The sequence below is a fragment of the Streptomyces sp. NPDC101165 genome, assembly GCF_044768135.1.
In the GTDB taxonomy this organism is placed as follows: Bacteria; Actinomycetota; Actinomycetes; order Streptomycetales; family Streptomycetaceae; genus Streptomyces.
Genome location: NZ_JBIWPG010000035.1, coordinates 1 through 56,635 on the forward strand (window position 1 = coordinate 1; position 56,635 = coordinate 56,635).

A 56,635-nucleotide genomic window follows, 5' to 3' on the forward strand; every position below is an offset into this window, starting at 1 on the left:
ACCCCACCGGCCCCCCAATCGGCTTGACACCATCATTGAGACTCACTCGATGAGCGCATGGGGCAGGTCGAGTGCGGCAGGATGAGGGACCAACAGGGCTCCTGCGCCGATGGGTTGAGACTTCGAACGTCTCCCTCAACGGCACGGGAGCCTTGTGCGTTGTGGCCAAGGTTGCTGTCACCCGATCGGTGCCTTCACTGAAAGACCTCAATGTGTCAAAAACCAGCTCAAACAGGAGCCGGCGCGAGTACCATCGGCAGCCACGCGGTACGGGCTGCGTCATCCGCACAAAATCTTATGCACGGCGAAGATCATCTGAGCTGGGGGCAAGATGAGCGAGACGAAAGTCGTCTTCATTGCCTTTGCTGCCGAGGACGAACGGCAGCGGGATTTCCTGAAGGGGCAGTTCCTGCACCCGCGAGCGCTATTCGAGTTCATCGATATGTCGGTCAAGGAACCCTATGCCACCGAGTGGAAGGACCGGGTCCGTACGCGAATCCGGCGCTCAGACGATGTAATCGCCCCCGCCAGCAAGGACTCCATGGATTCCAGTGGCCAGAAAATCGACTCACTGTAGGGGTTATGCGTAAAGCTCTGATCGTCGGAATCGATCATTACGCCAACCTGGGCCCCCTCAGCGGCTGCGTAAACGACGCTTATTCGGTAAAGGCCGCCATCGAGCGCAACGCGGACGGTACCCTCAACTTCCCAGCACCTCACGTACTCATCGGAACGGGCCCCGCGCGGAGCGTCCGGAAAAGGGACCTCAAGGAAGCGGTGAGACAGCTCTTTTCGGACGACTCCGAGATTGCTCTCCTCTATTTCGCAGGTCACGGGTACGTGGAGGACACCGGAGGGTTCCTCTGCGCTAGCGACTGCGAAGCCGGAGACGACGGACTCGCCCTCTCGGAGGTCATGACCCTGGCGAATGCCTCGCAGGCCAGGAACAAGGTCATCATCCTGGACAGTTGCCACAGCGGTGTGGCAGGAAACAGTTCGATGACGAAAGGACTTGCCGAAATATCGGACGGTCTCACAATCCTGACCGCCTCTACGGCCGATCAGAACTCCTACGAGACACCTGACGGCGGCGCCGGCATCTTCACGAGCCTGTTCGTCGACGCACTCAATGGTGCTGCGGCGAATCTCGTGGGAGATATCACGCCCGGGAGCGTCTACGCCCATATCGATCAGTCGCTGGGCCCCTGGGCGCAACGGCCAGTTTTCAAGACGAATGTCAAGACTTTCGTCTCTCTCAGGAAGACAGAGCCTCCGATCGCGCTCGCGGATCTGCAATCACTGACTAAGCACTTTCCGCACCCCGATGACAATCTCCAGCTCGATCCTTCTTTTGAGCCGGAAAGAACCCAGGAGCAGAGTCAGGACCCGCTGATCCCGCCGCCCGACCCCATCAACACAGCGACCTTTGCCATACTCCAGAAATTCGTCAAGGTGAACCTCGTCCACCCCGTCGACGCCCCTCACATGTGGCATGCGGCCATGCAGAGCAAGTCCTGCGAATTGACGGTGCTGGGCCAGCACTATTGGACTCTCGTGAACAAAGGGCTCATCTAGGGCCCAAGTCGCGGAGCAACCTATGCTCCGACTCGTCTGCCAGGCTTCTCCTGAAGATCGCTGCGATAGGATCCGCGACCTACTGCCGACTTGAAGAGGAGAACGAGGGCCGTGACGACCATAGCGGTGACCGGGCACATGGATCTGACCGAGCACAGCGTCCCTCTGATTCGCACAGCCCTGAGCAATCTCCTTGGACAATACGCCGGGAACGGCGACCTCGTGGGTGTCTCCTGCATCGCCGAGGGCGCCGACTCGCTCTTCGCCGAAGCAATTCTCGCCGTCGGCGGACATCTGACCGTCGTCGTCCCATCTCAGGACTACCGCAGGAACGTGGTCACGCCCCACCACGCGGCCCTCTTCGACCGTCTCGTCGAAGCCGCCGAGGAAGTCTTCGTCCTCCCCCACGAGACCGCCGACCGACAGGCGTACGAGGCCGCCAACACCGTCCTGATCGAACGCGCCGACCGGTTCGTCGCGGTCTGGAACGGCGAACCACCCACGGGCAGGGGCGGCGGCACGGCCGACACGGTCCTCGAAGCCCGCGAGGCCGGAATCCCCGTCGACGTGGTGTGGCCCGACGGGGCGGCTCGCAAGAACTGACCACGCTCCCCCAGCCAGGCTCGGTGCCCGGGATCGAGCCACCGGTCACGGGCGCATCTGTACGCGTCGCTGACGCACGGGCTGGATCAGCCGCTGGTACGAACGGATCTTCTTCCCCTGGATTGACTTCGAGGGCTTCAATCCGTTCGTCAACCAGGGCGGCATCGGCATCCCGATCAAGCACCTGTCCTGACCGTTCCGTCCCCCGACCTCCCACTTGGCTCCTCCCATGACCACCGCATCCCGGCTAGTCCCGGCGCGCAAGCGCCGAGAACTGACCGTCACCGACTCGCCCAGATGGCCTGCCTGACACCACGCAGGCTGTCTCGACAGGGGGTGGGGTGGCTCAGTGCTTGGCGGGATGAGTGGCTGCTTTGGGGAGCCACGGTGGACCCGTGTGATGAGACCTGAGGGAACAGGACGTAGCACGTACGGGAGGTCTATTGGATTGCGGACGCAGTCGATGACCCGGCAGGGTTCGAGGAGCCGTCCGCTCGTAGGGTTCCGTGTACTGACGACGCCCTGCGAACCTTCCTGCTTGCTCAAGACGTGGTCTATGTAGGTGGTGGCAACACCGCAAACCTGCTCGCAGTCTGGCGTGCACACGGCGTTGACCGGCTGCTGCGGGAGGCCTACGACCGCGGAACACTGTTGTGCGGGATCAGCGCCGGCGCCAACTGCTGGGCAGAAGGCTCGCATACCGACCCCTTCGGGCCGCTGACGTCCTTGCCGGACGGGTTGGGTCTGCTGCCCGGGTCGGTCTGCCCGCACTACGACAGCGAGCCGGGTCGCCGCGCCTCCTACCAAGCAGCCGTAGCAGCCGGCTCGCTCCCTGCTGGTTGGGCGCTGGAGGACGGCGCCGGAGTCCTCGTCACCGATGGTCTGCTGGCGGATGCGGTGACCCGCACGCCGCGGGCCCAGCTGTATCGGTGTTGCTCATCGGCCCAGTATCCCGACGCGGCGTGGTTCCCCGCTGCATGGTCTTTCGGCATGACGCCTGACGTACTCACCAGCGGAGCTATGACCTCACCACTTGATCGCGGCCGTCACTTGAAAGGAACCGCACCCCATCGAAATGTTCGCGGGTTCCAACAGCGCTGGTGTAGAAGGTCGGTGCCTTCGGGGGCGCTGAATCATGGCGATTGGCGACTGCCTAAGGTCACATGCATGTCGAGGACCACACCGCCACGCCCGCTCGATGTCGAGTTGCTCTTCCCGGAGCTGGCAACCCACCGAGGCACCACCACCCGGCTCCATCCGCGCCCGGGCCGACCGGACGCAGTGGCCAGTTCCGTAGGCGGCCCGCTGCTTTGGCCGACGGACGAACCCTGGCCGGTGTGCACCGAGCCTCACAGCCATGCGCGTGGCCGACGCCCGGCGGACATCCGCCGACGGCGGCAGATCCTGGCTTCTGCATGGCTCCGCGAATCGAACCCGGGCCCCACAGACGAGGAACGGCAGCTGCTGGAGGAACTGGACCAGAAACATCGCAGTCAAGAAGCTGATGCGACCGCTCCACTGCCGCTGATCGGTCTTGCCCAGCTGTACCGCAGAGATATCCCCGATCTGCCGGCCGGGCCGGACGACTGCGATCTGCTCCAGGTCTTCTGGTGTCCCTTCGACGCGCACGGCCCGAGCCGCCACGGCATGCTGCTCGACCTGCGTTGGCGCCGCTCGTGGGAGGTCACCGAGGTGCAGACGTCACCGCCACAGCCGCAGGTCGTCGGCTTCGATGGGTACGTGCCCGAGCCGTGTGTGCTGTATCCGGAGCAGGTGGCCACCTACCCGTTCGCCAGCCTCCTTGGCGAGGACCTGTGCGCTCGGATCGATGCCTGGGAAGAGGCACTGGAGGAGGAAGCCGAGCAGTCGGCGGACGACGATGTGGCCGCGGCGGTGGGCTATCAGTACGACCTGTCCATCCCACCAGGTTGGCGCGTCGGCGGCTTCGCCTCCTGGCACACCACGGACCCGTCCCCCATGGGCTGTCTGACGTGCGCGACACCGATGCACCTGCTGCTGACCATTGACAGCTCGGAATGGGATGGCGGCAGCGGCAGCTGGAAGCCGCTGGAAGACCAGAGTTTGCCCACACACCTGTACGCCACTCCGACCGAGGTCACCGTGGGCCGCTGGGGTGAGCTCAACATCTTCGCCTGCCCCACAGATCCCTCTCACCCGCACCGCTGGAGCATCCAATAGATCGGCCATACATCGCCCAGGGCAAGCAGCACACTCAGGCTCTGCTCTGCCTCGCCAGGCGGACCGTTGGCCAGGCCGGGCCGAACACCGGAGGCAACTGCCGCCAAGTGCACCCGGTCGTGGTGACGAACACGACCGACGCCGGCACCTCACGATCCCCCGCCCGACGCCGCCCGCCCAACTGCGGGCGTATGACCGCCTCTCCGGTACCACACGCCGGAACAACACCCACAACTCCTCCGGCACCAACCGCTCGATCAAGCTCGTCATGAGCAGCACAACGACCCAACGGTCCAATGGAGACGATGTCTTACCAGGCCGGGCGGGGGTCCCGGAGCTCCGACGGGGTCTGCTCGGGTAGTTGCTGGCGAATGTCAGTGCGCAGCAGCATCCCGGGGTCCGGCGGGAACTGCTCGGTCGGCGGTGCAGGCCGGTGGAACCGCTCCGTGCGCGGCAACGGCACCTCCACCAGTTTGCCGTCGTGCAGCATCCACAGGCCAAAACAGTCGTCGTCCTGGTCGCGGATCAGCACCTGCACCCCGCCCGGATGCGGCCAAGGAAGCGACTCGAGATCCTTGAGCAGCCCGGACCGTCCCCGCGCCTTGTCGAACTCGATCGCCCAGCCGTAGCCGAAACCGCCCTCCTGGGCCTGCACCGGTTCGAACCGCCCCCGCCAGCTGCGCCCGGGTTCCTCTCGGGTCAGCGGTTCCATCACGTCGTCACAGTAAGGGGCCAGCACGATGACGTCCGCGGCTCTGCTCATGGCGAGATGGGACCACGCACCGTGCCCGCCCGGCAACCGGCGTTACCCACGCAAGCCCGAACACTTCCCCCCCCGTCACCACCAGCCTCATCAACTGCCGCCGACTCACCAAGTGAAACGACGTCCGACACCGGGCTCAGCTCGTCGCGGAAGTTTCCGTGGCGTCGACGTCTCGGGTGGCGGCCCAGGACGCGAGGAGCCGCAGCCCTTCCTCGGAGGGTGAGCCGGGTTCGGCGGTGTAGACGGTGAGCGTCAGGCCGGGTTCGGCGGCCATCTCCAGTCCTTCGTAGGCGAGGGTCAGTTCGCCTACGGCCTGGTGGTGGAAGCGTTTGGTGCCGGTGCCGTGGTGGCGGACGTTGTGGGCGCCCCAGCGGGTGCGGAACTCGTCGCTTCGGGTGGAGAGCTCGCCGACGAGGTCGTGCAAACCCTTGTCGTGGGGGTTGCGGCCGGCTTCGGTGCGCAGGATCGATACAGCGACGTCGGCGGCCTGGTCCCAGTCGGGGTAGAAGCGCCGGGAAGCGGGGTCCAGGAAGTTGAACCGGGCCAGGTTGGCCTGGTTGTGGGGTGCGGCGTAGACATCGTCGTAGAAGGCGCGGGCGAGCTGGTTGGTGGCGAGCAGATCCATGCGGCCGTTGCGCACAAAGGCCGGGCCGGCGGTGATGGCGTCCAGGACTCATTGCAGGCTGCGGTGCGCCTTCCACTGGGGGGAACGCCGTCGGGGGCGGGTGAGGGCATCGGAGCCGTCGGCCGCGTGGGCGAGGTTCAGCAGGTGGGCGCGTTCGGCGTCGTCGAGCTGGAGGGCGCGGGCGAGGGCTTCCAGGACGGCCGGGGAAGCGCAGGCGAGGTTGCCGCGCTCCAGTTTGGAGTAGTACTCCACGCTCATGTCGGCCAGCGCGGCGACCTCGCTCCTCCGCAGGCCGGGCACCCGGCGCCGGTTACCGGAGGGCAGGCCCGCCTGCTCGGGGGTGATCTTGGCTCGCCGCGAGGTCAGGAACTCGCGGACCTCTGCTCGGTTGTCCACGCCTTCGACGGTACGTCCCGTACGCGGCCACAGCGATGTACTGGCAGTACACCCCTTGACCGTGCCTCGCTACGCGCGCCGAGAGCGGGTTACCTGGATGACGTGGTGCTTGTCGCCCGGCCGTGAGCCGGTCGGGCACAAGGCCACCAGGCTCTGACACTCGGCGACGGCCGGTACCCCGGTACGGCGCCTCGGCTCGCAAAGGAATCTCACTCATGCTCGGCGCAATGATCTACGCCCCCGGCGACATCCGCTTCGAGACGCTGGACGACCCTAAGATCCTCAATCCGACCGACGCGGTCATCCGCACCGCCGTGACCTGCGTGTGCGGCTCGGACCTGTGGCCCTATCGCGGCCTGGAGCCCACCGACGAGCCGCACCCGATGGGCCACGAGTACGTCGGCTTCGTCGAGGAAGTCGGCTCCGAGGTCACCTCGGTCAAGCCGGGCCAGTTTGTGATCGGCTCGTTCGCCACCTCGGACGACACGTGCGCGAACTGCAAGAACGGCTTCCAGTCCAGCTGCCTGCACCGCGAATTCATGTCCACCTGCCAGGCCGACTACGTGCGCATCCCCAACGCCCAGGGCACCCTGGTCGCCACCGACCAAGTGCCGGGCGAGGAGCTGTGGCCGAGCCTGCTGGCCGTCTCCGACGTCATGGGCACCGGCTGGTGGGCCGCGGACGCCGCCGAGGTGAAGCCCGGCTCGACCGCCGTGGTCGTGGGGGACGGCGCGGTCGGCCTGTGCGCGGTGATCGCCGCCAAGGAGATGGGCGCGGAGCGCATCATCGCCATGTCCCGCCACGAGAGCCGGCAGAAGCTGGCCCGCAAGTTCGGCGCCACCGACATCGTCACTGAGCGTGGCGACGAAGGCGTCGAGCGCATCAAGGCGCTCACCGGCGGGATCGGCGCCGACAGCGTGCTGGAGTGCGTCGGCACCGCCGAGGCCATGCAGCAGGCCCTGCACTCCGCCCGCCCGGGCGGCAACGTCGGCTTCGTCGGTGTCCCCCACGACGTCGCCGTCGACGGCCAGGAACTGTTCTTCTCCCACGTCGGGCTGCGCGGCGGCCCCGCCCCCGTACGCCGGTACCTGCCCGACCTCATCGACCGCGTCCTGACCGGCGCGATCGAGCCGGGCAAGGTCTTCGATCTCACCCTGCCGCTCAATGAGGTCGCCGAGGGCTACCGGGCGATGGACGAGCGCAGGGCCATCAAGGCGCTCCTGAAGCCCTGACCAGGGGAGCTCGCCCGCCCGAGCGGCGTGCTTGAGGCTGACTGACCCCATTTTGATCATTCGGATGAACTTTCATGACGACCTTCGCCCTCGTCGGCGCCGGTCCCGGCCTCGGCCTGGCCTGCGCCCGCCGTCGGCCACACCGTCGCCCTCCTCTCGCGCAACGCCGAGCACCTCGACTCTCTCGTGGCCGAGCTGAACCGAGAGGGAATCCAGGCCCGCGGCTACACCGCCGACGTCCTCAACCCCGACTCCCTCAGCACCGTCCTGCTGCGGGCCGGTGAGGGGCTGGGGTCGGTGGAGATCCTGCAGTTCAGCCCGGTGCCCCGCGCCGACTTCATGAAGCCGGTCCTCGACACCAGCCCGGCCGACCTGGACGATCCGCTCGCCTTCTCCATCAAGGGCCTGCTGACCTGCGTGGATGCGGTCCTGCCGGGGATGCGGGCGCTGGTGCGCGGCACGCTGCTGTTCGTCAACGGCGGCAGCGCGGTCCGCCCGCACCCCGACCGTGCGGGTACCTCGATCGCGTTCGCCGGTGAAGGCGCGTACGGCGATGCTCCACGACGCGCCGACGGGCGAGAACATTCACGCCGCCCAGCTCATCGTGCCCGGAGCCATCAGCCCGGACTCCGAACACTCGAGCCCGACTGCGCCGGCCGAGCGGCTGTACAGCTTGCACACCGATCGGGGCGGCTTTCGGTACTACGCCGAACCGATGGCCGACTGCCGGAGGGGTCTGTCATAGGCCCGCTCTGCCCGGCGTACCGGTGCTCACGCGGTCCCGGCCGTGGCGCTGATGCCGGCCGTGGCGGCGTGCGGCAGCACGCCGGACACCGCGCCCGCGGCATCACCGCCCAGGGTTCACCGCGGCAGTTCGCGACCGGCCAGCCGACGACCGAACCCCCCGAGGAGAACAGTGCCATGTACATCCAGCTCACGTTCGACGGCCACAGCGTGGACACCACCTTGAACGACAGCTCCACCGCGCGGGACTTCGCCCTGCTGCTACCGCTCACAATCCATCTCGATGACTTCCAGGGGACCGAGCGCGTCGCCGACCTGCCGCGCAAGCTGAGCACCGAGGGCGCCCCGGCGTCGTCCGATCCCAAGGCCGGTGACCTGGCCTTCTACGCGCCGTGGGGCAACCTGGCCCTCTTCTACCGCGACGGACACCCCTCACCGGGCCTGGTCATCATCGGCCACCTCACCCACAGGGACGACATCGCACGCCTGGCCGACGCCGACCGCGTCCGCATCCAGCCGCAGCCGGCCCTGCCGCAGCGCCCGAGCTTCGTCCCAACTGCTCCAGCCTCGGCGGCCTCGTCGGCAACCCCGGTCGCGCCGCCTACCACGCCTCCGAACACGGCGTCATCGGCCTGACCAAGAGCGCCGCACTCGAAATCGCCCTGCCCGTCGACGGCGGCTACACCGCCCAGTAGCCGCTCGCCTTCCACGGCACCATCAGACCGTTGCAGAACAAGGAGCCCCGCCATGCCCGAACAGTCCGCGCCCGAGGAACTGAGGGACATCGCTCCCAAGCTCGTCGAGGTCACCAACGACGTTCTCTTCGGTGACATCTGGAACCGCCCCAGTCTCTCGCCCCGCGACCGGAGCCTGGTCACCGTGAGCACGCTGGCCGCCCTCCACCGCAGTGAGCAACTCGACTATCACTTGGGCGTTGCCCTGGACAACGGGTTGAGCGTGCAGGAGCTGTCCGAAGCCATCACCCATCTCGCCTTCTACGCGGGCTGGCCCAACGCCATGACCGCGATCAACAAGCTCAAGAAGATCGCCGACCACCGCGACTCCTCCTGAACCTGCCTTCTCCTCCCGCCCCGGCCAACACCCCCACCTGACAAGGATGAAGACCATGGAACACGTCACCTCGACCGCAACGGCCAAGGCGCCCGCCGAGCGGTTCACCGGCGACGTCTACCTCAACATGATCGAAGCCCCCACCGAACCCGCCCGCCTCGCCGCCGCCCTGGTCCGCTTCACCCCTGGAGCCCGCACCAACTGGCACAGCCACGCCAACGGCCAGACCCTCTACATCACCGACGGGGTCGGCCTGGTCGGTACCCGCGACGGCAGCGTCGTGCGTGTCAGAGCCGGACAGATCGTCAAGTGCCCGGCCGGTGAGGAGCAGTGGCACGGCGGCACCGACACCACGCTCATGGCGCACATCGCCATGGTCGTGGGCGACGCCGATGGCGACGGCACCACGTGGCTCGAACCAGTCGCCGATGAGCAGTACACCCACGCCCTCAACAGCACGAACGGGAGCTGACCTGCCCTCACTCCACCAGGCCCACGACGTGAGCCGACGGGAAGGGAGCTGGTCAGCGGACCGGACCTCGTAGCTGGTCACCAATAGCCGCATCCGCGGCTTCCCCATGCCAGCGCGTGAGGTTCTGCATGGTGGTGAGGGTGTCTGCATGGTCGGGTCCCAGGACGCGAAGTTGGTCCTGCAGCAGCTCCGCAGTCGCTGAGGCGGCCCCGACGACATCCCCCATCTCCCCTCTCCACCAGGCGAGTTGCCCTCGTGTACGGAGGGTATGGGGGTGGTCAGGTCCCAGCACGCGAAATTGGTCCTCCAGCAGCCCCGCAGTCGCTGAGGCGGCCCCGACCACATCCCCCATCTCCCCTCTCCACCAGGCGAGATGGCCTCGTGTACGGAGGGTGTCGGGGTGGTCGGCTCCCAGCACGCGAAGCCGGTCCTGCAAGATGTCGGCGAATTCGGCCGCGGCGCCACTCGCATCCCCTACCCGCCCCCGCCACCAGGCAAGATTGTGGCGGGTTCGGAGTGTGTCGGGATGCCAGGGGCCCAGCACTCGAAGCCTGTCCTGCAAGATCCCGGCAAATTCAGCGACGGCGCCGGCCGCATCCCCCACCTCCCCTTGCCACCAGGCAAGGTTGTTCCGGGTACGGAGGGTATGAGGGTGGTCGGGTCCCAGTACGCGCAGTTGGTCCTGCAGCAGCCCCGCGAACGCTTCGGCGGCGCCAGCCGCATCACACATCCGTCCTCGCCACCAGGCGAGGTTGTGCCGGGTGGTGAAGGTGTCGGGATGGTCGGGTCCCAGCGCACGCATTTGGTCCTGCAGCAGCTCCGCGAACGCTTGGGCGGCACCAGCCGCATCACCCACTTCTCCCCGCCATTCGGCAAGGTTGTGCCGGGTACGGAGGGTGTCGGGGTGGTCGGGTTCCAGCACGCGCAGTTGGTCCTGCAGCAGCTCCGCGAACGCTTCGGCGGCGCCAGCCGCATCACCTGCCTCCCCCCGCCACCAAGCGAGGTGGCTTCGGCTGCGGTGGGCGTCGGGATGGTCGGAGCCGAGGTAGTGGCGGATTGTTTCGGAGAGGTGCTGGTAGTAGTCACGAGCTGCGGTGACCTGGCCGGTCTGGCCGAGGCTGGTGCCTGCGCGGTACAGCACTCTGTGCGCGTCCGGCTGGTACAGGGCGTCCCCGGCGTGGCCGGTGAGGGCGGCTGCGTTGGCGCGCAGGGCCTGGGCGTAGCTGGTGTCTCGCTCAAGGGCCGGCCAAGCGCAGGTCAGGGCGTCGGCGGCGATGCGGACGAGTTCACCAAGTCCATTGGCGGAGAGCTGGTCACGGACGGCGCGCTGGATCAGCTGATGCACACGCGCGGCCTGGTGAGGGGTCCCGGGTGTGTGGTCGGCCAGGCTGAGGCGGTGCAGCACCCGCAGCGTCCTCTCCGCCTCCTCGACGGTGACCTGGGCCTGGCTGAGTTCCTGTTGCGTTGTCGTCGTCCGCGGAGTGTCGGCTCTGGCACGGCATGCGGTGAGGTGGTTGAGGACGGGCAGGCTGGTCAGGACGGACGCGGGGATGCCGTTGGGGTCGAGCATGGCGGCCAGCTGGAGCATGGGGCGCGCCAGTCCGGCTGGACGGAGACTCTGGGCACGGTCAATGGAGAGGGACCATGCGGCGGCGACGGGCGTCGGCTGGTCGTCGGGCAGGGCGCCGGGTTCGGGCAGCAGATCGGCGAGCGCTCGTGCCCGGTCTGCCAGCTCGCGGCGGTAGGTTGCGCAGTCCAGACCAGCGTCAGTGAGGTAGGCGGAGGCCTGTGAGAGGGCCAGGGGCAGGTATCCGAGGTCCCGGGCCAAGGCGACCAGCTGGTCGCTGGGTTCGGTCCGGCCGCGGACAGCCAGCGTGTCAGTGAGATAGGCGAGGGCTTCGGTCTCGGTGAACACGCCCACCTCCACCTGGCGGCCGCGGCCGGTCACGGCTGCGTCCCTTCGGCGGCTGGTAATCACCGTGTGGCCGTTCGGAACGGTTGGGGGCCACAGCTCGTGCAGGTCCGCAGGGTCGGCGACATCGTCCAGGACGACCAGCCACCTGCAAGGCCGGGCGGCGCCCTTGGGCGTAAGCCAGGCCAGGAACTGTTTCGCGGCGTGCTCCGGATCGGCGGGATCGGCACAGAGAAGCTCGACGCCGGCTTGTGCGTAGCCGGTTACGGCCGCGGAGCGGGTGGACGCGGTAATCCACACCAACACGTCCAGCGCGCGGTTCTCCCAGAAGGCGTTCGCATAGTCAGCGGCGAGCTGAGTCTTGCCCACCCCGCCCGTGCCGACCAGTACCTGGCATAGCACCGCCGAGCCCCCGCCCTGGACCGCCGACCGCAGTCGCTGCCCCTCGGGCCGGTGTTGAAAGGACCGTGCCCTAGGCGGGATGACCCCGACCTGATGCGGCCACCCGGCCGGGCTCCGGGGCGTTGCGTAGTGGGTGACCTGGTCGACGTGGCCGATGGCCAGCCCTTGGCGGTCAGCGTAGATCGCGGTGTGGGCGGTGATCTGCGGGGGCGGGGGGACGCCGGGTGCGCTCAGCCCTGGTACGTACCCGGCGACGGAGGGTTTACGGTCACGTCTCCCATGGCCCAGGCAGCTATACCCCCGCGGTCGGCCTGGACGTTCGCGTTCCCTGCGATAGCGACACCGCCGTCCCCTGCCGACACTGCACCGGCTGCGTTGGTCTGTTCCTCGACGAGAGCGCGGAGTTGGCCGGCGGCCTGGCCCCGTTCCTCACCTGTCAGGCTCTCCAGCAGAGTCTCGAAGCGGGTTTGCCAGGACGACTCCTGACGGATCCGCACGAGTTCAGCGTCTGCCGAACTTGCCGCCTCCAGCACGGTCGCCGTCTGGTCCAAGCGCTCCAGTTCCGCGTCCTCGCGCGTCTGGTCCCCGCGGCCCAACAGCCGGGCCACCCCCAACCTGAACCCCGCCCACGCGTCCGTCCCCGCGGCCTGCACCACTGCAGCACCGCCCGCCGCCGTCAACGCCGTCATCGCCGCTTCCAGCATCCCCGCCCCCTCGCGCGAACCTCTAATCCCCGCGAACGTACCGCCGCCTCGCCGTGTTCGTAGCAGCTAGAACAAAATCTGTCCCGCACAGCTGCGTGACCGCCTGCATCCCGATCACCAAGCACTGGCCGCACACGGGTTGGACTCCGATGGATGTTACGGCCCGACCCCGAACTCGTCCGCGCCGACCACCGGCAAGAGCCGGCCGAGCAGGAGGCTCCCGCGAAGCCGTGCGTGTCGGCCAACTCGCAGGCCGGGCACGGCGCGGCGAGCGCCGCTGCGGCTTCGGCAAGGCCGTCTACCGGCGCCGTCTCGTGGTTGAACGCTGCTTCCACTGCCTCAAGCAGTGGCGGGGCATCGCCACCCCCGCTACGACAAGCAGCCCAGCCTCTATCGTGCCGCGATCACCCTGGCCGGCACACGCATCTGGCTCGACGCGTGATCGGCAAGGCGCCCCTAGGCCTTCTCGGTGGCGACGGCGGACGCGGAGAGGAGGGTCGCAGTCGTGAGGCTGCCCCAGAGCGCGGCCGGGCCCAGCGGTGCGAGAGCGGTGATGACCGCCGGGGAGACGGCGAGGCCGAAGCCCGTGGAGAGCTGGAAGCGAGCGAGGGCGCGTCCCAGGACATGGGCCGGGGCGAGTGCGGTGACGAGTGCGGTGGCGCTGCCGGCGTAGATGATCTCGCCGATGGTGCAGACCACGGACACCGTGGCGATGGCCGGGGCACCCCAGCCGTGTCCCAGTGAGGTCGCCGCGAGAAAGCCGAGGTAGGACACGGCGAGCACCACGCCGGAGAGGGCCAGCACGGTCCGCCGGGAGAAGCGGGACATGAGGACGGTGACCGGCACCTGCAGAGTGACGACCAGCACCGTGTTGGCCACGAAGATGCCTGCCGACCACACCGGGGATGCGTGCAGCTGTGTCACCAGGACCAGAGGGAGCGCGATCTCGGGGACGTTGAGGCAGAAGACGTAGACCACGTTGGCGGCCAGCAGCGCACGCATCCGGGGTGCGGGCTCGTCGTCCCGGTCCTTGGACAGGGCAGTTTCCGCTGGATGTGCGTGCACGTGGACCGACCACGCCAAGGCGGCTGCGGCAAGATAGGCGAGCGCAGTAACACTTGCCAGCGCCCGCAGTGCAGTGGTGCCGCCCGCCAGGCACACGGTGGCGAGGAGCGCTCCGACGCCCAGGGCGGCGTTGCGCAGGGCCCGGCCCGCTGCGAGGGCGGTGTCGCGTTCTCGGCCGTGGGCAACCGTGGCCACGAGCGCGGCGTGGGCGGCAGGCCATGCCTGGTTGCCGATACCGAGGAAGAGTGCCGCCGTCGCGAAAAGCCAGACGTGTCCCGCTGGAGCGGCCAGCAGCAGCGCCACACCCAGCACCCGTACCAGCATCGACGCTGCCACGACCGTGCTGCGTGCGCCGAGGTCCAGCCATCGGCCCACTGCAGGCATGCACACCAGACCCGCAGCGATGCCGACCGTCATGGCGGTGCCGGTGACCGGAGCGGACAGCCTCAGTACCGTCACACCGTAGAGCAGCAGAAAGGGCCGCAGCAGGCCGGTGCCCAGCGCGTCCACGGCCAGCGCGACGGCATAGCGGGGGCCTCCGGAGGCGCGGACGAGGGCGCGGGGCTGGATTCTGGTGGTGGTTGCCATGGCTCAGACGGTGCGTTCGGCGGCTGGGGCAGGGCACGTCGGTTGACGCACATCGTCAATCGACGCCGTCACCAGGCCGTCCGGGCGGTGATGATGGGGGGATGACGCTGAGGATCGACATCAGCGGTCTGCCGTCCGAACGAGTGCGGTTCGCCGCCTCCCCGCTGGCCGAGCTGACCGCCATGCTGCACGTACTGGCGGAACCCGGCCATCATCCGCAGTTCGCCGGCTGGGCCGCGGACGTCTGGGCCGGGCTGCGGCCGGAGCTGGCCGAGCGGCTCAGGGAGGCGGAGTTTCTCTGGCGTTCCTCACAGGCCGACTTCCTGATCCCCGCGCGGCCCCGGCCGACCCTCGCCGAGGAGCTGGACGACGTGGACCGGATCGATGACGAGACGTATGTGACCGCCGCGCTCGTCACCACCTGCGGCAGCGACCGGCTCCATTTCCCCGGGGCGTCGCCGCTCACCGACACGACTGCGCGCGAGCGGGCCCTGGATGTGGCCCAGGCCCGCGGCGCGCTGCAGGAGGCCTTCGCGGAACGGCTGCTCGCGGACCCGGCCGCGGTGCGAGCGCGGGTGCGCCGCACTCTCGAAGAGTGCGCCGAGGCCTTCTTCGACGGCGCCTGGGCGGGCGTCGCAGTGCAGCTCGCCACCGATCTGCGGCTGAAGAACGAGTTGCTCAGGCGGCACGGCGTCGGGGCGGCACTCGCCTCGGTCTCCGGCGCGGTCACCCTGACACCGGACGGCGACTCCATCATCGTGGACAAGGTGCAGGACAAGGCAACCGCCGCCCGGGGCGCCGGGGTCACCTTCATCCCCAGCGTCTTCGGCCGCCCGCACCTGGTGGCGGTCCACGCGCCCGGGTGGCATCCGGTGGTGCAGTACCCCGTGGCCGAGCCGAGTCCGGCCGAGCCGGTCTCTCTGGAGACGGTCACCCTGCGGCTGGAGGCGCTCGCGCATCCGGTACGGCTGCGGCTGCTGCGCACTCTGGCCCGCGGCCCGCACACCACCGGCGAGCTGGCCCACTTCTGGGATCTTTCGTCCCCGGAAGTGTCCCGCCACCTCGCCGTCCTGCGCCGCGCGGGCCTGCTCACGGCTCGACGGCACGGTCGTTACGTCCGCTACACCCTCAATCTGCCCGACCTGACGGCGTTAGGCGCCGACCTGCTGGCAGCCGTGCTGCGCTGAGTAGCGTCCGTCAACTGCCCATATGACCAGGCTGGGTTTGCGCGTGCGGCGCGAGAGGGGCGGGGATGAGAGAACCGGAGCTGCTGGGGCTGATCGTGGTGCCCTTCGCCACCTACTACGGCGTGGCCACGTCGGTGGCGCATCCTGGTGCCGGGGTTGTATGCCCTGATCGGCGTGCTGATCTACTCCAACGATGACATCCACGGTTGGCGCATGGGGTGGTATGCCGCCGACTTGGTCGCGATGCTGCTGACACTGCGCTTCCTGCACAGCCGCGAGCGTGTGGACCGGCTGGTGGAGAGTCTGGGCGCTGACACGGCCCGTCGAGGCCGACAAGACGGACGTCGAGCAAGAGCTGCACCGCCGGTCCGACGAACCTCGGCTGCGCTGGATGTGCCTTGAACTCGACACCGGTGGCGACCTGCTGGTCGCCACGAACCCGAGCGGTAGTCGTCACGACACCGATTCCGCGTGGTGGAAGAATGCCCCCACTGCCTCCTGGAACCACTTCTCGCGTCATTCGTCGCCGTCGAGCCAGTCGATCACATCGAGTTCCACCGCACCGGGACTTCTCACGGCGACGGATACACTCCATCAACGGCCCCAGCTACCGGCTGAAGAACCGCCTCGCCGCCATGGAACGCAACACCAACGCGGCCCGGGCCGAAGGCTTCTCACCGGCTCTACTCGTCGAGGAACTGATACGCCCCGCTCGGGACTCCGATCATCACGATGCCGTCGCGGACCTGCCACTCGCTCATGCCATCGGACTCGTGGCTGACAAGGAACAGTCCGGTGATCAGGTCATTGTCGTCGTCGGAAGCCGGGACCCGCGCCAGACGACGCAGTTGCTCCAGGAAGCAGTCGGCGGACTGCGCGCGCATCTCGGCCCCGAAGAAGACCCAATTGGTGAAGTTGTACTGCCTCGCGGGAAAGGCCCAGCCTCCGCCATAAGTCCGCTCGGGATCGTCCGCTCCGACGATCTCCTTGACCCGGATGAGCTGCCGGTCATCGCACTCGAGCCAGCCCCTGATCCGGACAAACACGCCCACGACGACCGCCCCCGTATTCCAGGCGCCGTTCGTTGGGCGCCGACTCCGACGTCGTCGCACCATAGGCGCGGTCGGATTGATCTGGCAAAGCGCTTTACGGACCTCCACACAGCGGGCAGACACCACAGCTGAGCACGTTCATCTGTACTTGGCTGGGCACTTTGATGAGTACGCGGAAAGCGACGTCCGGACGGCGCAGCAGACCCGTCGTCACCTCGGTTGCGAGGCGGGTCTCGCCCGGTGCGTCAGCGGATGCGGGCACGCCGGTCGCGACGACACAGGCGACCGCGACCGAGGTGAGCAAGAGCGTTCTTCCGTACGTCATGGGGACGACACGGGGGCTGCGACGAAGGGGGACGCGCCCATCAGTCCCCCTCACGCGTCGCCGTCACCTCGCCCCTCCCCCCGTTCAGTCCATGAGGGAACGATTCCGCCGACTCCGTCCGACGGAACGTCAGGCTGCGGCAGCGGACGGCCGCCCGGACTTTCATCGTGTCCTCGTGGACGTGACAACGACATCGAGAACTCAGCACCTTCAAGAAGATCGCCGGCAAAGGCACTCGACCGGCGGGCGCACCTTCAAGGAGTCGTTCTACGCCGCCGTCCGCGGCACCGGCCAGACGCGCTCACGAGCAGGGTCACCCCTCTTCCGCCGCAGCCTGGCCGCACCGAGCCGAAGGCTAAAGCACAACGTCCTTCAACAGTTCGTCGCGCACCGGCATCCAGTCCAGGGCGGACCGGATGCCGTCCTCCAGGGACAGCTTCGGCGTCCACCCCAGCAGCTCGGCCGCCCGGTCGCTCTTCGTGTAGCTGCCGGCGACGTCACCGGGTCGCCGATCGGTGTCGATGGTTACCAGGGGCGTGCTGACGACGTCGTTGAACGCCGCGCACAACTCCCGAACCGTGGTTCCCGAGCCGGTGCCCAGGTTGATTGCGATCGAGCGTTTTGACCCCACGAGGATGGAGTCGAAACGCTCGATCGCCGCGATGTGGGCCGCGGCGAGATCCCAGACGTGCACGTAGTCCCTGATGCCCGAGCCATCGCGTGTCGGGTAGTCCGTCCCCGTGACCGGGAACGGACGGCCTTCCTCGTGTGCCTGGATGAGCACACCCAGGGCATGACTGGGCCGCTTGAGCTGGAGCCCGGTACGCAGCTGAGGGTCGGCCCCGACCGGGTTGAAGTAGCGCAGAGACAACACGCGCGGCCCTGCCACGGCGATGTCGGCGAACATCTCCTCGCACACGGCCTTGGTCCGCGCGTAGGGGCTCTGCGGCGCCAGCGGTGAGTCCTCGTCGACGGGCGATCCGTCCTCGGCCCGATAGATGGAGGCTGAGCTGCTGAAGATGATGCGGTCGCAGCCGTTGCGGTGCAGGTGGCTGACGAAGGCCAGGCTCTTTGCCACGTTGGCCTCGTAGTAGCCGATCGGGTCAGCGACGGACTCGGGCACCACAATCAGTGCCGCGCAGTGCACCACTGCGGAGATGTCCGGGTGCTCTGAGAAGATCCGGTCGACCAGTGCCCCGTCCGCGATGTCGCCCTCGTAGAAAGTGCGGCCCTCGGTGAACTCACGGCGCCCCCGAACCAGGCTGTCGAGGATCACGGGGGTGATGCCTGCGTCCAGGCAGGCCGAGGCAACCGTGCTGCCGATGTAACCGGCTCCCCCGGCGATCAGGACCTTCACCACGAAGTTTCTCTCCCGGCCTCGTTGCAGCCCCAGTTGGCGATCGGCGGCAAGCCTAGTGGAGAGACCTGGTGGGGTGCCCCGGCCGGGAGCGGCTTACGAACGCAGGCGGCGACACGGTGACATCACATCTCATCGACATTGATCATGCAGACGACCGGCGGGTGACTCCCGAACTGTTCTGTCTCATAGGGCCTTGACCGGTCTCACCAAAGTTTGACGACCCTCCTGTTCGTCTCATCGCAGTCCGGCCACCGCTAGGGGCTTGTGGATCAGGTTGCGTACCCTGGGTTCCATGCCCCGCAATCCGAAGAAGGCCCGTCGGCTGATTGCCGACGGGCGCACGTATCTGTGGAAGCTCCGCCACAGCCACAGCGTGGCGGACAGCGGCCGGTCATGCTGCGAGACCCTCACGCTGTGCCCGCAGCCAGCCGGCACTGGCGGCCTACTGCGCATCGTCTTCACCCAGGGCCCGGGCCGGTACGTCCCGGGCGGGGCTCCCCTGGGTTCTGGAGACGTGGGGTACGTTCGGGGTGCCTCCCTGAACCTGCACGAACCCGGCGCCGTCCGAGCCCTGCTCGACGTGGCGTCGACCCGCGGGTGGCAGCCGGAGGGGCGGCAGGTGGTGGAAATCGACGGCTGGTCCCTGCTGGAGGCGGCAGCCGCCGCGCGGGCCGCGGCCACCGGCCCCGCGGGGCCGAAAGGGTGACTCCGCCACGGCCGATGAGCTTCGCGGCCCGGGCCGATGGATGCACGCCACAGCCATCCGGGACTAGCAGCAGCGACTCGCCGAGGGGATCAGGCACGTCTTTGGCCGTGCGGAGTGCCCGGCTTACGCCAGCGTGTTCAGCATCGCGGACACATACACGAGCGCGAGCCTTCCTCCTGCCCTTGAGATGTCCTGAGCTGGGACGTACCCAGTTGGGTCCACGGAAACGTTCCCGGCGGGCTGGACGTCCGAGCGCGCAGTCCGTCCGATGGTTGGCCGATCCCGGGACAGTGGGCGCTGCCGCTCAGGGTGACTCTTCGTCTTCGAGTGGTCACTTGTCCTGGTCGCGCATGTTGTTGACAGCTGCTTGAAGTTGCAGCCAGGTCGGATCTGCTGCGGTTGCGGTGGTCACTGTTGCAAGGTCATCTGATTCCCAGGTGCGGGCCCGTCGCTGACGACGAGGTGTGTCTCGAGGTCGCCGTCGTCAGGTACCTCGGAGGTGGCGTCCAAGAACGCTGTGACTGCGGCCCTCGACGTATCGCCGTCCGTGCTATCGGCCTGTGCGGAGCCGACGCGCACGGACAAGAGCAGAAGATCGCCTCCGCCGCCGGCGATGACGAGATCACCTGTCGTCGTGGCGCCCAACGCGGTCACCGGGGAGCCGGCCAGCACATCGTGCTCGACCGTGTGCCGAGTTTTCAGGTTGGCTTCGACGAGAGTCCCCGTGGGCGTTCCGATCCAAAGCACGCCGGGTTCGGATCCGAACGCGAGGTTGTGTCGCGACCAGGCGTGCATCTGATCCAGCCACTCTTGCGGGTATGGGTAGCCCGGGCTGGGTTCGCCGAGCGTTGTTGCCAGAACGCGGTGAAGCGAAGGAAACTCGAACACCTCCAGTGAGTTCTCGTATGCGTTGCCTCTGATCGCAAGATGGCGTCCGTCTGCGCTGAAGACCGGCGCCTCGTAGCCGTCGGCATCCAAGATCAGCGCCCGGCGGAGCACTCGCATCGCAGCAGGCGCAGTCTCGAGATCGACCCGCGCGAAGAGCCCGAGTGTCGCGCCTTGATCGCTGCAGAGCGTGGCCACCAACCCGCCCGCGGGATGCTCCGCAACCCCGGTGTCCCAGCGAGGGCCGGTACGGACGGTTCCCGAAGCAAGGTCGAGGACGTCAGACTTCTCCCATGCGCTGCCTTCATCACCCGACGACGGCGATGCCCACAGGGTCTGACCGTCCGGGCTGAATGCCAGACTGCGGTAACAGGCGGTGGGCGGAAGTCCTTCCAGTTCGCAGAGCCCGGCAGGAGTCCACTGCATCACTCTGCCCTTGCCCGCCACCAGGAGCAGCGGCTGGTCCGGATGCCATGCCACAGCGGGTGTCCGGTTCACCCGGTCCCAGCCGACGGCATCGCCGTAGTCACTCAACTCGGCACCAACAGTGCAGAGTTCATGCAGCTGCCCTGCCTCGCAGCCCCAGACGTGGACCGCCGGACGTTCCGAGTCCAAGCCGGCAACCAGGGGAAGCTGCGGATGGCATGCCAACTGTTCAACAGGGCGCCCGCTACTGACGCGCACACGTGCCAGCGCCTCAACAACAGTCACCCCAACACCCTAATTCTCAGTGGCTCCTGCGGCGAGGCACTGATCAGTGTGTGGTCGCGTCGGCCACCTTCCTCAACAGTTCCGGCCGAGCCCCGGCTCCGATCCCGGCGGGTGCGTCTATCAGGACTCGGGGACGGGTGCCTCCAGCGGGAGCCCACACCCAACCCTCGCGCTTTGCGGACGAGGCGATGGCATCGTCGATCTGGTTGCCCTCCTCGGCGCTGAGTCCGTCGAGATCACCGCCACTCTCTCCCGCAACCTGCCAGTGTGAACATCCCCTCGGCTCCGCAGACTTCGCGTTTCACGGCCAACCATGCACGAGGTCGTCAGGGCCGGCTCGTAGGCTGCCGAGAGGACCACATCGGCCCGATCAGTACGGTCGGGTCGTTCGGTCCAGGCGGACGACGACGATGGCGATGTCGTCGTTGGCGCCACTGGCGAGGCCCAGGCGGGCGAGGAGGGCGTCGGCGAGGTGTTCCGCGCTGAACTCGGTGCACGTGGCGAGCGCGGTGGTCAGGCGGGTCAGGCCCATGTCGATGTCCTCGCCGCGGCGTTCGATCAGACCGTCGGTGTAGAGGATGAGGGTGTCACCGGGGGTGTAGGTCGTGGTGGCCTGGGGGCGGGGCACGTGTTCGGGGCGGGCGCCCAGCGGTGGGTCGGTGGCCTGGTCGAGCAGTTCGCAGGAGCCGTCCGGGTGCAGTAGGACGGGTGGGGGGTGGCCGGCGCTGCTGTAGATGAGCAGTTGGCTGTGGGAGTCGATGAGGACCTGGACGACGGTGGCGGCCAGTGCTCCCTCGACCGAGCGGGCGTACAGGCCCAGGACCTCCAGTGCTTGGGCGGGGCCGTGGACGGTGCGGGTGGCGGCGCTCAGTGCGCTGCGGAGCCTGCCCATGACGGTGGCGGCCATCAGCCCGTGGCCGACCACGTCGCCGACCGCGACGGTGAAGCGGTCCGCGGGCAGGTCGACGGCGTCGTACCAGTCGCCGCACACGTTTAGTGATCCGGTCGCGGGCAGGTAGCGCACGGCGATGTTCGGGTGCCGGGCCAGGTCCGGGGAGTGGAGCATGGCTTCTTGCAGGGCAACGGCGATGCGCCGTTCACGGGCGTGAGCCTGCCGCAGTTCCTCGTTCAGCTGCTGCAGTTGCCGCGCCCGGGCGTACAGCTCGGCTTCCATGGCCGCTTCCCGGCCGGGGCTGGCCGACGGCAGGTACGCCGTGCGGCGGGCGAGGACGCCGTCGGTCATGTCCTCGGACCGGTGGATGATCCAGGCGACCTTTCCGTCCGGGGCGAGCACGGGCACGTTGATCGCGGTCCACCACCGCTCCTTGAACACCTCGGGGTTCCCGGGGACCGGGATGTCGTACTTCTGCAAGGCCATGTGATCGGTCTGGCCGGAGGACAGGACGCGGTGCAGTGAGGCTTTCAGCGTCTCCACCCCGTCGGCCTCCGGGTCGGCGGGGTTGTCCGGGAAGGTATCGAAGAGGTATTGCCCGAGCAGCTCGGCCCGGCTTTGTCCGGTCGCTTCGCAGAAGGCCGGGTTGGCGTCGGCGATCACCAGGTCCGTGCCAAGCACCAGGCACGGGCTCGGAAGGGCGGCGAACACCCCTGTGTAGTCGATCTTCGGTGTCACACGCATTCCCTGCCAGTGGCTCACTCTTCAATCTACGAAAGGTCCAGCTCCCGCGCCCGCCGAGCACGCTCGTGGGCAGCGGGTTGCACCCCTGGCCCGCGGCGGTGTCGCGGGACGGTGTGTGACGGCATCGCGGGAAGAGCCTTACGCATGGCCAGGCGATGCGACGCCCGGTGCCGGGTCCTGGGCTGCGGACGACCGAGGTCAAGACCTCGACGCCCCGCGACGCCTTCGAGCTGCTACCGGCCGGTAATCAGCGCTTCGTCGCGGGCACCCCCGAGCACCCGAACCCGGACGCCACCCGCCGCACCGAGATCGCACCGTCCCAGCAGCCCTTCGCCGTGTTGTTCGGCTGTTCCGACTCCCGCCTGGCCGCCGAGATCATCTTCGACCGCGGCCTGGGCGACCTGTTCGTGGTGCGCACTGCCGGCCACGTCATGGGCCCGGAAGTGATCGGCAGCATCGAGTACGGCGTCAACGTGCTGGACTGCCCCCTGGTCGTGATCCTCGGCCACGACCCGTGCGGGGCGGTCGGCAAGGCGTGCGCCGCGCTGGAGGACGGCATGGCGCCAGCCGGGTACGTCCGGGACGTTGTGGAGCGGGTGCCCTCCAGCGTGCCGGCGGCGCGGGCCGCCGGACACGTTGAGCCGGCGGAGATTCTTGCCGAGCACATAAGGCATACCGTCGACCTGCTGCTGGACCATTCCCGGGTGCTCGCCGAGAAGGTTGCCGTCGGCCAGGCGGCCGTCGCGGGCCTGTGTTACCGCCTGGTTGGCGGCGGTGCACAGCTCGTTGCGGCCCGCGGCCTAGATGCGGCGGTCCCCGCCGCCTCCTGACCGCCCAGCCGAATCCCTCTCGGATCTGTCCGGCTTCCCGTGTCCGGGAGCAGTGAGGGCACAGCGTCGGTGCTGGTCAGGCGGTGGGCCGGGGCCCTGCGGCGGGGCGCAGCCGGTTGGCGATCGCGAGTCCCAGCCCCTCTTCCATCGGTAGGGAGGCGACGATGAGGTCGGACCCCTGCTGGACGAGTTCACGCAGGAACCCGTACAGCCCGCGCGCGTAGGCGGCCATCGAAGCGGGAACCGCTGCCACGGCGTGCACCTTCACCGCAGCGTCGGCGAAGGCGGGGGGCAGAAGGACGCCCACCTGATGGCCCAGCTCCTGTGCGAGCTCCGCTTCGGTGAAGACCTTCTCGGGCTCGACGAGGACGAACCCGTGCACGCGGTGCGTAATGGGATGGATGCTGGCCCGGCACCCGGACGCGGCTCGTCGAGGGGACCGCAAGGGGGCAGCGCAGCACCGCTTTGACGTCCAGGACGTGGACGCGATCCCGAAGGACCGCGTGCAGGAGGGGGATCGCCGTGTCCAGGTCGCCGGCTTCCGCGAGGGCGCAGGCAAGGTTGTTGCGAGCCATCAGCCTGTCGGGGTTATTCGAGCCCAGAACCCTTGTGCGGTCACGAAGGACTTCCTCGTACAGGGCTATGGCCTTACCCGTGGTGCGCTAGGGGTGGGCGGCAGTGATGTAGCGCATGGAGGTGCTGTCGCTGATGCCGAACACACGCCTGCGGTGGAGGATGTCGGCGTACTCAGGGATGTGCTCTCTCGCTCGGCTTCGGCGATTCGGGCGATCAAGTTGTCGCAGATCTCGGCAAGCCGTACCCGTTGAGACGGGTCAGGTCGGAGGGTCGAGCATCTGACACAAGCTTCTGTGAACTTCCTGTCGCCCACCTGTCCGCCCGGCGGTCCTGGCCGTCGACATGTCAGAGGGCTTTGACAGCATCACGGTCATGACCGACATTGATGACCTCGTGCAGCGCGTTGCCACCCGGGCCGCATCGGACAGCAAGGACCTTCCCGCGCCTGTCAACGATGCCCAGATCGCGGAGGCCGAGAGGCAACTGGGCTTCGCGCTGCATCCCCTAATTGCACGCCTGTATCGCGAGGTCGCTGATGGCGGCTTCGGCCCTGACTACCGACTGGTGCCATTGATTGGTCCGGGCTCCAGCCTCGTGAACGAATACCTGACGCGACGAAAGGCGTCCGTTGGAGTGGAGCACCCGGAGTGGCCCGAAGGCGTCCTACCGATGCTGACCTGGGGCTGTGCCATGTATGCAGGCGTTGATTGTCTCAGTGAGGACGGTCAGGTCCTGCTCTTCGAGCCGAACCCGTATAGCGGCGGATCGTGGGAGCAGTGTTGGTTCCTCGACTCCGCCAGCCTCGCAGCGTGGCTTGAGACATGGCTCGCGGGGACGGGCTGGTTCGAGGAGGACGCCTTCGACAGGGACGACCAGGTCGAGCCTCAGCCATGGGAGCAGGCCGCACGCCGGCTGTCGTCCGGCGCATAGCGACACAGGAACGCTTCGTCCCGTTGGCGCAGGCGCCGTCATCCCGGGCACGCTCACGACCCTTGCTGAGTGGCGGCATCGGGAGGGCGACCAACGCACTGGCTGCGCATCTGGTGATCTACGCGAGTTTGTCTTCCGCTTCGGCCAGGCTGACGCGGAGCCCTTCACCTCTCCCAGCCAGTTTCCTCGCTCGGCCTCGGCGATGCGGGCAATGAGGTTGTCGCGGATCTCCTCCAGCCGGCCGAGCTGGGCTGGGTCTGGCCGGAGGAGCGAGCAACGAACGCAAGCTTTTCCGAACTAGGGCGTATATCGAAGTGCCTGGTGAGGATGGCGGAGTGCCTATTTTGTGATCCAGAATGATTGGATGGTCACGCTTGAGACTCCCCGTTTGATCCTGCGTCGCTGGCGCGAGGAAGACGTTGCGCCCATGGCTGCCATCAATGCCGACCCCGAGGTCATGCGGTGGATCCGTGACGGCAGCGTCCGTGACGAACAGCAGACTCGCGGCGGGATCCAGGCATGGGAGAGCGAGTGGGAGTCACAGGGCTTCGGCCTGTTCGCCGTGGAGATCCGGTCCACTGGCGAACTGGCCGGGTTCACCGGCCTTTCGGTGCCCGACTTCTTGCCGGAGGTACTGCCGGCGGTTGAGGTCGGCTGGCGGCTGGGACGTTCCCACTGGGGGCAGGGCTTGGCCACCGAGGCCGCTGCGGCCGCTGTACGGTTCGGGTTCGAAGAGCGAGGGCTGCAGCGGATCGTCAGCATCACTCAAGTGGGCAACGACGCCTCCGAACGAATCATGACCAAACTGGGGATGCATCCGGTCCGTGAGACCGTCAATCCCACCGGCGGTCGGCGAGTCCGGGTGTTCGAGTTGTCGTCGGACCAGTACGTCACAACCTCTCATTGATGGCGGCAACGAGGACGGTAGCCTCGTAGCGGACCGCGAGTTTGTCGTACCTGGTGGCCACGGCTAGATGTCTCTTGAGGCGATTGATGCCGCACTCGACCGCGTGCCGGGCCGTGCAGTCCGAGGCCGTGCCACCTCGCACCTGAGCCCACTCTACGGGCCTCCAGGTGCGAGAGCACCGAGCACCCGGTGGTCGTCATTGCTTACCGGAGCTCAGGCAGTGGTCCTGCGCTTTTCGGGTAGCAGCCCTCTTCAAGCCGGAAAAGGTACTTCCGGAGGTCCGCGCCGAGCCCTTCAGCGATGTAAGCGGCGAAGTCCCTCAGCCCCTCGGCGGCTTCCCGCTCGTCAGGCCTGTCGCTGGACGACCATCTGGGCAAGAGCGACTCCAGGTACTCGGTGACCCGTCCACGGTCGCGCCACCAGGCCCGAACACCATCGGGTGTCCATCGGCTGTCGCCGTCGCAGGCATAGCCGCGGTACGGATCTTCCTGTGCTGCTGTCACCAGGTTCAGGACCTCGGCTGTGGTCGCCGGCTGGCGATACACATACTCACCGAAGTATTCGCCGCCGTAGAGCACATGACGGGGTGCGTGCAGGCGGCCCGTCCAACAGTTGTCGGCAATGCCGGTGTAGAAGGGGCCAGGAACATTCAACCAGAGCCGATCGTCCCAACGCCCGCCGAAGGACGTCTCGGGCTCGCCTTCTGGAAGCGCCGCTATGGGTTCCCAGCACAGCTCTTCGTAGCTCATCCGCGAAGCTTAGGACTCGATGGGAAGCATCTCTCAGCCCTGCCCTTCTCACCAGGCAGGCGAGTTTCGTCGGTGCCATCGTCAGTCATCGCCCACGGCGAGCAGGATCACGCGGTACTCGGCGCAGGTTCCCGCAACGACGACATCGATGCCATGCCGGGTGACGGGCGTCCACGCGCGGCCATTCCTCCACGACGACGAACTCGGACTCCCGGAACGATCAGGGGCACGACCAGGACAGCAGCCAGGACTGACGGCCACGACCGAGGAGAGGCCGGTGCTGGTGGCCACCGAGGCGGACGACATCACCGCCGACATGGTGATCACCGAACTCAGCCGGCGCGATGGGCCGGTGGTCCGGTTCAACCCCGCCGACATCGGCGCGAACCTCACGGTCTCGGCTCGGTTCGGCACCTGCCCGGCCCCCCGTGGTCGGGCAGGTGCGCACCCCGTCGAGAAACCACCCACGACCAGCACGAGCGCAAGATCACCGACTCACACCAGCCTCGACGACCTGCAGGTTCGACGTTGGAGAAGGCTCACTTGACGTACGAGGCGCGTTTGGGCCTGTAGCCGGTGACCACCGTGCCCCGCAGGGCACGGTGGTCACCGGACAGGGTGTAGGGGGCGGGGCGTCAGGCCCTTGTGGAGGTTCTCGCCGATCGCCTCGCCAGCGGTGCTAGGACGGCGTCTTCAGGCCAGGACCCTGCGCTGAACGGGCGGGCGGCCACCGGCCTTCTGCCGCGGAACGGCGGCCGCTCGGCCCTGGTGGGTTAGTGCGCTCCGATGGTGGTCCTCGGGCTCTGTACGTCGCCGTAGTAGTGGCCGTTCAGCCAGAACCCGGTGGAGACCACGTAGGTGCCCGCCGGCGCATTCCAGTATTCGCTGTACCCGGGCGCCCCTCCACCGGTTCCCGCGACGGTGGAGCCCTGCCCGGTGGAGACCCCGGACCCGCAGCCGAAGTCGTGGGCCCAGCCGCCGGTGTTGACGTTGATCGCGTGCGCGCAGTACACCACGCCAGTGCCAGAGTAATTCTGGAACGGGATCGTGGCGGAGATGGTGTAGCCGTTGTTCTCGACCCAGTAGCAGGAGTCGATCGAGATGTTGTTGGTGATGTACGCATAGTTGTGCGTGGTCCACGACCGGCACGCGTATGCGCTGTACGCCGGGGAGACGACGTGGGTGCTGGACGACGCGGTGGCGGCATGGGCGCCGGACGCCGTGAGGAGGCTGCCGGCCAGGGAGGCCGCAACGGCTGCCGAGACGGTGAGTGCCTTCTTGAGACTCATAGGTACCTTCCAATGTCGACGCTTTCGCGTAGTTCGCGAGACCAGTGAGCGTGAGCCTCGTTCCTCGTCCGGCGCGTTCCTGCGTCGGTGACGAACTTCGGCTCAGATCGGCCGTGCTGCCTCGGCTGGGTGTGGCCGCTTCGTCGGTGAGAAGCTGCGGTCCTACCCACCCGTCGGTCAGTCATGGGCCTGGGCCACTCCGGTGGAGATGACAGTGGCGACGGCCACCATCGCGGCCACCACTGCTGCCTTGACCGAACGTTTGACTGCTGTGCCTTTCGTTGCGCGGGAATGGCTGAGTAACCCACCGTGACGCTATGGACACGGGTCCGCCGGCCGTCCTAGATTCGTCCTATTGCCAGGTCAGCCGGGGGATCAGCGCTGATCGTCAAGTGCCGGGGGGAACATGAGATTTGGCGTGCTGGGGCCGTTACACGCCCAGATCACCGGGCGCGAGGTCCGATTAGACGGACCGCGGCAGGCCAAGATGCTGGCCGCGCTTCTGGTCGACGCCAACAACGTCGTCGCCATGGAACGGCTCGTCGCCGTGATGTGGGACGCGAAAGCACCTGCCACCGCGGTCCGTCAGGTCCAGGACGCTCTCTCCGGGCTGCGCCGGAACCTTGCCGCGTGCGGAGCTCCCGGCTCCTTGATCAGCACGCGGCGCGGCGGCTACCAGATCCACCTGGCCCCGGATCAGCTCGACCTGCTTGAGTTCGACCACGAGCGGTATCTCGCCGAACGGCACAAGGCCCCATCCGAGACAGCTGTCGCCCTGCGGCGCGCGCTGGCCTGCTGGCGCGGCCACGCCCTGGTCGACATCTCCAGCCGGGTCCTGGAGTTCGATGCGGCGCGGCTGAACGAGAAGCGCGCTGCCACGCACAAACTGTGTCTGGGCATCGAACTCGACCTAGGGCGTCATCGTGAGGTCTTGGAGGAGCTGACCGCCCTGCTATGCGAGCACCCCTACGACGAGCACGTCGCTGAACACTTGATGGTCGCCCTCTACCGGTCCCAGCGGCAAGGCGAGGCGCTGCAGGTGTACGAGCGGCTGCGCCGGACGCTGGCAGGCGAACTCGGCGTCGACCCCACCCCGCCGATCCAGGCGCTGCACCGGCGCATCCTGGTCGCCGATCCCGCCCTGGCGGCTCCTGCCCCTGCGCGCGGCCCCTCCGACACACGACCGGAAAGTCCTGGCGCGGCGGCCACCGAACCGGACATGGCGATGCCGGTGCGCCAACTACCGCTCGATGTACCCGACTTCGTGGGTCGAGCCGACGCGCTTGCCGAGGTCGCCCGATTACTCGACGGGTCGGCGCCGACCCGGGCCCCGGTAGCCGTCATCGTGGGCGGTCCCGGTGTCGGCAAGTCCTGTCTGGTGACGCACGCCGCGCGGCTGGCGAGCGCCGCCTTCCCCGACGGCCAGCTCTACATCAACCTCGCCGGCACATCGGACGAGCCGCGGGACCCGGCGCTGATGCTGGCCGAGGCGCTGCGTGCACTCTCGATCGCCGGCAGCGCGATCCCGAACGCCCTGTCCGAACGGGCCGCGCTCTACCGGTCGTTGCTGGCTGACCGCCGGATGCTGGTGGTGCTGGACGATGCCGGTCACGCCGATCAGGTGCTGCCGTTGCTGCCCGGGGCCGACGGCTGTGCCGTGTTGATCACCAGCCGCACTCTGCTGACACAACTTCCCGGCGCCCGGCACATCGACCTGGACGTGCTGAGCCCGGCCGAGGCGCGGGAGTTGTTCACCGGCATCGTCGGGCGGCGGCGGGTCGAGCGGGAACCGGCGGAGGCCGACGCGATCCTCGACTGCTGCGGCAACCTGCCGCTGGCGATCCGGATCGCCGGCGCCAAGCTCACCGGCCGCCCGGCCTGGTCGCTGCGGGTGCTGCGGGAGCGCATCGAGGATGAGTCCCGGCGGCTGGCCGAGCTGAGGATCGGGGATCTCAGCGTGCGAGCCAGCGTCGAACTCAGCTTGCGGCTGCTGCCGGCCGACGCGGTGCGCGCTCTGAGCCTGCTGGGTCTGCTCGGCGCCTACACCCTGCCCGGCTGGGTGGTCGGCCCACTGCTGGACCGCTCGGACGCCGAGGAGGTGCTGGACACCCTCGTCGATGCCAGCCTGGTGCGGCTGACCGCCACCGACGCCATCGGCCAGCCTCGCTACCGGCTGCACGACCTGATCAGGACCTGTGCAGTGGAGATCGCCGCCCAGCTGCCGGCGGCGGACAAGCGGGACGCGATCATCCGGGTGCTGTCCGCCTGGCTCGAGCTGGCCGGGCGCGGCACCGATCGGCTGCCGGCCGGGCTGCTGGTCGCCGCGCCCGGTTCGGCGCCGCGCCGGTCGCTGCCGGACGTGGTCGTGGACCGGCTGATGGCCGACCCGGTCGGTTGGTTCGACACGGAACGCGACACTCTGCTCGGCGCCGTAAAACTGGCGGTGGACTGGGGACTGGACGAGTTGGCCTGGGAGCTGGCGGCCGGCACTGTGACCTACTACGACCACCGGTGCCTGTATCAGGACTGGGAGCACGGGCACCGGCTCGCGTTGGACGCGGCCGAGGCCGCTGGAAACGTGCGCGGCGCATCGGTACTGCTGCGCGGCCTCGGCCAGCTGCACATCTACCGAGACGAATTCGACGGGGCGACCCGTGCCCTGGAGTCGTCCATCGGGCTGTGCCAGGACGGCGGGGACAAGCGAGGCGAGGCGTTGTCAGTGGCGATGCTGGGCACGGTAAGCCGTGTGGAGGGCCGCTACGACGAGGCCGCCGATCGTGTCGAGCAGGCGCTGGCCATCGCGGTCGGTGAGGGCGACCGGCGCCTCGAAGCGCAGCTGTCCTGTTCGATGGCCGTGATGCGGCTCATGCAGGGCGAGCTCGACGAGGCGGAGTCCTGGTTCAGCGCGGCCTTGCGCCAGGCCAGGGCACTCGACGACGGGCATCGGGTGGCGGTCGTGCTGCGGCGGGTCAGCCGGCTGCACGATCGGCGCGGTGATCCGGACGAGGCGCTGCGCTGTCTGTGGCAGGCGTTGGCCACCTTCGAAAAACTGGCCGACGAGCGGTGCGCCGCGTACACGCTGCTGGAAGTCGGCCGCGTGTACGCCGGTCAGCACGACCGGGACCGGGCGAGCCCGGCGTTGGAGCGCGCGGCGGACCTGTTCCACCGGCACGGCGACCGCCACGACGAGGCCACGTGCTGGCAACTGATCGGCGACCTGGACGCCGCCGCCGGCTTCCACGACCTGGCGCGCCAGCACCGGGAGCAGGCGCAGCGGTTGTGGCAGACGATCGGTGACATCCACCAGACGAAGGCTCCAGCGCGACCATCGTCGCCGTGACCTGGCTGAGGCTGTGCAGGAGAGAACCTGCCCGATCACGTGTCCCGTGACGATCTCACCTCGGGGCTACTTCGCGAGCGATACCGGCGGCCTGCTCCTGCCCATGGCGATCCGCTGCTCAACACACTGGCGGAGGCCATGGCACATCTGGTGGCGGTAGTCGACACCAGCACGGACGAGGAAGCCTCACCGGACGCGGCGTCCAGATGGTTCGCGTACCCGGCATACCTCTCTGACCGCCTCAGCCCAGAGGACCGCCAACGACTCGCAGACCTCTTTCTCGGCGCGGCCATGAGGAACCGGAGGGACCATGGCGCTGCGCACTGCTGGGGGTCCCGGACGGGTTCGACCTCGACGAAGACGAGAGTTGACTACCGAGGCCCACCTCGCCCTGGACAGATTCATCAAGACTCCGCCGCCCGCGCGTCAAGGTGCGGGCTCCAGGGTTGACTCGGCGGGCACTTCAAGATGAGCGTGGTTGATCAATTCCTGGTGATGGGGGCAACGTGTCGTTACGGCGGTTGCGGGGATGGGCTCTGGCAGTGGCTGTCGTGATCGGCTGGGGGGCGGCAGGATGCTCCGCGGGGATGCACGCCAGTGCCAAGGCGGTCATCGGGGTCGATGCGCCGATAGCCCTGGCTGATCAGGCCGTTCACTTGAAGATCAATGGTCTGGAGCCACACGACGAGATCACTGTCGGTTCTTCGGCGACCGCGTACGACGGCAAGGTGTGGCATGGCCGGGCAACATTCACCGCGGACGACCGTGGCCGCGTCGATCTCTCCACGACGCGGCCGGTGTCGGGAACGTACAACACGGTCGACGGCATGGGCCTGTTCTGGTCGATGAGACCCCCGGCCGGTGATCCGAACGGTCACTACTTCAGCCCTCTTTCCCCTGAGCTCTCTCCCTCGTACGCCGTGAAGATCACTGTGACCGCGCACGGGCGGCAGCTGGCGAGCCGCACGCTCACCCGGGAATGGGAAGCCAAAGGAGTCAGCTCCCGGATGCTCGCCCTGGCCCATGACAAGGTCGTCGGAGAGATGTTCCTGCCCCGCTCCGGCACTCTCCGGCATCCGGCTGTACTGGCTTTCGGTGGATCGGAAGGCGGTGTCAGCATGAAGTGGACGGCGGCTCTGCTGGCCTCCCATGGCTACCCGACGCTGGCTCTCGGCTACTTCGGGGAGCACGGCCTACCCGCCACCCTGCGCAACGTCCCATTGGAGTACTTCGCTACCGCCGCCCGCCTGCTGGCAGCCCAGCCTGAGGTCGACCCCGCGCACATCATCGCCATGGGCTACTCCCGAGGCAGCGAACCCGCCCTGCTCCTCGCTGAGGACTATCCCCGTCTGATCCACGGTGTCGTCGTGTACGCCCCGTCGTCCAACGTCAACCAGGGATTCGGCGGGGGCAACGCCTGGACCAAGCAGGGGCATCCCATTCCCCAGGGCAGCATCCCGCTGGACCACCTCAGCGGACCACTGCTAGCCATCGCCGGCGCAGACGACGCCCTATGGCCGTCATCGACCTACGTCAAGGCGATCATCGGTGACCTGAATGCGATCCAGGACCGGTATCCGTACCAGGCACTGGTCTACCCCGGCGCCGGGCACGGCGTCGGCATCTTCCCTTTCCTCGCGGAGGGCACAGTTGCCCCCACCATGGGCGGCAATCGCGTCGGCAACGCTGTCGCCAAGGAGCGGGGCTGGCCCAAGGTCCTTGCCCTCCTCGCCGACACCCAGAGGTGAGTGCCACGGCGCGGAGGCCAGAGCAGACTGCCCTGTCAAGACCACGTGCGGCGGTTGACACCAGCCACTGACACCAACAGGCATGCAACACCCTTTGAACCCTGTCCCCCATCGCATCAGTGACCACTAATCGGGCAGGCGCATCCGATCAACCCATCAAAGAGAGGAGTGGTCAGTGTGTTTTGGGGGTCGTGCTGGGCAGCAGTGCGGGCGGTAGCGGGGTGACGGCACTCGGGACCGCGGAGGCAAGTGTGCTTTCCGTGCACAGGCCGAACACGGTGAGGCCAACAGTGACGTTCCCCGTGTTCTTCCCGGCGGCGAGCCACTGCAGGGGCAGGCCATCGTGGGGGAAGCGGGGAGCGGTACGGCTCAGGGTGAATTCGCCGTCGGGGTTATTGGGCGAGGAGGCGAAACTTCCACCGCCGGTAACCAGCTCGCCCGGTGGGCATTCCTTGGTGATAGCGACCCCGGTCTGTCCAGGTGCGATGTTGACCGCACCGGCCACGATGTGCGTCACGGCACTGCGCGGGCTTGCCGCCTCGGATGTGCCGGGATGAGCGAAGGCGGCTCCCGCGCCGACTCCGAGGGCAGCTACGACGGCCAGACCAATGGCGCGAGCGTATTTCACAGGGCCTCCCGGCATGTGGTGGACGCTGCCTGTTTTCCCCCGGGGCGTCGCATATCGCGCAGTCTCACGCGAACGCCGTAAGCAGAAACGATCCATCTGGCGCTGGCAGGTGGAGCGGGCACTCCGGCGACCAATCCCCGCACCGCCGATGCAGTCGTCAACGCCATTGAGCGCTGTGGGCAGCAGGTTCGTGGGCGTGACCGGCGCAGTAACGCCTTCGAAGGTGCTGCGCGGTTGCCTTCCGTGAGGCAACCGCGGTCGCGCTCAGGGCCCGTCCCGCCTTCCGGTACGGGCGCTGTACCTAAGGGGCGGGCGAGGCTGCCGCGGCCGGCCGGGTGGCGATGCGCATCCGGCCGCCGTCATACTCCGCCACCTCACCGGGCAGGATCAGCAGCCCCGGCTCCCCGTCCTGCCACGCCGCGCCGATCCGGCGGACCTGGACGGCCGGACCCCGCGCGCCGGCCATGAACACCGTCGGATCGACCTCCCACCCGTGCTTGCCGAGCCACTGCTCCAGAGCCGCGGAGTCCTCGCTGCTCGCATCGCGCGGCCACTCGTACCTACTCGTCACGACGTATCCCCCTGTCCGTGAACGGATCACCGGGCGATCCTGCCACCGGGCACTGACAACCCGGGCGCGGGCGTTTTCGGCTCAGTGCTCGCCAGCCCTACGAACGGCAGGCCACGGCTGGCGTAGTGCGGTGGATTCTTAGGTGCCCCGGCGAGGTGGCGCCTTTCAAACATCGGTCAGGTATCGCCCTGGCCATGCTGGTTGGCGCCGTGCATCTCCGTCGGATCGGCCTCCCCGCCCCCCGTGCTCGCTGAGCCACTGTTCCTGGGCTGCCGAGTCCTCGCTGCTCGCATCGCGCGGCCGGGGAGGCGCCGGTGGCCGAGGACCACGGACACACTGGTTGCGGGTCGAGCCGAGGAACAAGCTGAAACCGGCACGGATCCGACGGCGGGCCGGCCGCCGCCGTCCCGGTGGCGATCCGGTCCAGGGGCGCCGCGATGCTCCAAGCCGGTCGGACACTGAGCACGGGTGGGGAGAAGATGTGTGGAGGCCAGCGCCTGGGGCCTGGGCCGACTGACGTGCATCGGCCCAGGCCCGGTTCGCCTCGCGGCTGCGGAGTCACGGCTACGGCACGATCGTCCAGCGCTGACGGGCGTCGTCGCTGCAGTTCTCGATCGTCACGTACGCCGCCTCCCGCGACGAGGGCACCAGGCACAGGTGCGCGGCCTCGCTGCGGAAGCGGAGGGAGCCGTCCCCGTACATCTCCACCTGCCAGCGGTGGCCCGTGCCGTCGTCCCTGGCGCCGCGGTCGGAGCAGTCGTGCAGCAGGGAGCGTTCGCCGGGCCGGGGCTGGTGGGTGTCCAGGATGTCGACGCACCGTCCGCCGCTGCCGAACGCCTTGAGCCGGAGGATGTTGTCGCCCAGACCGGCGTATTCCATGTCCCAGCGCTGGGTGTAGGCGCCGTTGTGCCGACGGGTCGTCAGCGGGGTGCCGTCGCGGCCCGGTTCGCCGAATTGGTCCAGGTAGAGGCCGTTCCACGCGCGCAGCCGGACCCGCAGGTCACCGGCCTCCCACGCGCGGTCGGACACCCCGCGGGAATTGTCCCACCACTGCTGGGAGGCACTGTCGCCGCACGCCAGGGCCAGGACCTGCTGCTCGTTCCCCAGACCGGTCAGGCACAGCCCCGGATAGACCGAGTTGTGCCAGCGCAGCGGGCCGCCGGGCGCCCCCAGGTCGTCGGGTTGCCACTGCGCGAGGGGCGAGTCGCACGACAGCACGATGACGGACAGCGGGAGGAACGGGTTGAGGCCGGGGCACATCCCGGCGGCGGCACGGTCGGCGCGAGCGCCTCGGGCGCCGGACGCCGCCGTGGGGCTGCCGCCGACGCCGAAGCGGTACCAGTGCCCCTGCACGGTGCCCACGCGGAACCGCTGACGCAGGTTGTAGCGCTCCTGGGTGGTGGTCACCTGTCCCCAGGCCCTGTTCTGGGCATCCAGGACCAACCCGGTCCGGGCGTTCTCGAAGCTCGAGGAGAAGTTGTGCACCGGGCCGTCGGGCGCGGCCGGAACGGGAGAAGGAGCCGGTTCGAACTGGACGGGATAGTGGTCCGCCCCGCGCCCCGCGGGAATGTCGGCGTTGAACCGCGGTGTCCCGTGTGTGATCGCGTAGTCGAGTTCGCCACCCCGCTGGTGGGTGGGGCGGTCGGGACGCGCCAGTTGTTCGTCGGCACGCAAGTGCAGACTCTGATCCCTGGCCTGCTGCTCGGTACGGTTGCGGATGTCGAGGTTGAAGTCCCCGACCATGACCCAGTTCTCGCCGGGCCGGGCGGCCGCGCGGATCCCCGCGAGCAGGTAGGGGACGTCCGCGCCGCGTGCGTGGACGGTGTAGTAGACCGTGCTGCCGATCCGTACGCCGAGGGCGCGGCGGTAGCGGTACTCGTCGCGGGGTTCGTTGCGGTCGTACAGCGGGTTCTCGATGACGCGGACCTCGTCCGCGCGGGCGTGTGTGACGACCGCGAGGTTGACCCGGCCGCCCTCCCAGCGGTCCTGTCCCGTGGTGCTGTTGCGCCGTGGGTCGGTCTGCAGGTAGTAGACGTGAAGGCGGTGATGGTGGTAGTCCCACCGCGTGTGGCTCACATGGTTCGGCAGGCCCGCCGGGAACGGACCGGGGATGGGGATCGACTCACCGGTGCCCCGGGTCTGGAACGGCTCGGGGGGCGGTCCGTTGCCGACCTCCTGGAGGGCGATGACCTGGTGCCGCATCGCCAGCGGTCCGACCTCGCCGTTCCAGCGCAGCCCGCGGTTGGAGCCCTGCATGTTGTAGGTGGCGAACGGCAGGCTGCCGTTCGACGAGGGGTCCACCCGCCGGTCGTCCGCCCGCGCCGAGTAGCCACCCGGGCCGGGGGCGGCACCGACCAGCAGCCCGGCGGCCAGCAGCGCGGAGGTGAGGGCGGCGGTCAGCCGCGATCCGCGTGGGCCGAGCGGTCGGGAGCGGGCCTTGGCGCGGGACGGCAATAACGGTAATCGCATCGTGGTCTCCCTTGTGGAGCGATCTGTGTACGGCTGCGAACAACTGCACGAACGATCTCTTCAGTATCGGCAGGTCCGCGTCAAGAGCCCCTCGCGCGCCACGTGTCCGCCGCGGGCACGGGTTTCGGCCGTGTGTCAGCCCGCAGCCCCTGGCCATTCCGCTGCGAGGGCCCAAAGTGGCCGACACCCCTACGAACGGCCCGGCCGCCTGCCTCCACAGGATCCACACCACGTTCAACGCGCCTCGCCGCGACGAGCCTCGTACGCCACCACGGCCCGCGCCAGCCACTCCGCCGCCCGCGCCGGCGAACACCGCCGGCTCAACCCCCACCGCTCCGAATTGCATCACCCATGCGAGATCGTCAGGATGTCCCGCGTATCCGTCACCCCCTGGGCCATCGCGATGATGTGGTCGACTTGCGGCGCGCGGGGGTCACGCGGATCGGCCTCGCGTGGCACAGGCGTCAGGCAATGCCCGCACTCCCAACCGTCCCGCTCACCGATCTCTTTCCGCGTATACGCCTCCCGCTCACATGGCAGCCGGTCGCGGCTCCGGGCGGCGCACCGGATCAAGTTGCCGATGTTGTCCGGGACAGATCCACGCCGACGGCTGACGGGCGGTCAGGGGCAGTCGTATGTGAGGTGCGTGGCCACCGTGCGGTGGGCGGGAGTGAGGATGCGCAGTTCGGCTCGTGCCCTGTAGTGGCCCTTGCCCTGGAAGCTCCACAGGAGGTGCAGCCGTGCCTGCCTCTGGCCCTGGGCCACCGTTTCCCGCAGGACGGCCGAGGCGGTGCCGTCGCTTCGGCGCCAGCGGTAGGAGAGCGTGCCCGGCCGACCGTCCGTGGTGACCAGGCCGACGATGTCCGCGGTGCTGTCGCAGCCGGCAGTTGTCGGCCGGACGGCGACTGCCACCGTGCGCACCCCGACGGACGGCTGGAGGTGCTGCCAGGCCAGGAACGCGATGACGCAGACCAGCACCAGCGCGGGCAGAGCGTGTCTGCGCAGGCGCCGACGCGGGGGTGCGGGGGCTGGTGGCACGGTGGGCAGCGTGCTGTCGGGGCGGTGCGCGACGGCGGCTGTCACTCCCGGGCCGAAACGCAGCACGGTGCCTTCGACACGATCGGGTTGCGTGGGTCCGGTCGGCGTGATCTGCGTGCCGGGCGGTGCGACGAGAGTGTCGGTGTCGTCGGGCTCGGGCCGCTGGATCCAGTGGCTGGCCAGCACGGTGGCGCTGTACTCGGCGTCGTTCGGGCCGGTTTCGTGGGCCGGTGGGTGTTCGGTGGTGCCGACGAGGTGGGTTGTGGGGGCGTGTGCGTCGCTGGGGTCCAGTACGTGGGTGGGTTCGTCGATGGGACCGACTACGCGGGTGGGTTCGTTGCTGGGATCGAGCACTCGGGCGGACTCGTCGCTCGGGTCGAGCACGCGGGTGGACTCGTCGCTCGGGTCGAGCACGCGGGTGGACTCGTCGCTCGGATCGAGCACGCGGGTCGACTCGTCGCTCGGATCCAACACGCGGGTGGGCTCGCAGTCGTCGGCAGGTGCCGGGGTGCGGTCGTTCTGAGTGGTCATCGGAGGTCACACTGCCTGGTCAGAAGCTGCTGCGAGGCGCCGCCGTTGGCGGCGGCCGGGTTCGTCGTGGCCTGCACCGCCCAGTAGCAGCCCTGGTTCTGGAAGGTGTGGTCGACGGTGAGCGAGTACTGGGTGGCGCCGCTGCGTTGGAAGGTCTGGGGCGCACCGTCCGGGATGCCGAGCACTCCTGCGGCATTGCTGGTGAACCATGAGACGGTGATGGAGATGGGCCCGGTGCCGTCCGTGGTGATGTCGATGATTGCCGAGGCGGTGGACGGACCCGTCTGCCGGAACGCCGACACGGCGACGTCCTTGACTGCGGGAGCTGCCGGCGCTGTGGGGGATGCGGTGGTCGGTGTCGCGTCGGTGGTTGCCCCGCCGGACGTCGTCTCCCCGGATGGCGTCATGGTGGCGGACGTCGAAGGGTCGCTGGTGCCGGTGGTGTCCGGAGACGGTGGGCCCGATGGCGACAGGCTCGGGGACACGGTGGTGGTCGGGGACGGGGACGCGTGGGCCGGCGAGGTCGATGCGGTGGGCCCCTGTGACGTCACGCCGGGCTGGGCGCTGGTGGTGGCGAGGGACTTGGCTGACGGCTGCGGATCTGCTGCCCGGGTGTGCTGGGCGGCGTAGGTCAGGAGGATGCCCAGGAGCACGGCGGCCGCCGAGACCAGCATCCCCGGCCGGCCGGGGAGCCACGATCGAGCTGGGCCTTGGCCCGCTGCCTGAGCCAGGACCGTGCGTGCGGTGTCCGTGGTGGTATGCGGGGCTTTGCGCGCTGAGGGCAGCAGCAGTAGCAGCAGTGCGACGAGTGCTGCGAGCCGTCCCCGGCCGCGTTCCTCCCAGTCGGGCCCATAGGCGGCACCGGCGGCCGCCTCCAGTTCCGAGACGAACGCCTCGGCTTGCGTGGGCCGCTCGTCCGGGTCCTTGGCCAGGCCGCGCCGCACCAGTGCGCGCACCGGCTCGGGGACCTCGTCGGCGGGGACGGGCGCGTCGACGTGCTGCAGCGCGAGTTCGGCGAGATTGTCACCCGAGTACGGCTTGTGGCCCGTCAGGCATTCGAAGAACGTGGCCGTGGCCGCGTACACGTCGGCGGTGGGAGAGGCGGGCGCACCGGTCCACTGTTCCGGGGCCATGTAGGAGGGGGTTCCCGCGACGCCGACGCTGGTGCCGGTATCGACCGCGATCCCGAAGTCGACGAGCTTGGACGAACCGTCCGGCACGACCAGGACGTTTTCCGGCTTGTAGTCGCGGTGGACGACGCCGATGCGGTGCGCGTCGGCGAGGCCGAGCAGCGACCCCTTGAGGATCACGAGCGCGGCCTCGGGATCCAGCGGCCCCCGCTTGGCCAGCAGGGCTCGCAAGGAGACACCGTCCACCAGCTCCATCACGATGGCGGCGCCGTCCGGGCTCTCGACGTACTCGTACAACCCGGCGACGTACGGGCTTTCCAGCCCGCCGAGCAGCCGCGCCTCAGCCCTGAACTCGTGCACGAATCCCGGCCGGGTGCGCAGTGACTCGCTGAGGTACTTCACTGCGACCGGATGGCCGGTCTCCTCGTGCACGGCCAGTACGACCCGTCCACTCGCCCCGGATCCGAGTTCCAGTGACTCGGTGTATCCGGGCACTGCCCATGTGTTCATTTGGTCCCCCCAGATCCGCTGTGCCGACCGAGATCCCACTTGTTCCGGCGCTTCCGGCACGCGTTGAGAGACATATTTTCGGCCACTGCGGTTGCGGCGCGGCGCCGCGGACGTCACAGGTTGACCACTCCTGGCAGGGGCACCGCGGAGCGCGGCAGTCTCTTTGGCGGCCGGTGGACCGCCGCTGGCGGGCCCTGTGGATCGTGGCCGTCCATGGGCAGATCGCGCTGACGTACGTGCTCCGGCCGACGAGGGCACAGGCCAACGAGGTTGCCGGCAGAAGGGAGACGGGCCTTACGCTGACCGGGCGCTGACGGCGGACGTGTACCCCCCTACCCCGGCCGAGCGTTGACGGCGAGCGAGGGAGGCGCGCATGGGCGGGACGGCACCCCCCGGGACGGTCCTGGTCGTGGACGACGACGCGGCGATCCGGCGGTCACTGGAGCGCGGGCTGCGGCTGAGTGGTTTCGCGGTCCGCACCGCGCCCGACGGGCTCGGCGCGCTCGCTGCCGTCGCGGACGGCCCGCCCGACGTGCTCGTCCTGGACGTGTCGATGCCGGGGATGAGCGGCATCGAGGTGTGCGCGCGGTTGCGCGCCGATGGCCGGGATCTGCCGGTGCTCATGCTCTCTGCGCTCGACGAGACCGCCGACCGGATAGCCGGCCTGCAGGCCGGCGGCGACGACTACCTGGTCAAGCCGTTCGCCCTGCAGGAACTTGTGCTGCGGCTGCGCGCGCTGCTGCGGCGTCGGCCGCACGCCGCCCAGGAACAGGCGTTGCGGGTGGCGGACCTGCTGATCGACCCCGCGGCCCGTACCGTACGGCGTGGCGGATGCGCGCTGGATCTCACCCGGCGCGAGTTCGAGCTGCTGGAGGTGCTGGCCCGCAACGCCGGGCTGGTCCTCACCCGTGACCAGCTGTTGGAGCGGGTGTGGGGCTACGACTTCGACGTGCGCAGCGATGCCGTCGACACCTTCGTCAGCTATCTGCGGCGCAAGCTGGAGGCCGACGGCGCACCACGCCTGATCCACACCGTGCGTGGGGTCGGATTCGTGCTGAGGGAGGAGCCGTGAGGCTGTCGGCCCGGATCGGACTGGCGGTCGGCTGCACGGTGCCGCTGCTGGTACTGGCCTCTGGATGGTTGCTGCTCCAGCTCGTCGCCCGCGATCTGCACCGCGCCGAGGACGACCACCTGCGGGAACGGGCGGCGGCCGTCGTCCCGGACGCCCGGGCGTTGCTGCGGGCCGGCGCGGCGGGTCGGCCCAAGGCGGCGGACACCCGTGAACGCGCCCTCTACAGCGCTGCGCTCGACGTGGGCGTGCGGGTGGTGGGACCGGACGGTTCCTTCAGCGGCGGCCCGCAGCCCGCCTCCGGTGTGCCGCTGCCCGCGCGCACCGGGGCACCAGTCACCGTGCGCGCAGATGGCGCCAGCTGGCGCGTGCTGGGTCGTCCGGTGCGCACGCCGCTCGCCTCCGGCACCCTGTGGGTGTTCGCGTCGGACACCGCCGACCGCGGACAGCAGCGACTGGTCCGGCGCCGGGTGCTGGTCACCACTGTGCTCGCGGCCCCCCTGTCCGGTCTGCTGGCCTGGGGAATAGCGGCGGGTGCGGCCGCGCCGCTGCGCCGGCTGACCCGCCGTACCGCCGGACTGGACCCGCGCACCGATCGCGTGCGCCTGCCGGTGGAGCGGACCGGTGTCACCGAGGTCGACGAGCTGGCCGCCACCGTACGCACCGTGCTGGCCCGCTACGACGAGCAAGCCGCCCGCACCGCAGAGGCCCTGGACACGGCCCGCTCGTTCTCGGCGGCCGCCGCCCACGAACTGCGCACCCCGCTGATGAGCATAGGCACCAACCTGGACATCCTGGCCGGTCACCCGGGGCTCCCCGAACCGGACCGTACGGAGGTCGTCGCCGATCTGCGCCGCGAACACGGGCGGCTGCTGGGCCTGCTGGTGATGCTGCGCGACCTCGGGCGCGGGGATCTGGTGGAGGCAGAGGCGTTCCGCACCGCCGACCTGACGGAGATCGCGGAGGCGGCCGTCGCCGAGGCCCGGCGCCATGCACCCGGCGCGCTGATCATGCTGGACGCCCCGGCGGGGGTCACCGTGCGCGGCTGGGAGCCGGGACTGCGGCTGCTGCTCGACAATCTGCTGGCCAACGGCGTGGCGCACGGAGCCGACGCGAGCGGGCTGGTGAGCGTGACGGTGGGGCTGCGGCGCGAGGGAGATTGGATCGTGCTCACCGTGGACGACGGCGGACCGGGAGTGCCGGGGCAGGACCGGGAACGGATCTTCGAGCGGTTCCGGCGCGGCCCGGCCAGCGCCGGCTCCGGGCTCGGCCTCACGCTGGTGGCCCAGCAGACCGCACTGCACCGGGGCGCCGTGACGGTCGGCGGCGCACCGGGCGGCACGGGGGCACGCTTCGAGGTGCGCCTGCCGGCCGGGGAGGGAGAACTGCCCGACCGCCGCGACTGGTTGATCGGGACAGCCGGGACATACCGGTCACAAGGTTTCCCCAAAAAGGACTCCTAACCTGCCGCGGGACGGGCGGACGAGTGGTCCGCCCAGGAACGGAGGCATGTGATGGACATCCGGCGAAGGCGGCGCAACCTGCTGGTCGGGCTCGCCACGGCAGCGCTGCTGGCGGGCGGCACCGGCGCGGCCACGGCCGACAGCTCCCCCGCGCCGGGACCCACCGGCGACGGGGCCAAGGCGCTGTGCAAGCGAGTGCCGAGGATCGACCGGCGGATCGACCGGGCGTTGAAGCGGCTGGACGCCGGGGCAGACACCCGGGGTTCGGTGGCCCGGCTGGAACGTCGCGCGGCCAACGCAGAGAAGGCCGGCCACACCGAGATCGCCACGTTTCTCCAGGACCGGCTGAAGACCCGCAAGGCGCTGGTGCCCACCCTCAAGCAGCGCCAGAAGGACCTCGACCAGGTCAGGACCTGGTGCCGGGACAACGACGGCGGCAAGGCGGCAAGTTGATGCGCGCACGGGCCGCTGTGGTGCCGGTGGTCCTGCTGGCCGCCCTGGCCGTCGGCTGCTCCGGTCACGACGGGGCGTCGCCGAAGGCTCCGGCGGCCACGCCGTCGGGCTACTCGCAGATGCAGCAGAAGGTGAACGCGGCCGAGTCGGCCGCCGCCGCGGCCGACCGGGACGCGGCCTCGAACGCGGACCGCTGACCTGAGGGTGAGGCAGCGCATCGCGGCCGGGCAGGCCCCCGAGGGGCACCGCCCGGCCGCTGTCCGATCGTGCTGGTCTGGGACCGCCTCAACACCCACGTCTCGCGCCTCATGCGCGAGCTGATCGCCGAGCGTACATGGCTGACGGCGTTCCTGCTGCCCGCCCACTCGCCCGACCTCAACCCCGTGGAGGGCGTATGGGTGCACGTCAAACGCAGCTTGGCCAACCTCGCAGTCGTCGCTCTCGACCGGCTCGAGGCCCTCGTCCGGAACCGGCTCAAACGCCTCCACTACCGGCCCGGCGCCGTCGACGGCTTCATGGCCGGCACCGGCCTGACTGCCGGTGTTCCAACGTCACCTTGACCAGCCGAAGTCACTGACGTGTGTGCGAAGGCAGAGGAAAGGGGTCGCCCTGGTGACGGACAGCAGCTTGGCGTGGATCGGTGAGCACTGGAACAGCGGTGCGATCGCCAAGGACGGGATGCTCTCGGACATCAGCCTCACGGCGGTGCGGGGCGTGGACCCGGTGGACTTCGTGGTGCGCCTCGACGCCGACCGCGGCATGGCCGAACGGCCGCCGCTGTTCAAGGACTTCGACAGGCTGAGCGTGAACCTGGGCGACAGCGTGGCGATGTTCGGCGCCAGCGGCGAGTGGACGTACGTCCTGGAGGTCGAGCGGTCCACCTGGCACCTCGTCTTCCTCGACCGGCTGGGCCAGGACACCTTGGTGGGGCAGGGCGACGAACTCGTCTGCCTGGACCGCTTCCTGCACGAGCACCCGTGGGTGTGCTACGTCGACGCAGCCGGCGAAGTGAGTTCCGGCGAGCCCGGTGACAGCCTGCTGGAGACCGCGGTCCCGCCCAGGGACCGGCTCGGGACGTTCGCCGCACTGGACGCGGCCGTGCGCCGGGCCGGGGCGGTGCGGTGCGGGACACCTTTCCCGGCTGCGAGGACCCCGAGGACGAGGACGAGGAGTTGACGAAGCGGCTGTTCGCGGCGGTGGGCCAGCATCTCGGGCTGTCACTGCCGCGTCGGGAGATCGAGCTGGGGCTGCTGCCCGCGGTGCACCTGCCCTCGCCGGTGTGAACCGGCAGCAGCGGGGGCGCCGCGTCCTCTCGGCGCGGCGCCCCCTGTGAGCGGGATGGTGCTACTGGGTGTTCGCGGTCATGGTGCACTTCACGGTCGTACTGTCGGCGGAGCACGCCGCGCGCATGTTCGTGTCCAGGTGCAGCGGGTCCCGAACGTCCCGGGGGCGACGGAGCGGTCACGGCTCGGGCCGGCCGTGGTCTTCCACGGAGAGGGCGGCGCCATCGTGTCCGTGTACGCCTGGGCGGACTGGTCCGGGTTCTGCGCCGAAGCATTGGGGTTGGGCAGGGTCAGGTCGACGGGCATCGTGACGCGGAAGCGGGCCCAGGGCGACCACGACGTCTCGTACAGGCCGCTGTCCTTGGCGTAGGCCGAGGTGTGGAAGACGTAGTCGACGTTCGGCTTCAGCCTTCCGGCGCCCACGTCCACGGAGGCGGTGGAGCCGGACTTGACGAAGTCGGGCACCAGGACGCCGTACTGGTTGTCGCTGATCTTCACCTGGGTCTTGGCGTTCCCCGAGGAGCCGGCGGTCCAGACCTCGAAGGTGAGGTTGGACGTGCTGCCGTCGGCGTCGGTCACGGTGTTGATCAGCTCGTCCCTGGGGTGGTGACCTGCCAGACACCGGAGGTGTCCTTCAGACAGTCCGCCACCGTCCCCATACCCCACACACCACGGGATGCAGCCACTGCTCCACGCCCGTCAGGGACTTCAAGTAAGTTCACCCCCAGGGCAGTTCACACCGCGCAGTCGACGGTGGCAGTACCAGTCGACCCATTCGGCGGTGGACAGCTCCACCTCAGAGAGCGTCTTCCAGGGCCGGCCGGGCTTGATCAGCTCGGTCTTGAACAGGCCGATCGTGGACTCCATCAGGGCGTTGTCGTATGCGTCGCCGACCGAGCGGATGGACGCCGCGATCCCTGCCCGGCCCAGGCAGGGCCGCGTCGTTCAGGTGATGTGTCCTGGTTGATCACATGCCGAGGGTGATCAGTGGACGGTTGGCGTCGCGGGTGTGGTGGCGGAGTCCAGCGGCGATGTTCGTCTGGTTGGCGATCCGTCGGCGGCGCACGATCTGGACGGCCTGCACCTCCCCTCTTCGCGCGGGCCTGTGTCGGCCGTGGGGAACCCTGTGACAAGATCCGCTGGCATGTCATCTGTCATGTCGTCTGCCATGCCTTCGTTGCCTTCGTCGCCCACGGGCCCCTCAAGAACCGGTCGCCGTCTGCTGGTCGCCCTGCTCGCGCTGCTCGCGACAGCAGGCTCCACCGTGGCCGAGGCCGGCACGCCGTCCGGCCCGGCGCCCGGCGCCGCGGTGAGAGCGGCCGAACCCGCGACGCCCGACCGCCCCAGCTACGACGTGAAGCTGCGCGCCGACGCCGACGGCTCCCACTGGGCGGGCCGGCAGACGGTGTCCTTCCGCAACGCCTCCAGCCGGCCCCTGCGTGAGGTGTACATACGCCTGTGGGGCAATGGCGAGGACGGCTGCGGGACATCCGGAAGACCGTCCCCCGTCCGCGTCTCCCACGTGCGCGGCGGCACTCCGGGCCGCCCCGGCGTGAAGTGCACGGCGCTGCGCATCGCCCTGCCGAGGCCGCTCGCACGCGGTGAGCGGACGGCCGTCTCCTTCGACGTGGCCCTCACCGTGCCCGCACGCAACAACCGCTTCGGCCGCGAAGGCGCGTTCCGCTTCCTGGGCAACGCGCTGCCGGTCCTCGCCGTGCACGACGCGAGGGGGTGGCACCTCGATCCGTATGTGTCGTACGGCGAGAGCTTCTACACCCTGGCGAGCGACTTCCGGGTGCGCCTCGACCACCCGTCCGCCCTCAAGGTCCCGGCGACCGGCAGCACATGGACCCGCCCCGGCGGTACCGGGCGTACGGTCACCCACAGCGTCGCCAAGCGGGTGCGGGACTTCGCATGGGCGGCGGGCCCGTTCCGCACCGCGACCCAGACCTCGCCCGACGGCGTGCGCGTGAAGTCGTACTGGTCGCCGAACACGCCCGCCGCCGGTGTCCGCCTCAACCGCAAGGACGGCGTCGCCGCCATCGACCGGTTCGGCAGGGAGTTCGGCCGCTATCCGTACGGCGAGATAGACCTCGTGATGACCCCCGGGTTCGCCGGCGGCATGGAGTACCCCGGCCTGGTCATCCTCGGCACCGAGGAGGAGGGCGGCGCCACCGTCCATGAGATCGCCCACCAGTGGTGGTACGGCGTCGTGGGCAACGACGAGTACAACTCACCCTGGCTGGACGAGAGTTTCGCTCAGTACGCCAACGCGCGCTACTACCGCTGGGACGGGTTCGAGTGCTCGCCGAACGACTCCTGGCCGAGCGCCACCGCCGCGCTCACCAACTCGATGGCCTACTGGTCTACACACCGTGGCGAGTACTCCCAGGTCGTGTACGGGATCGGCCCCTGCGTCCTGGCCGACCTGGAGCACGTCCTCGGGGCCGGCACCATGGCGCGCCTCATCAAGAAGTACGCCCACGACCACTGGTACGGCGTCTCCACCACCGTCGACTTCAAGAAGGCCGCACAGTCGATGACGCACAGGGACCTCGGCCCCTTCTGGCGGAAGCACCGCATCCGCTGAAGTCGCACTCCGCTCGCGGGTGACGGGCGTACCCCGTCGGCGCCACGATGACGGTGACCGACGGGGTACGCGGGCAGGGCGGCGTCGTTCCGGCGGTGCATCCGGGTTGATGGGGCTTCAGGAGCTGGGGCAGGACTGCGGGGTGGTCGGCGGGGGCTGACGCGGAGGCAGGCACGACTTCCGGTGATCATGAGGTGTCGAGTCCCTGATCACCACGACGGAAGACCGTGCCTGCCCGCTCGTCCTCGCTCATCCCGCGCCCTCTGGGCCAACTCGCCGACACCGCGCCGACCGTCCCCGATGACCTCCCCGGCCTGCTGACCTGCCCGGCTCAGGTGCCCGATCCCCGCCGGGACCAGGGCCGACGCCACCCGCTCGCCTTCGTCCTCTCCCTGGCCGCGTGCGCGGTCCTGGCCGGAGCGAAGTCCCTGGCCGCGATCGCGGAGTGGGCCGCCGACGCCCCGCCCAACGTCCTGGCCCGGCTCGGTGGCCCATGCCGGGAGCCGGGCCGCGGCCCCGTCGCCCCGGCCGAGGCCACCGTGCGTCGTGTCCTCCAACGCATCGACGGCGACGCGCTGGATACAGCCGTCGGAAGTTGGCTCGCCGGGCGCGAACGCGCCTCCGGCCAGGAGGAGAACGACAGCGACCGGCGGCCCTTGCCCTCCCTCGCCGTGGACGGCAAGACCGTGCGCGGTGCCCGCCGCACCGACGGCACCCAGGTCCATCTGCTCGCCGCGATGACGGGGACCGGCCTGGTCACCGCCCAGCGCGAGGTGGACGCCACGACCAACGAGATCACCGTCTTCCAGCCCCTGCTTGCCCCGCTCAACCTGCACGGCACGGTGGTCACCTTCGACGCCCTCCACTCGCAGACCGCCCACGCGCGTTTCCTCGTCGAGGACAAGCACGCCCACTACATCGCGCTGATCAAGGGCAATCAGCCCACCCTGCACCAGTGGCTGAAGGCCCTGCCATGGCGGGAAGTGCCGCTCCTGGACAAGACGCGGGCCACCGCGCACGGCCGCGACGAGATCCGCCGGATCAAGGCCGCCGCCGTCGCCGGGATCGCGTTCCCACACGCGGTGCAGGCTGTCCAGATCGTGCGCCGCCGACGGATCGCCACCACCGGCAAGGTCACCCTGGAACGCATCTACGGGGCGACCGACCTGGCCGCGGAACAGGCCGACGCAACCGAGATCGCCCGCCGCGTCCGCGGCCACTGGGGCATCGAGAACAAGATCCACCACGTCAGGGACACCACGTACGCCGAGGACGCCTCCCGCGTACGCACCGGCACCGCTCCACGTGCCATGGCATCCCTGCGCAACCTGGCCATCGGCGCTCTCCGACTCGCCAACCAGACGAACATCGCCGCTGGCCTCCGCCACCACACCCGCGACGCCAACCGTCCACTGATCACCCTCGGCATGTGATCAACCAGGACACATCACCTGAACGACGCGGCCCTGCCGGCCCAGGTGCTCGGCCAGCGCGAACGATGTGCACTGCGGCCCGGCATCGGAATGACGCATCAACTCCCCCGGCTGATAGGGATTTTGGTCCCGAACCGCGAAAACCTGCTGTCGAAGCCGGCATGCCGGCGGCCGTGGTTGCCAGGAAGGTCAGCCCAGTCCCCGCATTGGGGGGTTTTCCCCATCGTGCGTGGGACTGTGGCTGCGTAGGGTCACAGTGACTGATCACCGCTTCAATTCGCTCCATACGGGGGAACTTCATGCGACGTCTGCAGACGCGCGTACTTACAGCAGTGGCTTTGGCTGCTCTCACCGTCGGCGGGCTCTCCGCGTGCTCGGCCCTCGACCAGAAGACCTTCGAGGACGACGCCAAGGTGCCTCAGAAAATCACCTCGGTCCGTCTCGACAGCGGGAACGGCGGGGTGAAGGTGGATGCTTCGGCGGACGTCTCAACGATCTCCGTGCACCGCAAGGTCAACTACCGCGGTGACAAGCCGAGTGGCACGTCGTTCAGCGTCGAGAACGGCGTCCTGCTGCTCTCCGGCTGCGGCAAGAACTGCGGCGTCAATTACGTCGTCAAGGTGCCCGCTGGTCTTCCGGTGACGGGAACCACCTCCAACGGTAGCCTCACCCTGAGCGACGTCGGCATGGTCGACGTGCACACAAGCAACGGCGAGATCGCGGTGAACAACGCGACGGGCCGGGTGAAGCTACGCACGTCCAACGGTGACATCAACGTGAAGGACGTCAAGGGCGGCAACATCGACACGCAGACGTCGAACGGCGAGGTGACGATCCAGGCGGCCGTCCCGCAGAACATCACGGCCCACACGACCAGCGGCAGCCTCACGGTCACGGCCCCGCCCGCCAAGTACCAGATCTCGGCGCACGACTCCCACGGCGACAAGAAGGTGGCGTTCAAGAACGACCCCTTGGGCAAGTACCGCTTGGACCTGTCGACAACGAACGGTGACTTGACTGTGGAGTCGGCAGGCTAGCCTCGCGCGTTCATGAAGCGGGCTGCCCGGCAGGTGGTCAGCTCAGTGACAAGTGCCTCTGCCCAGCGAGGATGAGGATTGCCCAGGCCCTCGTTCACGCACAAGGCGGAGGCGCTTCTCAGGTGAAGCCGGTCGGCATCGGGAGGGTGAGCTCGCCGCTGACGGTCTCCGGTCTGCTCGCGAGGGACGCGCGGTTCCGGCCCAGCGTGGGCTCTTGTCCCTCTTCTGGCATGACCAGCCCCCCCAGCGCGCGTCGCGATGGTCGCGACGAGTGAGTCGGCGGTGCGGCGCAGCCCGTGCGGGAAGTCGTCCGGCTCCGACGAGCCGACGATGGGCGGGTCCTTCCTGGTCCCGGGTGCGGTGCGCCCCCTCGACGCGGCGTCAGGCGGTTTTGACAATGGTGCCGGCGCCTTCGAGCGCGGCTACCTCGTCGACGGGCGCCGTGGTGTCGGTGACGAGGGTGTGCAGGAGCGTGGAGGGGCCGACGTAGGCGTAGGCGGTGTGGCCGAGCTTGCTGCCGTCCGCGGCCGCGATGATGCGACGCGTGGAGGCGATGCTCGCCTTCTTCACAGCCGCGTCGTCGAGGTCGTAGGCGGTCAGGCCCTCGGCCGCACTCAGGCCGCAGCAGCCGACGACCGCGGTGTCGAAGCGCAGTGCCGACAGGGAGGCGAGCGTGAGGGGGCCGGTCAGGGCCCCTTCGGCGGCGCGGGGCCGTCCGCCGGGCACCATCAGCATGGTCGGACTCGGCGAGTCGCTGAGTACGTGGATGGCCTGCAGTGACAGGGGCATCACGGTTACTGGCCGTCCGCGCAGCAGACGGGCGACTTCCAGGCAGGTGGTGCCGCTGTCCAGGAGGACTGTCTCGCCGTCACCGATGAGCGAGGACACCTCGGCCGCGATCCGGCGCTTGGCGTCGGTCGCCTCATGAGCGCGCAGCGCGAACGGCGGCTCCTCACCCCTGAGCAGGAGGGCGCGCGCCCCGCCGCGCACGCGTTCGAGAACACCTTGCGCCGCCAGTGCGTCGAGGTCGCGCCGGATGGTCATCTCCGAGGCACCGGTCAGCTCGGCGAGTTCCAGGACCGTGGCACTGCCCGACTCCCTGACGGCCTGGACGATCAGCCGGTGACGGTCTGCGTTGCTCATACCGCGATTCAACACCACCCGAAACGCACACACAAGCTGTTCGAAGGGACATGTTTCAAACACCAAGAATGTTCGTTATGGTCGCTGGCATGGAACACTCGCTCCGAGCCGCCCGTGTGGCGACCTTCGTCTACTTCATCCTCAACGGCACCCTGGTGGGCATGTGGGTGGTGCAGATCCCCGCCATCGAGGAGCGCGTCGGGATCAGCCACGCCACGCTGGGGGGCTTCCTGGTGCTGCTGGGTGCCGGGGCCTTCACCGGTATGCAGGTGGCGGGCCGGCTGGCCGACCGCCTCGGAACACGCGTCGTGGTCCCCGCCGCCGGCGTTCTCTGCAGCGCGGCCCTGGTACTGCCCAGCCTCCCCCAAGCCCCCTGGACGCTGGCAGGCGCACTGCTGGTCTTCGGCTTCGGCAACGGCTGCCTCGACGTGAGCATGAACGCCCACGCCGTGCACGTGGAGAAGGCGTACAACCGGCCTGTCATGTCGGCCTTCCATGCCACGTTCTCCGTCGGCGGCGTCATCGCCGCCCTCGTCGGGGCGGGCGCCGCGAGCGCCGGTATGAGTCTGGCCGCGACGCTAGGCGCTGCGGGAGTGGTGGGCATCGTGACCGCCCTGACGTCAGCACGCGCTCTGCTGCCGTCCGCGCCTGCGTCCGCCACCACCACCGCGGAGGGTGAGGCAGCATCGGCCGCAAAGCCGCGCACCGCACCCCGGCACATCTGGGTCCTCGCCGCCCTGGCTCTGATGATCATGCTGTGCGAGGGAGCCGCCAACGACTGGAGCGCCCTGCACCTCAAGACCATCCTCGGTGCACCCTCGAGCACCGCCGCCTTCGGGTACGGCACCTACGCGGCGACGATGACCATCGGCCGCCTGCTCGCCGACCGCCTCTCCACCCGGGTCGGGCCCGTGGCCATCCTGCGCTACGGCTCGGCCATGGCCGCCGTCGGAATCACGATCGTGGCCCTCTCCCCGTGGATCTGGCCTGTGTTCGCGGGTTGGGCCCTGTTCGGCCTGGGACTGTCCGGCTTGATCCCCCAGCTGTTCAGCGCAGCCGGGCATGCCGACCCCTCCGCTGCAGGCACCAACGTCTCGCGCGTCGCCGGGCTTGGCTACCTCGGCATGCTGGCCGGCCCCGCTGTCATCGGCTGGATGACTCACCTCGTGGCCCTGAACCACACCTTCCTGTTGATGACCGCGCTGTGCGTGATCGCCGCTGCGACCGCCGGAATCTTGCGCACCGGGCCCGACGACCGCGTCCGCGAGATGGCGCAGAGCGGCCACTGACCGCCTGTGCGGCACGGCCCTGACACCGTGCCGCACAGGCTCCCCACTCCCCCCAACCGGCCGCCCGATCGGTGGGGAGAAGCTCGCCGCTCCATGGAATGGCCCCCGATTCCCGAGCCTGACGCCACCCCCGGCCGTGGCCGTGTGGGTGCGATGCTCCCCCGCGACCTGGCTGTCCGGGACGTGTTGCCGTTCGCCCAGCAGGCCGGGCCGTGGTCCTCATCGGGGGTGGTTCCGGGCACGCCGCAGTCGGCGCATTCTGCGCATTCGGCAAGGGGCCGGTCGGCCAGGGCCTCGCTTGACGTGCGCGCGGCCTCAGAGCTGACCGACCGCGGCAACGGATCCTCTAGGCGGGCGTGTCAGGGTGGTCGTCCGCGAGAGCGGGCGGTGGGAAGGCCTGGGCGGCGCACAGGCGGGCGGCGATGATTGCGCCGACCGTGGTCCGCACCGGGTGAGGCAGGCGCCTGTCGGCGATGACGGGCCCCAGCCGCTCAGCTCTCCAGCCGGCCTCAAGTATCACGTTCACGACACGGACTTCAGGAGCCAGCACCTGCCCGGTCAGCAGCAGCTCGGGACGGGGCACCCCGAGTTCGAGCCCTCGAAGAGGGCCACACGCGGCGGCCAGGGCAGCGCACCGGGCCCGCCCAGGTGAGGCGGCCGGCGGTCCTGGGTGCGGAGGCGTGCATGTGCTCCACACCGCCAGCTCATGGGGGTCCTTGAAGACGGCTCTGTCCGCAGTACCGCGAGCGGACATATGGCAGGAACTGAACAAGTCGCATGTGCCACTCTGACCAGGTGACAGAGAACAACGGGGAACGCACGGTACAGGGCTGGATCTGGAACGAGAACGTCCAGCCGTTCCTGGCTCTTCTGTCGCATTACGCCGGCTACGACTTCGACGGCAGCGACTGGCAGGCGGTCGAACTCGGCCTTGCGTACACCGATGATGAGGACCCAGATCGCTGGTACGGCTATCCGCTCGTCGGATCGGACCATCACATCGAAGTGCGCCTTGCCAGGGCCGTGGGTGGCGATGAGGTTTTTGTCCGGGTGACGAGAACTCCCGGCCCTGAGCTGCTGTTGAGGGCGGACACCCTGATCGCGGCTTTTGCCGCCTAGGGCATGTCTCCTTAAAGGCCATGGGCGCCATTCCTGACGGTAGGCGGGGTGCTCGGCGTATGACTGGGCGAGGACACGAAGTGCGTATGCGAGGCCCGCTGAGCGGGAGTCCGCGGGATCCATGGCCTTGGAATCGTGCGCCAGCTGCTCGGTCAGATCGAGCATGGGTAGATGGCTGTCGAGAAGGGCCTCGCCGCCCATGGTGTCGCCCACGTAGGCATAGGCGCGGTTGTCGTCCATGATGCGTGCGACGAGGAACTCCAGAAGATCGTCCATGTACTCATGTTCGCGTGCCACGCTGCTCGACTGGGCGTGTGCGAGGCGTTTGGGCGGTCAGCCGCCTGTCCAGACGAGAATGGCGGCGAGGTGGATTGCGGCCTGGTAAGCGATGGCAAGCTTGTCGCATCGAGTGGCCGGGCCGCGCCAATGCTCAAGGCGGTTGATACAGCGTTCGACGGTGTTCCGCTGCTTGTAGGCCTCGGGGTCGAAGCCAGGTGGACGACTGCCAACACGGCCGCGTCGCAGGCGGTGGCCGATCTGATCCGCTGGCTGTGGAATGACCGCGAGGATTCCACGCCGCCTCAGGTGACTGCGGCTGGCACGAGAGGAGTACGCCCGGTCTGCAAGAACGGCCAACGGCCGGGTGCGGGGCCGGCCCGATCCGGTTCGAGGCACGCGGATGCGGGTCGTGACGATCTCGAAGGCTGGTGCGTCGCCAGATCCACGATCCATAACCGGTCGGTGCCGGGCACCGACCTTGGCGCCGGCTCCAACGCGAGCAGCGGGCCAAAATGCTGGATGACCCGGCAGACCGTGGCGGGTGAGCAGCCAAAGAGCGGGGCGAGCTGCCGCATCGTGAGGTTCGTGCGGTAGTACACAGCCACCAGCAACACCCGCTCGGCCAGCGGAAGACACCACGGCCGGCCACCACCAGGACCGTTCCCACCCGCTCACGCACGACCCGCAGCAGCCTCTCGAACCGCCCCATCCGCAACCCGGTGAACGTCTCCACCCACACCGACTCAGCCCGCAACACCCCACCCATACAAGCGAAATGCCCGCCACCAAGCCTTCTGGTCAGCTTGCGGAGTGAGCGCGGGGTCGGAGAGCCTCCAACGGCATCATGGAGGTCCGACCTTGAGGGAGTGCTGCTCGTGCGACTGGTTTCTGATCCGGTGTTCGGCGAAGTGGATCTCACCGCTTCAGCAGAGGAACTGGCTGGCTTGGCAAGCGCGGTGACCGAGGGCGATGGGTTCATCGGCTCCACGTCGCCATTGGCCGGCGAGACCTTGGCAGGGATCGAGGTCAGGAAGACTGCCGGTCCCGGGGTTCGGATCGAACTCGACGCCTCACGGCAGGTCCTTGTGATCAGTGGAGATTTCGGCGCCAGGGCGATCCTCGCAGACAACCTGCAGGCCATGGCAACCGCGGAGACCGGCGGCCATCTCCACATCGACTACTTCCCCGAGCACCCTTACCTCGTTGAAGGGTCTGTGCCGATCGTGGTCAACAGCCCCCACGGAGGCTTGCCGACCCGATGAGTGGCCGGGCGGCCACCGTGGGGATCCGTGATCGTATGCGACCAGCGAGCGGGTGACCGGTGCACCGACCCTGTTGTTGTGCCGGCGAGCCGATGCTCAAGAAAATCCGCCAGCTTATCGAGTCCGTCCGTTTCGCGACAATGTCGACCACGCCCACCGCCACGGTGTCGAGTACATCGCCGAGCCGGGTGGATCCATCAGGGCCGACGAGGTCGAGAACGCCTGCCGCGAGCACCAGATCACTCTCACACGTACAGGCCTCAGACTTTTCCACCACTGGCCACGCCTGGGTCCCCGCAGACGATCACGGAGACTTTGACCTTCTGTCTGCTGATCCCCAGAGCGATCAGCCATTGTCAACCGGAACCGCTGAGTAAGCCGGTGAACCCATACGGTCAGAGCACGAGCCGGCGTGGTCGGGGTCGTGGTCGGGCCGACCACGCCAACTCCACCCCGGTTCGCCAGGCGCACCGGCAAGGCGAACCGCCCGAACTCATCCGACATGCATCGCCGCCACGGCCTGCACATGCTTGCCCTGACCGACGAGCAAGGCCACCCGTGCCCGCAAGCTCGCACCCGCCGAAGGCGGAGGCCAACCGCGTCATGGCCGCCGGACACGCCCCGGTCGAACGCGGCTTCGCCCATCTGAAGAACTGGCGGATCCTCACCACGCTCCGCACTGGCCCCGCTTGCGCCACCCACCTGTTTGCCGTTGCTCGTACTGACGAACATCGAGGCCACTACGGGAAATTGATCTCTGTCACAGGCAGCCCACGACCAGCACAAGCACCCCGGAGCAACGTCACTGGGCCGGGATCGACTGGGTGAGGTTCAACGGGTTGCCGTCGGGGTCCTGGATGTGGGCGACGCGCTGTCCCCACGGCATGTCGTTGGGGCCGCCGCGGACCGAGCCGCCCAGCGCGGTCACCCGGCCGAGCGTCTCGTCGACGTCGTCGACACCGATGCTGAGCAGGATCCGCGGTGCCGCCCCGGTCCCCGGGTTCGTCTTGGCCACCAGCCCGAGGTCGGTGTCGCCGATGCGCAAGCCGACGTAGAAGGCCGGGCCTTCCGCCGGTACCCGGAAGATCTCCTCGGCGCCGAACAATTTCGTATAGAAGCCGAGCAGGACTTCCTGTTCGGCAGTGATGATCACTGGCTGGATGGTGGACATAGCACTCCTGTCGAGAACGGTCGTGTCGCTGGGTAGACCGTTCGAGGACGGTGAACTCATCGGCAAGACCGCCCTGCCAGACGATCTACACCTCGGACGCCCCCCCGCGACCAGTACGAGCAGCCCGGATCGGAGTCACACCACCCCTGCTGACCAGCCGCTTCAAGATGGCGCAGCCCGTGGCCAGGAAGAGGATGTGGGGGGCGGCGATCAGTACCCGACGGGTGAGCGCTCGTAAGGTTTGCAGTGTTGGGTCGGTGCACATAAGTCTGCGGGCACCCGTACCGACTCGTGGTGATCGCCGCCCCCGGCCCAAGAGCATGGGTTCCGGCCCACAGCTCGGACGGTACGACCGGGCCCTCGAACGCAGTATGGCCCGGCTCGCCCCCCGCCGACGCCTCTACCAAAGCTCCGCCCGCGCCGGCCACTTCCTGGCCTCGATTGGCCACTTGAGACTCCCTGCCAGAAGCCAGTCCTGCTGTGCTGGATTGGAGCTGTGAACGCGGCGTGATGACCCACGTCAAGCCGTGTTCACAGACCTTTCTAGCGGGCGGGGCGCCTTCCGATCGTCGGTGGTGCACCTGCCCGCTGAGCAGGCCTCATGGAAGGGCACGTACCCCTGGCCGGGGCGCTGGGCCCGGAGACGGCACCCCTGGACAGTCTTCACTGAGCCATTCGGCTGCTCCACCCCGCTTCGATCGCCGACAGTGCAGCAGCATCGAAAGCGGCGTGAGTCGCCGAATATCGGGCCGCCGCGAGAAGCCGATCGTCGTTCTCTGGATCTGCGGCAGAGCATGATCGTCAACGTTGACCTTGTACACCCGACATGTACACAATCTGCGGGCCCGCGACGCTCGTCGGCGGACAGGGGGAGGCACCATGTGTGGAAATTGCGTTCACCGCGAAACCCTGGATGCAATCGCGCGAAATCCTGCAGCACCAGCCGGAGTGTTGATCAGGCTGCTGTCCGAGGAAGCCGTCGCGGCCTGGGACTCGTTCGCCTGGCGCCCTCTGCCGAACGAGGTGGTCGACGTCATCGTCACGCATCCCGACCGCAGGCTGCGGAGTGTGCTCGCAGACAACGCCGCGGTGACGGCGGAACAACGCGCCCGGCTCGTGGACGACCCCGATCCACGTGTCCGACGAGCTCTGGCCATCGGACCCGACTGGTTCCGTATCCCCGTGCAGCCTCTGCCCCTGACCACTCAGCAACGCCTGCTTGACGATCCGGAACTCCCGGTCCGCCGAAGCGCAGCCTTCTGCCGACACACGGCTCCAAGCCTGGTCGCCGGGCTCGCCGACCACCAGGACGCGGACCTCCGGAAGGCAGCCTGCGGGCAGTGGACCTTGCTTTCCGAGGAGGCCCGAAGCCGTCTGCTCCGCGACGCCGATGACGAAGTGCGTCAGGCGGCCATGGTCGAGGCCTGCCGCGACGACGCGGGCTGCACGGACCTTCTTCTCGACGCAGGAATTGACCGCTTCCACAAGCAGGATGTGATCCGGCACGGCGCCATGAGCACGGCGACCGCCGAACGGCTCGCGGCGACCTCCGAGGAAGAAGACCGGCGGGAACTGGCGTCCAACC

The 56,635-nt window shown here is 68.7% G+C and carries 47 protein-coding genes and 11 pseudogenes (1 of these 58 cut by a window edge); 31 read left to right on the top strand and 27 right to left on the bottom strand.

The genetic code is table 11. From position 1 onward, the window contains the following. Window positions 1–331: 331 nt before the first annotated feature. The 5 genes and pseudogenes from ACIRVH_RS44015 (at window position 332) to ACIRVH_RS44035 (ending at window position 4,377) form a co-directional block, all read left to right on the top strand. Window positions 332–577: a hypothetical protein gene (locus tag ACIRVH_RS44015; protein WP_403965934.1), complete on the top strand. Its 246-nt coding sequence runs from the start codon at window positions 332–334 to the stop codon at window positions 575–577. 5 nt (window positions 578–582) lie between these two features. After that, window positions 583–1,575, top strand: a complete 993-nt coding sequence (locus ACIRVH_RS44020; RefSeq protein ID WP_403965937.1) for a caspase domain-containing protein — start codon at window positions 583–585, stop codon at window positions 1,573–1,575. A 111-nt stretch (window positions 1,576–1,686) separates the two neighbouring features. Further along, window positions 1,687–2,178 carry a hypothetical protein gene (locus tag ACIRVH_RS44025; protein WP_403965940.1) on the top strand — a complete coding sequence of 164 codons (492 nt, stop codon included), beginning with the start codon at window positions 1,687–1,689 and terminating at the stop codon, window positions 2,176–2,178. A gap of 513 nt (window positions 2,179–2,691) precedes the next feature. Beyond that, a pseudogene (locus ACIRVH_RS44030) lies at window positions 2,692–3,108 on the top strand (Type 1 glutamine amidotransferase-like domain-containing protein); the annotation flags it as partial. A 237-nt stretch (window positions 3,109–3,345) separates the two neighbouring features. Further along, complete coding sequence (locus tag ACIRVH_RS44035) at window positions 3,346–4,377, top strand: hypothetical protein (RefSeq protein ID WP_403966111.1); 1,032 nt, start codon at window positions 3,346–3,348, stop codon at window positions 4,375–4,377. Window positions 4,378–4,456: 79 nt separating this feature from the next. On the opposite strand, the pseudogene ACIRVH_RS44040 reads toward ACIRVH_RS44035, so the two are convergent. The 3 genes and pseudogenes from ACIRVH_RS44040 to ACIRVH_RS44050 all read right to left on the bottom strand — a co-directional run. Beyond that, window positions 4,457–4,647, bottom strand: a pseudogene (locus ACIRVH_RS44040) (transposase); the annotation flags it as partial. A 40-nt stretch (window positions 4,648–4,687) separates the two neighbouring features. Continuing rightward, window positions 4,688–5,140, bottom strand: a complete 453-nt coding sequence (locus ACIRVH_RS44045; protein ID WP_403965943.1) for a hypothetical protein — start codon at window positions 5,138–5,140, stop codon at window positions 4,688–4,690. A 136-nt stretch (window positions 5,141–5,276) separates the two neighbouring features. Next, a pseudogene (locus ACIRVH_RS44050) lies at window positions 5,277–6,161 on the bottom strand (helix-turn-helix transcriptional regulator). Between the two features lie 215 nt (window positions 6,162–6,376). Here ACIRVH_RS44050 and ACIRVH_RS44055 point away from each other — a divergent pair. From ACIRVH_RS44055 to ACIRVH_RS44075, 5 genes and pseudogenes are all read left to right on the top strand, one after another. Next, window positions 6,377–7,393 carry a zinc-dependent alcohol dehydrogenase family protein gene (locus ACIRVH_RS44055; RefSeq protein ID WP_403965946.1) on the top strand — a complete coding sequence of 339 codons (1,017 nt, stop codon included), beginning with the start codon at window positions 6,377–6,379 and terminating at the stop codon, window positions 7,391–7,393. 74 nt (window positions 7,394–7,467) lie between these two features. Beyond that, window positions 7,468–8,138: pseudogene (locus ACIRVH_RS44060) on the top strand (SDR family oxidoreductase). Between the two features lie 176 nt (window positions 8,139–8,314). After that, window positions 8,315–8,773 carry a cyclophilin-like fold protein gene (locus ACIRVH_RS44065; protein ID WP_403966114.1) on the top strand — a complete coding sequence of 153 codons (459 nt, stop codon included), beginning with the start codon at window positions 8,315–8,317 and terminating at the stop codon, window positions 8,771–8,773. Window positions 8,774–8,884: 111 nt separating this feature from the next. Further along, window positions 8,885–9,208: a carboxymuconolactone decarboxylase family protein gene (locus ACIRVH_RS44070; RefSeq protein ID WP_403965949.1), complete on the top strand. Its 324-nt coding sequence runs from the start codon at window positions 8,885–8,887 to the stop codon at window positions 9,206–9,208. A gap of 55 nt (window positions 9,209–9,263) precedes the next feature. Then, window positions 9,264–9,680, top strand: a complete 417-nt coding sequence (locus tag ACIRVH_RS44075; protein ID WP_403965952.1) for a cupin domain-containing protein — start codon at window positions 9,264–9,266, stop codon at window positions 9,678–9,680. A 52-nt stretch (window positions 9,681–9,732) separates the two neighbouring features. On the opposite strand, the gene ACIRVH_RS44080 is transcribed toward ACIRVH_RS44075, so the two are convergent. The 3 genes from ACIRVH_RS44080 to ACIRVH_RS44090 all read right to left on the bottom strand — a co-directional run bounded on the left by ACIRVH_RS44080 (window position 9,733) and on the right by ACIRVH_RS44090 (window position 14,351). Continuing rightward, a complete protein-coding gene (locus ACIRVH_RS44080; protein WP_403965955.1) occupies window positions 9,733–11,961 on the bottom strand; it encodes a tetratricopeptide repeat protein in 2,229 nt (742 codons plus the stop codon). A 263-nt stretch (window positions 11,962–12,224) separates the two neighbouring features. Continuing rightward, window positions 12,225–12,698 carry a hypothetical protein gene (locus ACIRVH_RS44085; protein ID WP_403965963.1) on the bottom strand — a complete coding sequence of 158 codons (474 nt, stop codon included), beginning with the start codon at window positions 12,696–12,698 and terminating at the stop codon, window positions 12,225–12,227. A 456-nt stretch (window positions 12,699–13,154) separates the two neighbouring features. Further along, a complete protein-coding gene (locus tag ACIRVH_RS44090) occupies window positions 13,155–14,351 on the bottom strand; it encodes an MFS transporter (protein WP_403965966.1) in 1,197 nt (398 codons plus the stop codon). Between the two features lie 101 nt (window positions 14,352–14,452). Between ACIRVH_RS44090 and ACIRVH_RS44095 the strand changes: the two genes are divergently transcribed. Then, complete coding sequence (locus ACIRVH_RS44095; RefSeq protein ID WP_403965968.1) at window positions 14,453–15,538, top strand: DUF5937 family protein; 1,086 nt, start codon at window positions 14,453–14,455, stop codon at window positions 15,536–15,538. 683 nt (window positions 15,539–16,221) lie between these two features. Here ACIRVH_RS44095 and ACIRVH_RS44100 read toward each other — a convergent pair. Next, complete coding sequence (locus ACIRVH_RS44100; protein ID WP_403965971.1) at window positions 16,222–16,590, bottom strand: hypothetical protein; 369 nt, start codon at window positions 16,588–16,590, stop codon at window positions 16,222–16,224. 680 nt (window positions 16,591–17,270) lie between these two features. Continuing rightward, entirely contained in the window at window positions 17,271–18,275 is a 1,005-nt protein-coding gene (galE, locus tag ACIRVH_RS44105; RefSeq protein WP_403965974.1) for a UDP-glucose 4-epimerase GalE, read from the bottom strand. A gap of 292 nt (window positions 18,276–18,567) precedes the next feature. Here galE and ACIRVH_RS44110 point away from each other — a divergent pair, with 292 nt between their 5' ends. Next, entirely contained in the window at window positions 18,568–18,981 is a 414-nt protein-coding gene (locus ACIRVH_RS44110) for a hypothetical protein (RefSeq protein WP_403965977.1), read from the top strand. Window positions 18,982–19,389: 408 nt separating this feature from the next. On the opposite strand, the gene ACIRVH_RS44115 is transcribed toward ACIRVH_RS44110, so the two are convergent. Together ACIRVH_RS44115 and ACIRVH_RS44120 are read right to left on the bottom strand one after the other, a co-directional pair. After that, the gene (locus tag ACIRVH_RS44115; RefSeq protein ID WP_403965980.1) at window positions 19,390–20,577 is read right to left on the bottom strand and encodes a hypothetical protein; all 1,188 of its coding nucleotides are present in this window, start codon (window positions 20,575–20,577) and stop codon (window positions 19,390–19,392) included. 370 nt (window positions 20,578–20,947) lie between these two features. Beyond that, window positions 20,948–22,207, bottom strand: coding sequence for a PP2C family protein-serine/threonine phosphatase (locus tag ACIRVH_RS44120; RefSeq protein WP_403965984.1), 1,260 nt, complete (start codon window positions 22,205–22,207; stop codon window positions 20,948–20,950). Between the two features lie 161 nt (window positions 22,208–22,368). On the opposite strand from ACIRVH_RS44120, the gene ACIRVH_RS44125 reads away from it, so the two are divergent. Further along, window positions 22,369–23,043, top strand: a complete 675-nt coding sequence (locus ACIRVH_RS44125; RefSeq protein WP_403965987.1) for a carbonic anhydrase — start codon at window positions 22,369–22,371, stop codon at window positions 23,041–23,043. A 76-nt stretch (window positions 23,044–23,119) separates the two neighbouring features. Here the strand turns inward: ACIRVH_RS44125 and ACIRVH_RS44130 are convergent. Both ACIRVH_RS44130 and ACIRVH_RS44135 read right to left on the bottom strand, forming a co-directional pair. Then, a pseudogene (locus tag ACIRVH_RS44130) lies at window positions 23,120–23,516 on the bottom strand (Sua5 family C-terminal domain-containing protein); the annotation flags it as partial. A 48-nt stretch (window positions 23,517–23,564) separates the two neighbouring features. Beyond that, window positions 23,565–23,687, bottom strand: a pseudogene (locus tag ACIRVH_RS44135) (tetratricopeptide repeat protein); the annotation flags it as partial. 304 nt (window positions 23,688–23,991) lie between these two features. On the opposite strand from ACIRVH_RS44135, the gene ACIRVH_RS44140 reads away from it, so the two are divergent. Next, entirely contained in the window at window positions 23,992–24,549 is a 558-nt protein-coding gene (locus ACIRVH_RS44140; protein WP_403965990.1) for an SMI1/KNR4 family protein, read from the top strand. Window positions 24,550–24,913: 364 nt separating this feature from the next. Further along, window positions 24,914–25,456, top strand: coding sequence for a GNAT family N-acetyltransferase (locus tag ACIRVH_RS44145; RefSeq protein WP_403965993.1), 543 nt, complete (start codon window positions 24,914–24,916; stop codon window positions 25,454–25,456). 203 nt (window positions 25,457–25,659) lie between these two features. On the opposite strand, the gene ACIRVH_RS44150 is transcribed toward ACIRVH_RS44145, so the two are convergent. Continuing rightward, on the bottom strand, window positions 25,660–26,205 hold the full coding sequence (locus ACIRVH_RS44150) for a hypothetical protein (protein ID WP_403965996.1): 546 nt from the start codon (window positions 26,203–26,205) through the stop codon (window positions 25,660–25,662). 316 nt (window positions 26,206–26,521) lie between these two features. Between ACIRVH_RS44150 and ACIRVH_RS44155 the strand changes: the two are divergent. Continuing rightward, window positions 26,522–26,663, top strand: a pseudogene (locus tag ACIRVH_RS44155) (ATP-grasp ribosomal peptide maturase); the annotation flags it as partial. 315 nt (window positions 26,664–26,978) lie between these two features. Here the strand turns inward: ACIRVH_RS44155 and ACIRVH_RS44160 are convergent. Further along, a complete protein-coding gene (locus tag ACIRVH_RS44160; RefSeq protein WP_403965999.1) occupies window positions 26,979–27,494 on the bottom strand; it encodes a hypothetical protein in 516 nt (171 codons plus the stop codon). A gap of 418 nt (window positions 27,495–27,912) precedes the next feature. Here ACIRVH_RS44160 and ACIRVH_RS44165 point away from each other — a divergent pair, with 418 nt between their 5' ends. Both ACIRVH_RS44165 and ACIRVH_RS44170 read left to right on the top strand, forming a co-directional pair. Beyond that, window positions 27,913–30,834: a BTAD domain-containing putative transcriptional regulator gene (locus ACIRVH_RS44165; protein ID WP_403966002.1), complete on the top strand. Its 2,922-nt coding sequence runs from the start codon at window positions 27,913–27,915 to the stop codon at window positions 30,832–30,834. Between the two features lie 587 nt (window positions 30,835–31,421). Further along, window positions 31,422–32,582: an acyl-CoA thioesterase/BAAT N-terminal domain-containing protein gene (locus tag ACIRVH_RS44170; protein WP_403966005.1), complete on the top strand. Its 1,161-nt coding sequence runs from the start codon at window positions 31,422–31,424 to the stop codon at window positions 32,580–32,582. Between the two features lie 172 nt (window positions 32,583–32,754). Here the strand turns inward: ACIRVH_RS44170 and ACIRVH_RS44175 are convergent, their stop codons facing one another. The 5 genes from ACIRVH_RS44175 to ACIRVH_RS44195 all read right to left on the bottom strand — a co-directional run bounded on the left by ACIRVH_RS44175 (window position 32,755) and on the right by ACIRVH_RS44195 (window position 39,459). Next, window positions 32,755–33,210 (bottom strand): hypothetical protein, encoded by a 456-nt coding sequence (locus ACIRVH_RS44175; protein WP_403966008.1) that lies wholly within the window; start codon window positions 33,208–33,210, stop codon window positions 32,755–32,757. 301 nt (window positions 33,211–33,511) lie between these two features. Next, window positions 33,512–33,781, bottom strand: a complete 270-nt coding sequence (locus ACIRVH_RS44180; RefSeq protein WP_403957976.1) for a hypothetical protein — start codon at window positions 33,779–33,781, stop codon at window positions 33,512–33,514. A 564-nt stretch (window positions 33,782–34,345) separates the two neighbouring features. After that, on the bottom strand, window positions 34,346–36,250 hold the full coding sequence (locus ACIRVH_RS44185) for an endonuclease/exonuclease/phosphatase family protein (RefSeq protein ID WP_403966013.1): 1,905 nt from the start codon (window positions 36,248–36,250) through the stop codon (window positions 34,346–34,348). A gap of 621 nt (window positions 36,251–36,871) precedes the next feature. Beyond that, a complete protein-coding gene (locus ACIRVH_RS44190; protein ID WP_403966016.1) occupies window positions 36,872–37,819 on the bottom strand; it encodes a hypothetical protein in 948 nt (315 codons plus the stop codon). Next, window positions 37,816–39,459: a protein kinase gene (locus ACIRVH_RS44195; RefSeq protein ID WP_403966019.1), complete on the bottom strand. Its 1,644-nt coding sequence runs from the start codon at window positions 39,457–39,459 to the stop codon at window positions 37,816–37,818. Before ACIRVH_RS44195 ends, ACIRVH_RS44190 begins: the two co-directional genes overlap by 4 nt. Before the next feature lie 373 nt (window positions 39,460–39,832). On the opposite strand from ACIRVH_RS44195, the gene ACIRVH_RS44200 reads away from it, so the two are divergent. From ACIRVH_RS44200 to ACIRVH_RS44225, 6 genes are all read left to right on the top strand, one after another. After that, on the top strand, window positions 39,833–40,531 hold the full coding sequence (locus ACIRVH_RS44200; RefSeq protein WP_403966022.1) for a response regulator transcription factor: 699 nt from the start codon (window positions 39,833–39,835) through the stop codon (window positions 40,529–40,531). Then, window positions 40,528–41,991, top strand: a complete 1,464-nt coding sequence (locus tag ACIRVH_RS44205) for an ATP-binding protein (protein WP_403966025.1) — start codon at window positions 40,528–40,530, stop codon at window positions 41,989–41,991. The genes ACIRVH_RS44200 and ACIRVH_RS44205 overlap by 4 nt, the downstream gene beginning before the upstream one ends. 51 nt (window positions 41,992–42,042) lie before the next feature. Beyond that, window positions 42,043–42,444: a hypothetical protein gene (locus ACIRVH_RS44210; RefSeq protein ID WP_403966028.1), complete on the top strand. Its 402-nt coding sequence runs from the start codon at window positions 42,043–42,045 to the stop codon at window positions 42,442–42,444. Beyond that, on the top strand, window positions 42,444–42,641 hold the full coding sequence (locus tag ACIRVH_RS44215; RefSeq protein WP_403966031.1) for a hypothetical protein: 198 nt from the start codon (window positions 42,444–42,446) through the stop codon (window positions 42,639–42,641). The genes ACIRVH_RS44210 and ACIRVH_RS44215 overlap by 1 nt, the downstream gene beginning before the upstream one ends. 69 nt (window positions 42,642–42,710) lie before the next feature. After that, window positions 42,711–43,004, top strand: a complete 294-nt coding sequence (locus ACIRVH_RS44220) for a transposase (protein ID WP_403966034.1) — start codon at window positions 42,711–42,713, stop codon at window positions 43,002–43,004. Window positions 43,005–43,056: 52 nt separating this feature from the next. Continuing rightward, on the top strand, window positions 43,057–43,620 hold the full coding sequence (locus ACIRVH_RS44225; RefSeq protein WP_403966037.1) for a hypothetical protein: 564 nt from the start codon (window positions 43,057–43,059) through the stop codon (window positions 43,618–43,620). A gap of 197 nt (window positions 43,621–43,817) precedes the next feature. Here ACIRVH_RS44225 and ACIRVH_RS44230 read toward each other — a convergent pair whose 3' ends face one another. Both ACIRVH_RS44230 and ACIRVH_RS44235 read right to left on the bottom strand, forming a co-directional pair. After that, the gene (locus ACIRVH_RS44230; protein ID WP_403966040.1) at window positions 43,818–44,306 is read right to left on the bottom strand and encodes a hypothetical protein; all 489 of its coding nucleotides are present in this window, start codon (window positions 44,304–44,306) and stop codon (window positions 43,818–43,820) included. Between the two features lie 165 nt (window positions 44,307–44,471). Continuing rightward, a pseudogene (locus ACIRVH_RS44235) lies at window positions 44,472–44,648 on the bottom strand (integrase core domain-containing protein); the annotation flags it as partial. Window positions 44,649–44,895: 247 nt separating this feature from the next. Here ACIRVH_RS44235 and ACIRVH_RS44240 point away from each other — a divergent pair. From ACIRVH_RS44240 to ACIRVH_RS44250, 3 genes are all read left to right on the top strand, one after another. Next, window positions 44,896–46,317 carry a M1 family metallopeptidase gene (locus ACIRVH_RS44240; RefSeq protein WP_403966043.1) on the top strand — a complete coding sequence of 474 codons (1,422 nt, stop codon included), beginning with the start codon at window positions 44,896–44,898 and terminating at the stop codon, window positions 46,315–46,317. A 227-nt stretch (window positions 46,318–46,544) separates the two neighbouring features. Next, window positions 46,545–47,750 (top strand): ISAs1 family transposase, encoded by a 1,206-nt coding sequence (locus tag ACIRVH_RS44245; RefSeq protein WP_403966046.1) that lies wholly within the window; start codon window positions 46,545–46,547, stop codon window positions 47,748–47,750. 338 nt (window positions 47,751–48,088) lie between these two features. Beyond that, a complete protein-coding gene (locus tag ACIRVH_RS44250) occupies window positions 48,089–48,787 on the top strand; it encodes a DUF4097 family beta strand repeat-containing protein (RefSeq protein ID WP_403966049.1) in 699 nt (232 codons plus the stop codon). A 381-nt stretch (window positions 48,788–49,168) separates the two neighbouring features. Here ACIRVH_RS44250 and ACIRVH_RS44255 read toward each other — a convergent pair whose 3' ends face one another. Beyond that, complete coding sequence (locus ACIRVH_RS44255; RefSeq protein ID WP_403966052.1) at window positions 49,169–49,930, bottom strand: DeoR/GlpR family DNA-binding transcription regulator; 762 nt, start codon at window positions 49,928–49,930, stop codon at window positions 49,169–49,171. A gap of 89 nt (window positions 49,931–50,019) precedes the next feature. On the opposite strand from ACIRVH_RS44255, the gene ACIRVH_RS44260 reads away from it, so the two are divergent. After that, on the top strand, window positions 50,020–51,219 hold the full coding sequence (locus tag ACIRVH_RS44260; RefSeq protein WP_403966055.1) for an MFS transporter: 1,200 nt from the start codon (window positions 50,020–50,022) through the stop codon (window positions 51,217–51,219). Between the two features lie 346 nt (window positions 51,220–51,565). On the opposite strand, the gene ACIRVH_RS44265 is transcribed toward ACIRVH_RS44260, so the two are convergent. Continuing rightward, a complete protein-coding gene (locus tag ACIRVH_RS44265) occupies window positions 51,566–51,745 on the bottom strand; it encodes a hypothetical protein (protein ID WP_403966058.1) in 180 nt (59 codons plus the stop codon). A 269-nt stretch (window positions 51,746–52,014) separates the two neighbouring features. Here ACIRVH_RS44265 and ACIRVH_RS44270 point away from each other — a divergent pair, with 269 nt between their 5' ends. After that, window positions 52,015–52,338: a hypothetical protein gene (locus tag ACIRVH_RS44270; RefSeq protein ID WP_403966061.1), complete on the top strand. Its 324-nt coding sequence runs from the start codon at window positions 52,015–52,017 to the stop codon at window positions 52,336–52,338. Window positions 52,339–52,419: 81 nt separating this feature from the next. Here the strand turns inward: ACIRVH_RS44270 and ACIRVH_RS44275 are convergent. The 3 pseudogenes from ACIRVH_RS44275 to ACIRVH_RS44285 form a co-directional block, all read right to left on the bottom strand. Beyond that, a pseudogene (locus ACIRVH_RS44275) lies at window positions 52,420–52,614 on the bottom strand (hypothetical protein); the annotation flags it as partial. 57 nt (window positions 52,615–52,671) lie between these two features. After that, a pseudogene (locus ACIRVH_RS44280) lies at window positions 52,672–53,022 on the bottom strand (transposase); the annotation flags it as partial. 35 nt (window positions 53,023–53,057) lie between these two features. After that, a pseudogene (locus ACIRVH_RS44285) lies at window positions 53,058–53,383 on the bottom strand (transposase family protein); the annotation flags it as partial. 100 nt (window positions 53,384–53,483) lie between these two features. On the opposite strand from ACIRVH_RS44285, the gene ACIRVH_RS44290 reads away from it, so the two are divergent. Next, on the top strand, window positions 53,484–53,879 hold the full coding sequence (locus ACIRVH_RS44290) for a hypothetical protein (protein WP_403966064.1): 396 nt from the start codon (window positions 53,484–53,486) through the stop codon (window positions 53,877–53,879). Between the two features lie 802 nt (window positions 53,880–54,681). On the opposite strand, the gene ACIRVH_RS44295 is transcribed toward ACIRVH_RS44290, so the two are convergent. Then, window positions 54,682–55,050 (bottom strand): VOC family protein, encoded by a 369-nt coding sequence (locus tag ACIRVH_RS44295; protein ID WP_403966067.1) that lies wholly within the window; start codon window positions 55,048–55,050, stop codon window positions 54,682–54,684. Window positions 55,051–55,998: 948 nt separating this feature from the next. Between ACIRVH_RS44295 and ACIRVH_RS44300 the strand changes: the two genes are divergently transcribed. After that, a protein-coding gene (locus ACIRVH_RS44300) for a hypothetical protein (RefSeq protein WP_403966070.1) crosses the window boundary here: on the top strand, window positions 55,999–56,635 show its start. 689 nt of this gene lie beyond the right edge of the window; the window shows 637 of its 1,326 coding nt (coding positions 1–637); the start codon lies at window positions 55,999–56,001; the stop codon falls past the right edge of the window.

Excerpts from the sequence above, each read along its gene's own strand:
- ACIRVH_RS44015 (WP_403965934.1), top strand. The coding sequence starts at position 332 with ATGAGCGAGACGAAAGTCGTCTTCATTGCCTTTGCTGCCGAGGACGAA.
- ACIRVH_RS44020 (WP_403965937.1), top strand. The coding sequence starts at position 583 with ATGCGTAAAGCTCTGATCGTCGGAATCGATCATTACGCCAACCTGGGC.
- ACIRVH_RS44035 (WP_403966111.1), top strand. The coding sequence starts at position 3,346 with ATGTCGAGGACCACACCGCCACGCCCGCTCGATGTCGAGTTGCTCTTC.
- ACIRVH_RS44045 (WP_403965943.1), bottom strand. The coding sequence starts at position 5,140 with ATGAGCAGAGCCGCGGACGTCATCGTGCTGGCCCCTTACTGTGACGAC.
- ACIRVH_RS44055 (WP_403965946.1), top strand. The coding sequence starts at position 6,377 with ATGCTCGGCGCAATGATCTACGCCCCCGGCGACATCCGCTTCGAGACG.
- ACIRVH_RS44065 (WP_403966114.1), top strand. The coding sequence starts at position 8,315 with ATGTACATCCAGCTCACGTTCGACGGCCACAGCGTGGACACCACCTTG.
- ACIRVH_RS44070 (WP_403965949.1), top strand. The coding sequence starts at position 8,885 with ATGCCCGAACAGTCCGCGCCCGAGGAACTGAGGGACATCGCTCCCAAG.
- ACIRVH_RS44075 (WP_403965952.1), top strand. The coding sequence starts at position 9,264 with ATGGAACACGTCACCTCGACCGCAACGGCCAAGGCGCCCGCCGAGCGG.
- ACIRVH_RS44085 (WP_403965963.1), bottom strand. The coding sequence starts at position 12,698 with ATGCTGGAAGCGGCGATGACGGCGTTGACGGCGGCGGGCGGTGCTGCA.
- ACIRVH_RS44090 (WP_403965966.1), bottom strand. The coding sequence starts at position 14,351 with ATGGCAACCACCACCAGAATCCAGCCCCGCGCCCTCGTCCGCGCCTCC.
- ACIRVH_RS44095 (WP_403965968.1), top strand. The coding sequence starts at position 14,453 with ATGACGCTGAGGATCGACATCAGCGGTCTGCCGTCCGAACGAGTGCGG.
- ACIRVH_RS44110 (WP_403965977.1), top strand. The coding sequence starts at position 18,568 with ATGCCCCGCAATCCGAAGAAGGCCCGTCGGCTGATTGCCGACGGGCGC.
- ACIRVH_RS44125 (WP_403965987.1), top strand. The coding sequence starts at position 22,369 with ATGCGACGCCCGGTGCCGGGTCCTGGGCTGCGGACGACCGAGGTCAAG.
- ACIRVH_RS44140 (WP_403965990.1), top strand. The coding sequence starts at position 23,992 with ATGACCGACATTGATGACCTCGTGCAGCGCGTTGCCACCCGGGCCGCA.
- ACIRVH_RS44145 (WP_403965993.1), top strand. The coding sequence starts at position 24,914 with ATGGTCACGCTTGAGACTCCCCGTTTGATCCTGCGTCGCTGGCGCGAG.
- ACIRVH_RS44150 (WP_403965996.1), bottom strand. The coding sequence starts at position 26,205 with ATGAGCTACGAAGAGCTGTGCTGGGAACCCATAGCGGCGCTTCCAGAA.
- ACIRVH_RS44160 (WP_403965999.1), bottom strand. The coding sequence starts at position 27,494 with ATGAGTCTCAAGAAGGCACTCACCGTCTCGGCAGCCGTTGCGGCCTCC.
- ACIRVH_RS44170 (WP_403966005.1), top strand. The coding sequence starts at position 31,422 with ATGCACGCCAGTGCCAAGGCGGTCATCGGGGTCGATGCGCCGATAGCC.
- ACIRVH_RS44185 (WP_403966013.1), bottom strand. The coding sequence starts at position 36,250 with ATGCGATTACCGTTATTGCCGTCCCGCGCCAAGGCCCGCTCCCGACCG.
- ACIRVH_RS44190 (WP_403966016.1), bottom strand. The coding sequence starts at position 37,819 with ATGACCACTCAGAACGACCGCACCCCGGCACCTGCCGACGACTGCGAG.
- ACIRVH_RS44195 (WP_403966019.1), bottom strand. The coding sequence starts at position 39,459 with ATGAACACATGGGCAGTGCCCGGATACACCGAGTCACTGGAACTCGGA.
- ACIRVH_RS44200 (WP_403966022.1), top strand. The coding sequence starts at position 39,833 with ATGGGCGGGACGGCACCCCCCGGGACGGTCCTGGTCGTGGACGACGAC.
- ACIRVH_RS44210 (WP_403966028.1), top strand. The coding sequence starts at position 42,043 with ATGGACATCCGGCGAAGGCGGCGCAACCTGCTGGTCGGGCTCGCCACG.
- ACIRVH_RS44215 (WP_403966031.1), top strand. The coding sequence starts at position 42,444 with ATGCGCGCACGGGCCGCTGTGGTGCCGGTGGTCCTGCTGGCCGCCCTG.
- ACIRVH_RS44240 (WP_403966043.1), top strand. The coding sequence starts at position 44,896 with ATGCCTTCGTTGCCTTCGTCGCCCACGGGCCCCTCAAGAACCGGTCGC.
- ACIRVH_RS44255 (WP_403966052.1), bottom strand. The coding sequence starts at position 49,930 with ATGAGCAACGCAGACCGTCACCGGCTGATCGTCCAGGCCGTCAGGGAG.
- ACIRVH_RS44260 (WP_403966055.1), top strand. The coding sequence starts at position 50,020 with ATGGAACACTCGCTCCGAGCCGCCCGTGTGGCGACCTTCGTCTACTTC.
- ACIRVH_RS44295 (WP_403966067.1), bottom strand. The coding sequence starts at position 55,050 with ATGTCCACCATCCAGCCAGTGATCATCACTGCCGAACAGGAAGTCCTG.